The 56,667-nt window shown below is 70.1% G+C and carries 52 protein-coding genes (2 of these 52 cut by a window edge); 19 read left to right on the top strand and 33 right to left on the bottom strand.

Annotation, left to right across the window (positions count from 1 at the left end):
* The 4 genes in view from FBY40_RS16440 to FBY40_RS16455 are tightly spaced (each overlapping or abutting the next) and all read left to right on the top strand, a layout consistent with a single transcriptional unit that may run on beyond the window.
* On the top strand, window positions 1–1,147 hold the 3' portion of the coding sequence (locus FBY40_RS16440; protein ID WP_141939814.1) for an ABC transporter substrate-binding protein. 92 nt of this gene lie to the left of the window's left edge; only the last 1,147 of its 1,239 coding nucleotides appear in the window; its start codon lies beyond the left edge, outside the window; it ends in the stop codon at window positions 1,145–1,147.
* Window positions 1,144–2,022, top strand: a complete 879-nt coding sequence (locus FBY40_RS16445) for an ABC transporter permease subunit (RefSeq protein WP_235014973.1) — start codon at window positions 1,144–1,146, stop codon at window positions 2,020–2,022. Before FBY40_RS16440 ends, FBY40_RS16445 begins: the two co-directional genes overlap by 4 nt.
* A complete protein-coding gene (locus FBY40_RS16450; protein WP_141939815.1) occupies window positions 2,019–2,903 on the top strand; it encodes an ABC transporter permease in 885 nt (294 codons plus the stop codon). Before FBY40_RS16445 ends, FBY40_RS16450 begins: the two co-directional genes overlap by 4 nt.
* Entirely contained in the window at window positions 2,900–4,051 is a 1,152-nt protein-coding gene (locus FBY40_RS16455; protein WP_141939816.1) for an ABC transporter ATP-binding protein, read from the top strand. The genes FBY40_RS16450 and FBY40_RS16455 overlap by 4 nt, the downstream gene beginning before the upstream one ends.
* Before the next feature lie 284 nt (window positions 4,052–4,335).
* Here the strand turns inward: FBY40_RS16455 and FBY40_RS16460 are convergent, their stop codons facing one another.
* The 4 genes from FBY40_RS16460 to FBY40_RS16475 form a co-directional block, all read right to left on the bottom strand.
* A complete protein-coding gene (locus FBY40_RS16460; RefSeq protein ID WP_141939817.1) occupies window positions 4,336–5,817 on the bottom strand; it encodes a radical SAM domain-containing protein in 1,482 nt (493 codons plus the stop codon).
* Between the two features lie 119 nt (window positions 5,818–5,936).
* Window positions 5,937–6,782, bottom strand: coding sequence for a transglutaminase family protein (locus FBY40_RS16465; protein WP_141939818.1), 846 nt, complete (start codon window positions 6,780–6,782; stop codon window positions 5,937–5,939).
* Entirely contained in the window at window positions 6,779–7,711 is a 933-nt protein-coding gene (locus FBY40_RS16470) for an alpha-E domain-containing protein (protein ID WP_124292387.1), read from the bottom strand. Before FBY40_RS16470 ends, FBY40_RS16465 begins: the two co-directional genes overlap by 4 nt.
* Window positions 7,705–9,378 (bottom strand): circularly permuted type 2 ATP-grasp protein, encoded by a 1,674-nt coding sequence (locus FBY40_RS16475; RefSeq protein ID WP_141939819.1) that lies wholly within the window; start codon window positions 9,376–9,378, stop codon window positions 7,705–7,707. Before FBY40_RS16475 ends, FBY40_RS16470 begins: the two co-directional genes overlap by 7 nt.
* A 95-nt stretch (window positions 9,379–9,473) precedes the next feature.
* On the opposite strand from FBY40_RS16475, the gene FBY40_RS16480 reads away from it, so the two are divergent.
* The gene (locus tag FBY40_RS16480; RefSeq protein WP_141939820.1) at window positions 9,474–10,685 is read left to right on the top strand and encodes a carbamoyl-phosphate synthase large subunit; all 1,212 of its coding nucleotides are present in this window, start codon (window positions 9,474–9,476) and stop codon (window positions 10,683–10,685) included.
* Window positions 10,686–10,694: 9 nt separating this feature from the next.
* Here the strand turns inward: FBY40_RS16480 and FBY40_RS16485 are convergent, their stop codons facing one another.
* Window positions 10,695–11,870: an alpha/beta hydrolase gene (locus FBY40_RS16485; RefSeq protein ID WP_141939821.1), complete on the bottom strand. Its 1,176-nt coding sequence runs from the start codon at window positions 11,868–11,870 to the stop codon at window positions 10,695–10,697.
* Between the two features lie 88 nt (window positions 11,871–11,958).
* On the bottom strand, window positions 11,959–16,002 hold the full coding sequence (locus tag FBY40_RS16490) for a carbohydrate binding domain-containing protein (protein WP_268815540.1): 4,044 nt from the start codon (window positions 16,000–16,002) through the stop codon (window positions 11,959–11,961).
* A gap of 190 nt (window positions 16,003–16,192) precedes the next feature.
* Here FBY40_RS16490 and FBY40_RS16495 point away from each other — a divergent pair, with 190 nt between their 5' ends.
* From FBY40_RS16495 to FBY40_RS16505, 3 genes are all read left to right on the top strand, one after another.
* Entirely contained in the window at window positions 16,193–17,773 is a 1,581-nt protein-coding gene (locus FBY40_RS16495; RefSeq protein ID WP_235014976.1) for a molybdopterin-dependent oxidoreductase, read from the top strand.
* Window positions 17,774–17,929: 156 nt separating this feature from the next.
* Complete coding sequence (locus tag FBY40_RS16500; protein WP_141939824.1) at window positions 17,930–19,693, top strand: dihydroxy-acid dehydratase; 1,764 nt, start codon at window positions 17,930–17,932, stop codon at window positions 19,691–19,693.
* A complete protein-coding gene (locus FBY40_RS16505; RefSeq protein WP_141939825.1) occupies window positions 19,690–21,060 on the top strand; it encodes an FAD-dependent oxidoreductase in 1,371 nt (456 codons plus the stop codon). The genes FBY40_RS16500 and FBY40_RS16505 overlap by 4 nt, the downstream gene beginning before the upstream one ends.
* Here the strand turns inward: FBY40_RS16505 and FBY40_RS16510 are convergent.
* The 9 genes from FBY40_RS16510 to FBY40_RS16550 form a co-directional block, all read right to left on the bottom strand.
* Window positions 21,006–21,848 carry an IclR family transcriptional regulator gene (locus FBY40_RS16510; protein ID WP_141939826.1) on the bottom strand — a complete coding sequence of 281 codons (843 nt, stop codon included), beginning with the start codon at window positions 21,846–21,848 and terminating at the stop codon, window positions 21,006–21,008. The genes FBY40_RS16505 and FBY40_RS16510 overlap by 55 nt on opposite strands.
* 78 nt (window positions 21,849–21,926) lie before the next feature.
* Window positions 21,927–22,820, bottom strand: a complete 894-nt coding sequence (locus FBY40_RS16515; protein WP_200830009.1) for an ABC transporter permease — start codon at window positions 22,818–22,820, stop codon at window positions 21,927–21,929.
* 1 nt (window position 22,821) lies between these two features.
* A complete protein-coding gene (locus FBY40_RS16520) occupies window positions 22,822–23,652 on the bottom strand; it encodes an ABC transporter ATP-binding protein (protein ID WP_141939827.1) in 831 nt (276 codons plus the stop codon).
* 79 nt (window positions 23,653–23,731) lie between these two features.
* Complete coding sequence (locus tag FBY40_RS16525; protein ID WP_141939828.1) at window positions 23,732–24,829, bottom strand: ABC transporter substrate-binding protein; 1,098 nt, start codon at window positions 24,827–24,829, stop codon at window positions 23,732–23,734.
* Between the two features lie 115 nt (window positions 24,830–24,944).
* Window positions 24,945–25,367, bottom strand: a complete 423-nt coding sequence (locus FBY40_RS16530) for an aconitase X swivel domain-containing protein (RefSeq protein ID WP_141939829.1) — start codon at window positions 25,365–25,367, stop codon at window positions 24,945–24,947.
* A complete protein-coding gene (locus FBY40_RS16535) occupies window positions 25,364–26,644 on the bottom strand; it encodes an aconitase X (protein ID WP_141939830.1) in 1,281 nt (426 codons plus the stop codon). The genes FBY40_RS16530 and FBY40_RS16535 overlap by 4 nt, the downstream gene beginning before the upstream one ends.
* An 8-nt stretch (window positions 26,645–26,652) precedes the next feature.
* Complete coding sequence (locus FBY40_RS16540) at window positions 26,653–26,910, bottom strand: hypothetical protein (protein WP_141939831.1); 258 nt, start codon at window positions 26,908–26,910, stop codon at window positions 26,653–26,655.
* The gene (locus FBY40_RS16545; protein ID WP_141939832.1) at window positions 26,907–28,022 is read right to left on the bottom strand and encodes a hypothetical protein; all 1,116 of its coding nucleotides are present in this window, start codon (window positions 28,020–28,022) and stop codon (window positions 26,907–26,909) included. Before FBY40_RS16545 ends, FBY40_RS16540 begins: the two co-directional genes overlap by 4 nt.
* Window positions 28,019–28,564 carry a UGSC family (seleno)protein gene (locus FBY40_RS16550; RefSeq protein ID WP_141939833.1) on the bottom strand — a complete coding sequence of 182 codons (546 nt, stop codon included), beginning with the start codon at window positions 28,562–28,564 and terminating at the stop codon, window positions 28,019–28,021. The genes FBY40_RS16545 and FBY40_RS16550 overlap by 4 nt, the downstream gene beginning before the upstream one ends.
* 161 nt (window positions 28,565–28,725) lie before the next feature.
* Here FBY40_RS16550 and FBY40_RS16555 point away from each other — a divergent pair, with 161 nt between their 5' ends.
* From FBY40_RS16555 to FBY40_RS16580, 6 genes are read left to right on the top strand one after another with little or no spacing between them, the layout of a single operon-like run.
* Entirely contained in the window at window positions 28,726–29,874 is a 1,149-nt protein-coding gene (locus FBY40_RS16555) for a zinc-binding dehydrogenase (RefSeq protein ID WP_235014978.1), read from the top strand.
* On the top strand, window positions 29,871–30,323 hold the full coding sequence (locus tag FBY40_RS16560; RefSeq protein WP_141939834.1) for a MaoC family dehydratase: 453 nt from the start codon (window positions 29,871–29,873) through the stop codon (window positions 30,321–30,323). The genes FBY40_RS16555 and FBY40_RS16560 overlap by 4 nt, the downstream gene beginning before the upstream one ends.
* The gene (locus tag FBY40_RS16565; RefSeq protein ID WP_141939835.1) at window positions 30,320–31,237 is read left to right on the top strand and encodes an SDR family oxidoreductase; all 918 of its coding nucleotides are present in this window, start codon (window positions 30,320–30,322) and stop codon (window positions 31,235–31,237) included. The genes FBY40_RS16560 and FBY40_RS16565 overlap by 4 nt, the downstream gene beginning before the upstream one ends.
* Window positions 31,234–32,856, top strand: a complete 1,623-nt coding sequence (locus tag FBY40_RS16570; RefSeq protein WP_160141432.1) for an AMP-binding protein — start codon at window positions 31,234–31,236, stop codon at window positions 32,854–32,856. Before FBY40_RS16565 ends, FBY40_RS16570 begins: the two co-directional genes overlap by 4 nt.
* Window positions 32,853–33,737 carry an amidohydrolase family protein gene (locus FBY40_RS16575; protein WP_327437061.1) on the top strand — a complete coding sequence of 295 codons (885 nt, stop codon included), beginning with the start codon at window positions 32,853–32,855 and terminating at the stop codon, window positions 33,735–33,737. Before FBY40_RS16570 ends, FBY40_RS16575 begins: the two co-directional genes overlap by 4 nt.
* Window positions 33,737–34,909, top strand: a complete 1,173-nt coding sequence (locus FBY40_RS16580) for an acyl-CoA dehydrogenase family protein (protein WP_141939837.1) — start codon at window positions 33,737–33,739, stop codon at window positions 34,907–34,909. Before FBY40_RS16575 ends, FBY40_RS16580 begins: the two co-directional genes overlap by 1 nt.
* A gap of 6 nt (window positions 34,910–34,915) precedes the next feature.
* On the opposite strand, the gene FBY40_RS16585 is transcribed toward FBY40_RS16580, so the two are convergent.
* The 9 genes from FBY40_RS16585 to FBY40_RS16625 form a co-directional block, all read right to left on the bottom strand.
* On the bottom strand, window positions 34,916–35,710 hold the full coding sequence (locus FBY40_RS16585; protein WP_141939838.1) for an IclR family transcriptional regulator: 795 nt from the start codon (window positions 35,708–35,710) through the stop codon (window positions 34,916–34,918).
* 5 nt (window positions 35,711–35,715) lie between these two features.
* Window positions 35,716–36,942, bottom strand: coding sequence for an ornithine--oxo-acid transaminase (gene rocD / locus FBY40_RS16590; protein ID WP_141939839.1), 1,227 nt, complete (start codon window positions 36,940–36,942; stop codon window positions 35,716–35,718).
* On the bottom strand, window positions 36,939–37,844 hold the full coding sequence (gene ddaH, locus FBY40_RS16595; protein ID WP_141939840.1) for a dimethylargininase: 906 nt from the start codon (window positions 37,842–37,844) through the stop codon (window positions 36,939–36,941). The genes rocD and ddaH overlap by 4 nt, the downstream gene beginning before the upstream one ends.
* A 125-nt stretch (window positions 37,845–37,969) precedes the next feature.
* Window positions 37,970–38,962 carry an NAD(P)-dependent alcohol dehydrogenase gene (locus tag FBY40_RS16600; protein WP_141939841.1) on the bottom strand — a complete coding sequence of 331 codons (993 nt, stop codon included), beginning with the start codon at window positions 38,960–38,962 and terminating at the stop codon, window positions 37,970–37,972.
* A gap of 1 nt (window position 38,963) precedes the next feature.
* Window positions 38,964–39,188: a helix-turn-helix transcriptional regulator gene (locus tag FBY40_RS16605; protein ID WP_141940250.1), complete on the bottom strand. Its 225-nt coding sequence runs from the start codon at window positions 39,186–39,188 to the stop codon at window positions 38,964–38,966.
* Entirely contained in the window at window positions 39,188–39,613 is a 426-nt protein-coding gene (locus FBY40_RS16610) for a hypothetical protein (protein WP_235014980.1), read from the bottom strand. The genes FBY40_RS16605 and FBY40_RS16610 overlap by 1 nt, the downstream gene beginning before the upstream one ends.
* 302 nt (window positions 39,614–39,915) lie before the next feature.
* Window positions 39,916–40,389, bottom strand: coding sequence for a GNAT family N-acetyltransferase (locus FBY40_RS16615; RefSeq protein ID WP_235014982.1), 474 nt, complete (start codon window positions 40,387–40,389; stop codon window positions 39,916–39,918).
* On the bottom strand, window positions 40,389–44,102 hold the full coding sequence (locus FBY40_RS16620; protein WP_141939842.1) for a proline dehydrogenase family protein: 3,714 nt from the start codon (window positions 44,100–44,102) through the stop codon (window positions 40,389–40,391). Before FBY40_RS16620 ends, FBY40_RS16615 begins: the two co-directional genes overlap by 1 nt.
* A gap of 21 nt (window positions 44,103–44,123) precedes the next feature.
* Window positions 44,124–44,678, bottom strand: a complete 555-nt coding sequence (locus FBY40_RS16625) for a hypothetical protein (protein WP_141939843.1) — start codon at window positions 44,676–44,678, stop codon at window positions 44,124–44,126.
* Between the two features lie 145 nt (window positions 44,679–44,823).
* Here FBY40_RS16625 and FBY40_RS16630 point away from each other — a divergent pair, with 145 nt between their 5' ends.
* A complete protein-coding gene (locus tag FBY40_RS16630; protein WP_235014991.1) occupies window positions 44,824–46,770 on the top strand; it encodes a bifunctional diguanylate cyclase/phosphodiesterase in 1,947 nt (648 codons plus the stop codon).
* Between the two features lie 27 nt (window positions 46,771–46,797).
* Here the strand turns inward: FBY40_RS16630 and FBY40_RS16635 are convergent, their stop codons facing one another.
* The gene (locus tag FBY40_RS16635; protein WP_141939845.1) at window positions 46,798–47,091 is read right to left on the bottom strand and encodes a DUF7882 family protein; all 294 of its coding nucleotides are present in this window, start codon (window positions 47,089–47,091) and stop codon (window positions 46,798–46,800) included.
* A gap of 48 nt (window positions 47,092–47,139) precedes the next feature.
* Between FBY40_RS16635 and FBY40_RS16640 the strand changes: the two genes are divergently transcribed.
* Window positions 47,140–47,409, top strand: coding sequence for a hypothetical protein (locus tag FBY40_RS16640; RefSeq protein WP_235014993.1), 270 nt, complete (start codon window positions 47,140–47,142; stop codon window positions 47,407–47,409).
* 7 nt (window positions 47,410–47,416) lie between these two features.
* On the opposite strand, the gene FBY40_RS16645 is transcribed toward FBY40_RS16640, so the two are convergent.
* Complete coding sequence (locus FBY40_RS16645; protein ID WP_160141433.1) at window positions 47,417–48,187, bottom strand: EAL domain-containing protein; 771 nt, start codon at window positions 48,185–48,187, stop codon at window positions 47,417–47,419.
* A gap of 134 nt (window positions 48,188–48,321) precedes the next feature.
* Here FBY40_RS16645 and FBY40_RS16650 point away from each other — a divergent pair, with 134 nt between their 5' ends.
* Window positions 48,322–48,621 (top strand): DUF7882 family protein, encoded by a 300-nt coding sequence (locus FBY40_RS16650; RefSeq protein ID WP_141939847.1) that lies wholly within the window; start codon window positions 48,322–48,324, stop codon window positions 48,619–48,621.
* A 6-nt stretch (window positions 48,622–48,627) separates the two neighbouring features.
* On the opposite strand, the gene FBY40_RS16655 is transcribed toward FBY40_RS16650, so the two are convergent.
* Window positions 48,628–49,188, bottom strand: coding sequence for an acyl-CoA thioesterase (locus FBY40_RS16655; protein ID WP_141939848.1), 561 nt, complete (start codon window positions 49,186–49,188; stop codon window positions 48,628–48,630).
* Window positions 49,189–49,306: 118 nt separating this feature from the next.
* Between FBY40_RS16655 and FBY40_RS16660 the strand changes: the two genes are divergently transcribed.
* Together FBY40_RS16660 and cofE are read left to right on the top strand one after the other, a co-directional pair.
* Entirely contained in the window at window positions 49,307–49,813 is a 507-nt protein-coding gene (locus FBY40_RS16660) for a GNAT family N-acetyltransferase (RefSeq protein WP_124292371.1), read from the top strand.
* A gap of 7 nt (window positions 49,814–49,820) precedes the next feature.
* Window positions 49,821–50,654 carry a coenzyme F420-0:L-glutamate ligase gene (gene cofE / locus FBY40_RS16665; RefSeq protein WP_141939849.1) on the top strand — a complete coding sequence of 278 codons (834 nt, stop codon included), beginning with the start codon at window positions 49,821–49,823 and terminating at the stop codon, window positions 50,652–50,654.
* Here cofE and FBY40_RS16670 read toward each other — a convergent pair.
* From FBY40_RS16670 to FBY40_RS16695, 6 genes are all read right to left on the bottom strand, one after another.
* On the bottom strand, window positions 50,630–51,517 hold the full coding sequence (locus FBY40_RS16670) for a DUF4097 family beta strand repeat-containing protein (RefSeq protein WP_141939850.1): 888 nt from the start codon (window positions 51,515–51,517) through the stop codon (window positions 50,630–50,632). The two genes, cofE and FBY40_RS16670, sit on opposite strands and share 25 nt — an antisense overlap.
* Entirely contained in the window at window positions 51,514–52,221 is a 708-nt protein-coding gene (locus FBY40_RS16675) for a response regulator (protein ID WP_141939851.1), read from the bottom strand. The genes FBY40_RS16670 and FBY40_RS16675 overlap by 4 nt, the downstream gene beginning before the upstream one ends.
* Window positions 52,209–53,540: a sensor histidine kinase gene (locus tag FBY40_RS16680; RefSeq protein ID WP_141939852.1), complete on the bottom strand. Its 1,332-nt coding sequence runs from the start codon at window positions 53,538–53,540 to the stop codon at window positions 52,209–52,211. Before FBY40_RS16680 ends, FBY40_RS16675 begins: the two co-directional genes overlap by 13 nt.
* 93 nt (window positions 53,541–53,633) lie before the next feature.
* Window positions 53,634–54,653, bottom strand: a complete 1,020-nt coding sequence (locus FBY40_RS17615; protein ID WP_235014995.1) for a cytochrome b/b6 domain-containing protein — start codon at window positions 54,651–54,653, stop codon at window positions 53,634–53,636.
* Between the two features lie 825 nt (window positions 54,654–55,478).
* Window positions 55,479–56,456, bottom strand: coding sequence for an electron transfer flavoprotein subunit alpha/FixB family protein (locus tag FBY40_RS16690; protein WP_141939854.1), 978 nt, complete (start codon window positions 56,454–56,456; stop codon window positions 55,479–55,481).
* A 7-nt stretch (window positions 56,457–56,463) separates the two neighbouring features.
* A protein-coding gene (locus FBY40_RS16695; protein ID WP_141939855.1) for an electron transfer flavoprotein subunit beta/FixA family protein crosses the window boundary here: on the bottom strand, window positions 56,464–56,667 show its final stretch. 573 nt of this gene lie beyond the right edge of the window; only the last 204 of its 777 coding nucleotides appear in the window; its start codon lies off the right edge, out of view; it ends in the stop codon at window positions 56,464–56,466.

Consider the following 56,667-nt stretch of genomic DNA (forward strand, 5'->3'; position numbering starts at 1 on the left):
CGGCGGTGAGGTGCCCGACAGCTGGGATCAGGTCCTGGCCGATGCCGAGGGACAGACCGTGCAGCTGTGGATGTACGGCGGAGACGATCAGGGCAACGCCTACGTCGACGACATCCTCGCCCCGGCGGTCGCCGAGTACGGCGTCACCCTCGAGCGGGTGCCCGTCACCGACACCCGCGACGCCCTGAATCGCGTGTTCACCGAGATCCAGGCCGGACGCGACGACGGCACCGTCGACCTCATCTGGGTCAACGGCGACAACTTCCGCACCGGCAAAGAAGCCGACGCCTGGCTGTGCGGGTGGACCGATCTGCTGCCGAACATGGCGAACACCGATCCGCAGGACCCGCTGCTGCTGTCCGACTTCGGCACCGAGGTCGACGGGTGCGAGGCCCCCTGGCACAAGGCGCAGTTCACTCTCGTCTACAACTCCGACACCGTCACCGACGTCCCCACGTCGATGGCCGAGGTGCTCGAGTGGGCGGAGGCCAACCCCGGACGATTCACCTACCCCGCACCGCCGGACTTCACCGGTTCGGTGTTCGTGCGCGAGGTGCTCGCGAGCGTGTCGGGAGGAGCCGACGAGGTGCCCACCGCCTTCTCGCAGGAGGCGTTCGATGAGCTCACGCCGGCCCTGTACGACCGCCTCGCCGATCTCGCGCCGAGCCTCTGGCGCGGCGGCGACACCTACCCCGCGAACGAGGCCGAGCTCGGACAGCTGTTCGCCGACGGTCAGGTCGACATGATGATGACCTACGGCCCCGCCACCCTCACCGGACTCGTCGCGGACGGCACCTACCCCGCCGGGACGAAGGTGCTCGAACTCGCCGACGGCACCGTCGGCAATGCCAGCTTCCTCGGGCTCCCCGCCAACTCCAACGCCGTCGCCGGCGCGATGGTCGTCGCGAACGAGTCCCTGTCGGTTCAGCAGCAGGTCGCCAAGGCCGAGCCGGAGGTCTGGGGACAGTTCACCGTCCTCGACATCGAGAATCTGGAACCGGGCGATCGGGCGCTGTTCGACACGCTGCCCGCGTCGCCGGTGGTGCCCCCGTACGAGGTGCTGTCGCAGAACGCCCACGCCGAGCTCGCCGCCGAGTGGGTACCCGCCATCGACGAGGGTTGGCGCACCGAGGTTCTCGGCCGGTGACGCTCACCCCGCTGGTCGCCCGTCCTGCGCAGTCCGCCCGGCACCGCCGGGCGGGCACGCTGATGGTGCTTCCGGCGGTGGCGGCGACCGCGCTCGTGGTCGGCGGTGGCCTGGGTGCGACCGTGCTGCAGAGCCTCGGGCTCCTGCCCATCGTCGGTGAGGCCGAGCTGTCGTTCGCGGCCTACACCCGCGACCCCGCGGCGCTCTGGGCGGCGGTCGGCGTCTCGCTCTGGGTGGCCGGAGCCTCGACGCTCATCGCGGCCGTCGTCGGCATGGCCGCCGCGGTCGTGATCGTCTCGGGTCGCTGGGGCGGGCGCGTCGTGGCTGCGCTCGGCGCTGCGACGGTCACCGTCCCCCACCTGATCGGCGCCGCCGCGATCGGGCTGCTGCTCGCCGACGGAGGAATGCTCTCGCGGATGCTGGGGGTTCCTCCCGAAGCCTGGCCGGCGTTCGTCGGCGGACCCCTCTGGGCCGCCGCCATCGCCGAATTCGCGTGGAAGGAGTCCGCCTTCATCGCGCTCGTGGTCACGGGCACCCTCGCCACGCGCATCGCGCGGTACGACGAGAGCGCAGCCCTCCTCGGAGCAGGACGCTGGCAGCGCTTCCGCCGGGTCTTCCTCCCCCTCACCACGCCGACGCTGCTGATCTGCTCGGCGATCAGCTTCGTCTACGCGCTGGCCTCCTACGAGGTGTCGTGGCTCCTCGGCCGCACCTACCCCGAGCCGCTTCCCGTCCTCGCGGTCCGCCTGTTCCAGGGTGTCTCGCTGGACTCGCGGCCCGACGCCGCCGCCGTCGCCGTCGTCACCTCGGCGATCGCGCTGGGCGTCGTGGCCGGCACCTTCGCGCTCCTGCGGCGGACGGCGGTGTGGCGATGAGCGCGGGGCCGGCCTCGAGCGGATCGACCCTGGTCGTCTCGCACGGCGCCGGGCGGGCGGTGCGGCTGGCCACCGGCATCCTGCTCATCGTGTGGTTCGCCCTTCCGTTCCTGCCGCTCGTGCTCTGGGCCGGCGCCGACCGCTGGTCGTTCCCGTCGCCGCTCCCGACCGCGTGGGGCACCCGGGGTCTCGTCGCGGCGGAGGGGTTCGGTGCGGTTTCCGCATTCGTCACCTCCACCGTCCTGGCGGTGACGGTCGCCGCGATCGCCACCCCGCTCGGCGCTCTGGCCGCCCGCGCTCTCACCTTCGGCAGCGTGCCCTGGCCGCGCGCCGTCGCAGCGCTGCTTCTGTCGCCGATCGCGCTGCCGCCGTTCGCCGCGGTGCTCGGGGTCAACGTGGTGCTGCTGCGCACCTACGTGCCCCCGGTCGCCGGCACCGTGCTGGTGCTGGTCGTCCTCGCCCTTCCGTACACCGCGTTCGTGATGCGGACCGCATACGGCGCCTACGACATGTCCTACGAGGAGAACGCACGACTGCTCGGGGCGTCGCGGCGCGACGTGCTGCTGCGCGTGCAGGTGCCGCTGCTGGCCCCCGCCTTCGCCCGCGCGGCTTTCCTGGCGTTCCTCGTGGCCTGGAGCGACTACCTCGTCACCGTCATCGTCGGCGCCGGTGAGCTGGTGACACTCCCCCTCGTCGTCGCAGGCGCGGCGGCCGCCGTCGGGAACGACGCCGCGGTGGCTGTGATGTCGCTCGCGGCGATCATCCCGCCCATCGTCCTTCTGCTGGCAACGGTGTCGCTCGGGCGCCGGCGGTCGACGCCGACCGCCGCCACGCCCGCCGCAACCGCCATCCCGCCCACCCCGGAGAGGATTCCGGCATGACCGCCTCACTCACCCTCGACGCCGTCTCCAAGCGCTTCCGCGGCGCGCCGACGACGGCGGTCTCGGACGTCACGCTCCACGTGGCGGCCGGGTCGTGCACCGCCGTCCTCGGCCCGAGCGGATCGGGCAAGAGCACGCTGCTGCGGCTCGTGGCCGGGCTGGAAGCCCCCGACGGCGGGCGCGTGCTGATCGACGGCCACGACGTGGCGGGTGTTGCCGCTGAGCGCCGCGGCGTCGGGATGGTCTTCCAGAAGTCCCTCCTCTTCCCCCATCTGTCGGTGCTCGACAACGTCGCGTTCTCGGCGCGGGTGCAGGGTGAGTCGCGCCGCGCAGCCCGAACCCGTGCGGCCGAGTTCCTCGAGATGGTGCAGCTGCGCGGTTTCGGAGCACGCCGGGTCGACGAGCTCTCCGGCGGGCAGGAGCAGCGCGTGGCGATCGCCCGGGCGCTCGCCGCGGAGCCGGCGGTGCTCCTGCTCGATGAGCCCTTCAGCGCCCTCGACCCCGCGCTCCGCGCCGACATGCATGCGCTCCTGGACGAACTGCGCCTGACCGTCGGCCCCACAATCCTGCTCGTCACACACGATCGAGACGAGGCCTCGAGGGTCGCCGACCGCATCGCCGTCCTCGACGGCGGCGTGCTGCAGCACGAGAGCGATATCGCCGGGGCGTACCGCGCGCCGTCGTCGGTGCGGGTCGCGGAGCTGATGGGGGCGCGGAACCTCGTCCCCGGCGTCATCACCGGCGGGGTGCACACCAGCGCCCTCGGCGAGATCCCGGTCCCGGATGCATCGGTGTGCGGCCCCGCGGTGCTCGTCGTCCGGCAGGAGGATGTGCAGGTGCGGCGTTCCGCGGAGACGCCGACGTCGCGGCATCCGCTCACCGGGCCCAGTCTGCCGGGCTTCCGTGCGGATGACGACGGGCGGGCGCCCCTCGCGGTCGAGACCGTCGCACCCGCACGGGCGGCGGGCCAGCGATGGACGGGGACGGTGGAGTCAGCCCGCGCCTCCGGCGCCCGCATGGACCTCACCATCCGCGTGACCCCGACCGTGCTGCTCCACGCCGAGGTCACGGCCGCCGGAGCACCGCGGCTCGGCGAGCGCGTCGAGCTCGCCCTCCCGGTCGGCGCGGCGCACGTCGTCGCCGCCTGACGCCTCTCGCGGCGCGCCTCACCTGTCACAGAGAGCGCCACCTCGCGCAGATTGCGACAACCGAGCACCCGTCCCCCGCGCCATCCACGCTTCACCTGTCACAGAGGGCGCCACCCCGCGCAGATTGCGACAACCGAGCACCCGTCCCCCGCGCCATCCACGCCTCACCTGTCACAAAGAGCGCCGCTCCGGGCCTTATGCGGCAGGCGAGCGGTTGACGGACGGCGACGACGGCGCAGTGCGGGATCGGCGGGGGCGCGGAACATCAGGCGCCGGCGCAGGCGTCAGGCGCCGGCGCGGCCGGTGCTGCGCACCGGCGTCAGACCCGACGGGCGGGAGACGACCGACGGCGAGACCGCACCGGCAGCACCGGCGCCGACGAGCGGCAGCACGCGACGCAGCTCGACGTTCTCCAGCGGGTCGAGCACGCTGTGCTGGACGCATGCGGGCACCAGTCGGCCGTCCTCGGGGTGCGCCATGGCGTACATGCACGACCCGAGCCGCTCCTGCGTCTCCTTGAGCACCGGGTCGTCGGAGACGACGCCCTTCTCCATGAGATCCCACGCCGGCGCCACCTGCTCGGCGTCCATGAAGTTGTGAACGACGAACGTCTTGAACGACAGCTTCCCGCGTCGGGCGGCACGGAGGATCCGGCGAAGACCGCCCGCGCGCCGCACGACCCGGCGGGCGAGCCCGATGAGGGGCGGGATGTCACCGGGGTGCGCGAGCGCGGCGCGAGCGACCTTGATGGCGAGCACCGGCTTCGGCACGTCGCCGAACACCATCCCGCCGTGGTGGGCGAGGAATCGGTCGCGGGCGGCGATGTCCTTCGGGTCCTCGGGGTCGAGCAGCGGCGCGAAGACGCCGCCCACCCGCACCCCGACCGTGGACCGGTTGCAGCGGGGGTCGCCGAACTGCGTCGCCTGCCAGGGCAGCTTCTGCCCGGCGCCCTTCTCGATGCGCTCCCAGACCTTGTCGATCGTGACCTCGCCGAAGTCCTCCCGCCAGCGCCGGTCGTCGCCGATGAAGGCGGCGGGCTGGAACGACATCATGTCGTACGGCATCTCCAGCACGGCGCGCGTGACCTCTTCGACCTCGTCGACGTTGGAGGGCGTCACCGTCATGTTGTGCGCGAGGTAGCGGTTCACCCCGTGGTCGCGCTTGAGATCGACGAACATCCGCGCGAACTCCTCACGGAACGGGTGGAGTTCCGCCTCGCTGCGGGGTCGCACCGCCCCGCGACGGCCGCGCATGAGCGAGTCGAAGTGGGCCGCGAACGACACCTTGTCGAATCGCGGACGACCCTCGTCATCGAGAACGACGTCGAGGAGGTAGTCGTAGTCGAAGTCGCCGTGGGTCATCGACATGGGCTCGCGCCCCTGCGCGCGCATCGCGAGCAGCGCTGCGGCGTGGTCGGCTGCCGGAAGGAGGCTGACCTCGCCGCCGATCAGCTGCGCGTGGGCGCGCGGGCCCCGGATGCGACGGAGGTACCGCATCTGCTCGTCGACGTTGTCGACGGTGTGCGCGCCGTCGATGCGCACCTTGTTCGCATCGGCGGAGTGGTAACACGGCGAGCAGGTGAGGTTGCACTTCGGGAAGACGCCGTGGGTCCCCTCGCATCCGACGGCGCAGCGACCGAGCAGCTGATTGTCGGTCTGCGCATGCGGCGGAAGCTCTCGCCAGCGCTTCTCCAGCGCGGCCTTGGACTCGGGATGGATCGGGCGCGTGGCCAGCTCGAACTCGCGCAGACTCTGCCGGAAACTCATTGGTCCACCCTGCCGTGTCGTCGTCGTCACGTTCGGCGCCACGGCGCGAGAACGCGGAGGCGATCTCCGCCTCGAAGGTGTTTCGTCGCGATCCGCGGATCGGATCGACGCCCTGATGGTCACATCTCCCGCGTGATGGTGACCTTCACGTTGAGCTGGCTCTTGAACGGCCCCGCGTACACCCCGCGCAGGGGCGGCACGTCGTTGTAGTCGCGGCCCCGGCCGACGAGCACGTGGCGATCGCCGATCTCGATGTTGTTCGTGGGGTCGAATCCGTGCCAGTCGCCGGCGAACCACTCCACCCAGGCGTGCGACTCGCCGGTGACCGCGACACCGACCTCCGCGTCGGGCCGGGGGTGCAGGTAGCCCGAGACGTAGCGCGCCGGGATCCCCACTTCGCGGAGGGCACCGAGTGTGATGTGGGTGATGTCCTGGCACACGCCCTTGCGCGCCGTCCACGCATCGCTCGCCGTGGAGTGCACCCCGGTGACGCCGTGCATGTACTCGACGGCGTCGCCGACGGCGATGGAGATGGCGTGGGCCGCCTCGCCGGGATGGGTGTGCGCGGCGGCGATCGAGCGGGCGAGCTCGGCCACCTCCGGGTGCGGGCGGGTGCGTGCGGTCTGGCCGAGCTGCTCGATGGTCGCCACCGAGGCAGCTGCCTCATCGCCGAGCCCGTGCCAGGTGAGGGGCGTGTGCGCGATCGGACGCGACCGCACCTCCACGAGCGAGCGCGCGGTGATCTGCAGTGCCGCGTGCGGCGAGAGGACATCGAACGACGCCACACGCGTGCCGAAGTAGTCGACGTAGTGATTGACGGATGTGGACGGCTCGATGTCCAGCGAGGAGTTCAGGACGAACTGGCTGTCGGTCGATCCCGGCAGCATTCGCGCCTCGTTGTAGGACGCCGAGACGTTCCCCTGGTAGGAGAAGCCGGTCGAGTGCTCGATGCGGAGGCGCTTCACGAGATCTCCCCGATCCAGCTCGGCTCGGCCTGCGTGGGGAAGAACCGCGACTTGATCGCCTCGGATGCCTCACGCGTCACTTTCTGCACGCGCTGCATGTGATGCGGAAGCTCGTTGAGGATCTCGCTGACCGGCCGGTACTCGAGGTCGTTGCGGATGCGCCCGAGCGCGCGGAGCACCGTGTTGGAGTGCCCCACACGGTCGGCGCGGGGATCGATGGCACTCATGCATTCCTCTGCGAGCTGGATGGAGTAGATGATCGAGCGGGGGAACAGCCGGTCCAGCAGCAGGAACTCGGCGGCGTTGCGCGCACTCGGCATGCCCCGGTAGGTGCGCAGGTACGCCTCGTAGGCACCGCACGAACGCAGGATGGTCGTCCAGGACGGACCGGATGCCTCGGTCAGCGACCTCGTCGCGAGCAGGCGCGCGGTCATGTCGGTGCGCTCGATGCTGCGCCCGAGCGTGAAGAACTGCCAGGCCTCGTCGCGGCTGGTCGAGGAGTCGACGACGCCCACGGCGAGGGCGGCGCGCTCGCGCACCCACTGGAAGAACTCGTGCACCTTGTCGCGCTGGAGGCGCCGCGGCATCCGGGCACTGGTGGTGTTGAGGGTCTCCCACAGTTCGGTGGAGACGATCTCGCGCGCACGGCGGGCGTTCTCGCGGGCCGCCGAGATCGAATAGGCGATGCTCGCGGGGTTCATCCGGTCGACGGCAAGACGCTGCAGCACATCATCGCGACCGACCCGGTCTGCGCCCTCGAGCGGGTAGGACCCCATCACGCTCAGCAGAGAGCGGCAGGCGGTGTCCTCATCGATCCAGGGGTCTTCGAGAAGGAGCTGGAGGTGCACGTCGAGGATGCGCGCGGTGCCGTCGGACCTCTCGATGTACCGCCCGATCCAGAACAGTGACTCGGCGATGCGGCTCAGCATGCGTCATCCCTCCCCTGCTGCTGCTGCTCCTGCTGCTCGGTGCGCGTGCGCGGGCGGTCCTGGGGCGAGTGGGTCACCTCGTCCTGCTCGTCGTAGATGATCGGGATGGCGGCCGTGACCGTGGCCGCCTGATCGGCGACGAGCCCGGCCAGGCCGGCCCCCTGCCCGTACTCGACGTGCGAGGGCGCGGAACCACCGACGATCCAGGTGTCCTTCGAGCCGCCGCCTTGGCTGGAGTTGACCACGAGCTGCCCCTCCGGAAGCGCCACACGGGTGAGCCCGCCGGGGAGCACCCAGACATCCTCGCCGTCGTTGACAGCGAAGGGCCGGAGGTCGGCGTGACGGGGACGCATCCCGTCCTCGACGAGGGTGGGGATGGTCGACAGCATCACCACCGGCTGGGCGATCCACCCGCGCGGGTCGGCGAGCAGTCGGTGGCGGAGCGCCTCGAGCTCGGCCGGGGAGGCGTCGGGGCCGACGACCAGGCCCTTCCCGCCCGAGCCGTCGACAGGCTTGACCACGAGCTCGTCGAGCCGGTCGAGCACCTCCTCGAGCGCACCCGGATCTTCCAGCCGCCAGGTGTCGACGTTCTTCAGGATCGGCTCCTCGGCGAGGTAGTACCGGATCAGGTCGGGCACATAGGTGTAGATCAGCTTGTCGTCGGCAACCCCGTTGCCCACCGCGTTGGCGATCGTGACGTTGCCGAGCCGCGCGGCGAGCATGAGCCCGGGAGCCCCGAGCATCGAGTCGGCGCGGAACTGCAGCGGGTCGAGAAAGTCGTCGTCCACCCGGCGGTAGATGACGTCGACGCGCTTGGGTCCGCGGGTGGTGCGCATGAACACCTTGCCGCCGATGCAGAGCAGGTCGCGCCCCTCGACGAGTTCGACGCCCATGAGTCGGGCGAGGAGGGTGTGCTCGAAGTACGCCGAGTTGTACACACCGGGGGTCAGCACGACGACGTTCGGCTCTTCGACCCCGGGCGGGGCCGAGGCCCGCAGCGCCGCGAGGAGCTTGTTGGGGTACTCCCCGACCGGCCGCACCCGCATCGAGACGAAGAGCTCGGGAAGGGTCTGGGCCATCACGCGGCGGTTGGAGATGACGTACGACACACCCGACGGGACGCGCACGTTGTCTTCCAGCACGCGCATCTCGCCGTTCTCGTCGCGGATGAGGTCGATCCCCGAGACCTGGATGCGCACGCCGTTGGCGCTGTGGATGCCGGCGGCCTGCCGGTAGAAGTACTGGGATGACGCGATGAGACGCGCCGGGAGGACTCCGTCGCGCACGCAGTGCTGATGACCGTACGCGTCGTCGAGGAACGCCTCGAGCGCGCGCACGCGCTGCTTCACCCCCGCTTCGATGCGCGACCATTCGTCGAAGGCGATGATGCGCGGCACGGCGTCGAGAGGGAAAGGCCGTTCTTCACCGGCGAAGTCGAAGGTCACGCCCTGGGCGAGATACGAGCTCGCGAGCGATTCGGTGCGTCCGCGCAGCTCTTCCTGGGTCATCTGCGCCAAGGCCTGATGGAGCTCGCGATAGGCCTCCCGCGACTCCGCCCCCGCCGACCCGTTCCGCGACATCGCGAACATCTCGTCGAACGGGGCGACACCCGCGGGCGACCGGCGGGGCGTCAGCGTGGCACCGTAGCCGTCGAACAGGTCACCCATGCCCCGAGCCTAGTCGGGGGCGTGTTGCCGCAGTGTTTCGACCCGGCCGGAGCCGACGTCGCTAGGCTGAGCGGCACCTCGACCGGAAGGACGCCATGCGCATCCTCGTCACCAGCTCCCGCAACACCTTCGCGCTGGATCTCATCCGCAAGCTCGGGAGCATCGGACACACCGTCTACGCCAGCGACACCTACGGCGGCGCGGTCGGCAGCCACTCACGGTTCGCCGCCGGCCACCTGGTGACTTCGTCGCCGCGCTTCGCCACCGACGCCTTCATCACCGAGGTGTCGGACTTCGTCGCCGCGCACGAGATCGAGGTGATCATCCCCACCTTCGAGGAGGTCTTCTACCTCGCCGCGCGCCAGGACGATCTGCCCGAGGGTGTCCGCGTGCTCACCGGCACATTCGGCGATCTCGCGCGCCTCCACGACAAGGCGAGCTTCCAGCGGCTCGCCGAGGAGGCGGGTGTCCCCATCCCCGAGACGGTGGTGGTCACCAGCGACGAGGAGCTCGTCGAGACCATCGCCCGCTTCCCCCGTTACTTCGCCCGGGCGGCGTTCTCACGCGGCGGCGTGGGCCTGCTGACCAACACCGGTCCGCTCGCCGGCAAGACGCCGGTGGACGAGTGTCATCCCACCCCCGAGCAACCCTGGCTCGTGCAGCCCTTCGTCGACGGGCCGATGGTGTGCTCGTACAGCATCATCGTCGACGGCCGCGTGACAGCCCACACGACGTATGTGGCCGCGGAGCAGTGGGCGCACAGCACGGCGATCGCCTTCCTGGCCGTGGACAGCACCGACACCCTCGGCTACGCCCAGCGCATCGTCGACTCCCTCGATCCCGGGTTCACCGGCCAGCTGTCGTTCGACTTCGTCGACCACGGCGACGGACTGCGCATCATCGAATGCAACCCGCGACCCACCAACGGCGTCATCCTGCTCGATGCCGCCGATGTCGGTCGCGCCCTCACCGGCGACGTCGACGAGCCCGTCGTCGCCGAGCCCGGCGCAGAGCGGGAGATCACCCTCGCGGTGGTCGCCGACTGCTTCGCCGAACCGCTGTCGCACCTGCCGACGTCGCTGCACGACCTGCTGCACGTGAAGGATGTCGGAAGCGGCTGGCACGACAGCCTGGCGATGATGTGGAGCCCCGCGACCATCGTCCACGGGGCGAAGATCCAGCACGGTGACCGCAAGGAGATCCTCGCCGCTCTCGGCGACGACATCGTGTGGAACGGCGAGCCGATCGACGGGATGAGCTCCGCCGACGCCGCCGCCCTCGACGCGGTCCACGCCGGTCGGGTCTGACTCGGGCGTTCAACGACCGAGGAGTCCCTCCGCGCGCGACATCGCCTCGAGCAGGGCCGGAAGGCGCGCACCCGCGCCGCGGCGCGGAAGCCGCTCGAGCACGCCGCTCTCGTCGGGGAGGCGGTGCTGCATGCCACGCACGAGCCGGCGGACGGCGTTCAGGAGCGCGACCGGGTGGGTGTCCAGCGCGCTGTGTCCGTTCTCGAGCGTGACGAGCACGGCGTCCCGAGCTCTCCGCGCGGTCCGCTCGGCGATCGCGGGCGGGGTGCGGAGGTCTCGGGTGCCGCTGAGGACGACCAGGGGCCAGGGGAAGGCGGGGGTGAGCGCGGGAAGGTCGTAGGGCTCCCCCGCGAACGCGGGGAACCGCGGCGCGAGCGGGGCGTAGGTCGAAGCCGGGTCGAGCGGCAGGCCGTCGAGCGGCGCTCCGTAAGCGAGCTCGCGGAAGGCGATCACCCCGGCCAGGTCGAATTCGTACACCCCGGGGATACGGGCGATGTCCTCGTCGCGCGTCGCGTAGGCCGAGAGCGCTCGCCAGGTCAGCGGCGGTCCGCGCCGCACCCGCCGGCGCGCAAGTGCGGCGGCCAGCTCGAGCCCCGCCAGCTCGTACGCCGCGCGGACCACGTCGAGCACCGACCGCTCATCCTCACCGCGGTCCACGAGCGTGCGCACATCTGCCGAGAGCGCGTCACCCGCGTCCCAGAACAGTCCCCGCACGCGCTCCCGCTCGATCGCGAGGTCGGCCGTGGACTGCAGGGGCGAATCCAGCAGCATCCGCTCGACACGGTCGGGATGGCGCACGCCGAACGCGGACGCCAGATAACTGCCGTACGACGAGCCGACCAGGACAGCGCGTTCGATGCGTTCGTGGTCGAGGACCGCAGCGACGTCGTCGAGCACCGCCAGGATGCGCATCGCCGACGGCGGAAGGGCCGCTCCGGCGAGGTCGGTCCGCGAGAGGCCGACGCCACGGTGCTCGACCATGACGACGTCCAGCCCGCCGCCCGCGGCGATCCGGCGGACGCTGCGGTAGGGACGGACCGAGGCGAGGCCCGGGCCGCCCGGAAGGATGACGACCGGCGTCGCGCCCCGGGGCCCCGAGCGCACGTAGGTGAGGTCGAAGGCCGGCGCATCCGAGGTGTCGGGGCGCCGCACCGTCTCGATGCGTTCGCCGTGCCGTGCCGCCATGGGGCTACTCTTTCGCATCCGGATGCCGCGGCGAAACGCCGAGGGCGCCACGCCGTCGGGAAGACCGGCGCGACGCCCTCGGATCGCCTCAGACCTCGGAGCCTCCGAGATCACGTCGACGCGCGAATCGACGCAGGGCCAGGACCAGACCCGCCAGCAGCAGGGTCAGACCGGCAGCGACCGCCGCCCACGGCCCCTCGACGCCGGTCGCGCCCAGGACGCCTCTCGGACCCTCGCCGGCCGCGGGCTGGCCGGGAGCGCCGGCGCCGGGCACGCCGGGCTGGCCGGCGCCGGGGTCGGTTCCCGGGTCGGGGCCGGGGTCGGGGCCCGGATCCACACCCGGGACGGGGTCCGTGATCTCCGTCAGCACCTGCAGGCGGTCCACAGCCACCGCCTCCGCTCCATCGGTCGACAGGCGGTAGCCCGAGACCGACGTCAGCTGCAGTCCGTCGTCAGGCGCACCCGCAGGCTGCTCGTCGCTGCGCTCGAAGGCGTCGAAGGGCACCTCGACGTATCGCCAGCCGGCGACGTCGTCGGTGAACGAGGCACGGAACCGTTCCGCGTCATCCGGGGCCTGATAAACCCGCAGGTAGTCGACCTTGAGCTCCTGCGGGAACGTCAGATCAGCACCCAGCGGCCCACCGAAGTTGCCTCCGACGGCCATGTTCATCAGGAACGTGAATGCGTGCTCGTACACCCACTCCGAGGGCGCCACGTCCTCGGGCGTGGCGGTGTGGAAGAGGATCTCCTCGCCGTCCTCGAGCTGGACGTACCAGCGGATCTCCTCGGGCTCCCACTCCACCGCGAAGGTCAGCCAGCGATTGCTGAGGTCCTCGCCGAAGTCGTAGGTCTGGCCGTAGGCGTTCCCACCCGAGTACCCCGGACCGTGGATCGTTCCGAAGATCTCGTCGGGAAGCTTTCCAACGTACTCCATCACGTCGATCTCACCCGTCTGCGGCCATCCGACGTCGCGGAAGTCGTTTCCGAGCGACCAGATCGCCGGCCAGATCCCCGGCTCCCCATCGGGCATCTGCGCCCGCGCCTCGATGCGACCGTGGAGCGCTTCGACCTTGCCCTCGGTGATGAGGCGAGCAGAGGTGAACTCGCACGGTCCGTACCAGCACTCCAGGCCCAAGGCCGCAGGGTCTTCCACGGCACGCGTGGTGATGACCATGTTGCCCTCACCGTCGTGCGCAGCGTTCTCGGTCGAGTCGGTGTAGTACTGCAGCTCGTCGTTGCCCCAGCCCCAGCCTCCCGTCTCGTAGGTCCACCAGCGCTCGTCTGCGGGCGTCCCTGCCGGAGCGTCGAACTCGTCCGACCACGCCAGCTCCCAGCCCTCGGGCCCGACGCGCTCGGCCGTGCCGTCGTCGAGGCCCACCGTCACCGTTCGCCCGTCACCGGCGCCCTGGTACCAGAACCCGAGACCCTCGCGGGCCGACCAGTCCTGCGACTGCTCGAGTTCGCGAGCGAACCCGCCCGTGCCCTCGATGTCGAGCACGTTCTCGAACGACGACTGGCCCTCATAGGCACCGTCGTCGCCCGCGGCGATCTCGCGCGTTGAGATCTCCGCTTCGCCGGTGGGACGCAGCAGACCCGCGCCCGACTCGAAGTCCTCGAGCATGCCGTCGGGGGCGACGTCGGTGTCGGTGATGCTCACCCGTCCGATCGTCGACATCCCGAGCTCGGCTCCCACGGGCTCGGACAGGCGGATGACGAACGTCTCGTCGACCTCGGCCTTGTCGTCGTCGATCGTCGCGACCTCGATCACGGCCGACTGCTCACCTGCCGGGATTGTGACCGTGCCGCGGGTCGGGACGAAATCGCGGTCCGCCGTCGCCGGCAGGTCCTCGGTCGAGGTGCGGTACTCGGCGACCTCGGTCGCGTACGCGACCGTCACGTCCTCCTCCGACACCCGCGACAGCCGCAGCTCCGCCGCGGCGGTGTCACCCTCTGCCACGATGAAGGTCGAGCGGGCGAAGTTCAGCTGCAGCGGACGGTTGGCGTCGGACTGACCGACCAGGGTCAGATCGTCGAGTCGGATGACGGGGGTCACGGGTGTGGAGGTCTGCTCAACACCGATGCCGAACCCGTGCACCTCGGTCAGGGTGAGGCCGTCATCGGGCGCACCGTTGCCGATGTTCTTGCGGGCGAAGTCCTCGAACGGCAGCTCGATGAACCGCCACCCGGTGAAATCGTCGACGAACTGCACCGAGAACCGCTCGGCGTCATCCACCGTCGAACCGGGGTTGCGGTTGTCGAGCAGATCGACGAACATCGGCGCACCCGAGTTCGTGCCCTGCATCCAGAACCCCACCCCTCGGTAGGCCGACCAGTCCTGCGGCACCCACGAGGTCCCATCGGTGAAGTTGTCGATCACCACAGCCCACGACGACGTGTCGAAGCCCAACTGCAGCACGTCATTGCCCTCGGCAGCACCCGGACGCGTCGCATCCGCCACCCGCTCGATCGAGGGCACATTCCCCGCACCCTGCGCCGCGAACCACCCCAACGGCGGCACCGCCGCCGGATCCCCCAACACCAACTCCGCCTCGAAATCCTCCACCGTCTGCTGGTACTCCACCAGTGCGATGTCGTCGAGTCGGATGACGGGGGTGACGGGTGTGGAGGTCTGCTCAACGCCGATGCCGAACCCGTGCACCTCGGTCAGGGTGAGGCCGTCATCGGGCGCACCGTTGCCGATGTTCTTGCGGGCGAAGTCCTCGAACGGCAGCTCGATGAACCGCCACCCGGTGAAATCGTCGACGAACTGCACCGAGAACCGCTCGGCGTCATCCACCGTCGAACCGGGGTTGCGGTTGTCGAGCAGATCGACGAACATCGGCGCACCCGAGTTTGTGCCCTGCATCCAGAACCCCACCCCTCGGTAGGCCGACCAGTCCTGCGGCACCCACGAGGTCCCATCGGTGAAGTTGTCGATCACCACAGCCCACGACGACGTGTCGAAGCCCAACTGCAGCACGTCATTGCCCTCGGCAGCACCCGGACGCGTCGCATCCGCCACCCGCTCGATCGAGGGCACATTCCCCGCACCCTGCGCCGCGAACCACCCCAACGGCGGCACCGCCGCCGGATCCCCCAACACCAACTCCGCCTCGAAATCCTCCACCGTCTCGGTCAGGAGCGAGAGGGGCGCCGCGGGGGCGGCGTCGTCGTCGCGGATGGTGATCGTCGCGGTCGAGACACCGAGATCGGCACCCGACGGGGTCGCGAGCGACACGGTCAGTGTGCGGTTGCCGTTGACGAGCTCGTCGGCGGTGGTGGCCACCTCGACGTCGATGCTCGTGGTCCCCGCGGGGATCGTGAGCGTCTCGGCGACCGCGGTGTAGTCGGCGCCCGCGATCGCGGTGCCGTCGGCGGTGACGACCTCGACGGTCACAGGACCCTCGGCCGCGCGGCTGAGCGAGACCGGGAGGACGGCTGTCTCACCCTCGGTGACGCTCGTCGCGGTGCGGTCGAACCCGACGGTTGCGGCGACCGGTCCGTCGGAGGAGAACAGCGAGATGGCGTCCATCTTCACGGTCGCCGCTCCCGCATTCGCCGGGAACAGCAGACCGCGCACGAAGTCGAGATCGAGCGTGCCGTCGTTGGGAGCCCCAGAGTCCTGGTAGTCCGACGCGTAGGCGAACGCCGACCATGGGAGCTTCACGAGGTTCCAGCCGGCGCCCACCGGCACGACGGTGTCCCATCGGTCGGAGACGCCGGGGTCGGCTGCGGCGGCATCCATGATCTCGACCTGGATGCTCGAGGCGGTCCCGTCGCCGTGCATCCAGAACTGCACGCCGTCGTAGGCCGACCAGTCGAGCGCCGGCATGTCTGCGGCGCGCTCGAATCCGACACCGCCGAACGCGCCGGCGGCGGTCACGTCGAAGCCGTAGCTGAGTACGTGGGTGTTCGGCCCGGAATCGGGGTACGACCCCGTGCCGGCGTCGGCGATGGTCTGCACCCCCGCTCCGGCCGATCCCCACTGGATGTGGTCGGAGGTTCCGGATTCGAAGTCGCGGAAGGTCTCGGTGGACTCCGCCGCATGGGCGGCGGGGGAGACACCGGTGAGGAGAAGGGCCACGGCGGCGGCCGTGGCACTCGCACGAAGAAGGGGGGCATGGCGAGGCAACGTGACGTCCTTGTCGATCGGAAACGGCGGCGTTCAGCCGGGCGAGCACGCGGATTGTGGGGGGGAGGCGCTTTCTCGGCACGAGCACCGTAGGCAGAACGGTTGCGCCTCGTCAACCCGAGATCGTCGTCAGCCTTCCGTCGCCCCCGGCGCGGAGCCCTGGAGTGTGGAGCACCTTAGGCTCGAGAACGTGGCGAAGACCGATCGCGCGAGAACCCGGGACGGATGGCTCGCCGCGGCGGCCGGCGCCGTTGCGGCGCTTCTCGGTGCGGGCCTGGGTGAACTCTCCGCAGCGCTGATCGCGCCGTCATCCAGTCCCTTCGCCGCCATCGGCGGTGCGCTCATCGACGCCGCTCCCCCCTGGGCGAAAGACACCGCGATCGCGTGGTTCGGCACGGCCGACAAGATCGCCCTGCTCACCGGGATCGCCATCGTGCTGCTCGTCGTCGCCGCAGTCGCCGGTCTTCTCGAGCGACGCCGCCGGCCGGTCGGGGTGGCGATCGCCGTCGCCCTCGGCGTCGTCGGCGCCGCTGTGGCGCTCACCCGCGCCGACGCCGGCCCGCTGTCATGGCTTCCCTCGCTCATCGCCGGCGCCACGATGGCCGTGACGCTGCGGACGCTGGTGCGGATGCTGCCCGCGCGGCCGATCGCCCGATCAGACGCGCCGCCCCCGGATGCTCCGCTCGACAACCCTGCGCAGATGGACCGCCGGCGTTTTCTCGCCTGGACGGGAGGCGCCGCCGCGATCGGACTCGTCGCCGTGCTCGGCGCGACGCTGGTGAGCGGCGGCAGCCGTGCGGTCGCGGCGATCCGCGCGGCGCTTCGGCTGCCGCAACCGGCTGTCGCGGCATCCCCTGTTCCCGCCGGCGCCGAACTGAACATCTCGGGGCTCGCGGACGTGATCACCCCGAACGAGTCGTTCTACCGCATCGACACCGCACTGGTCGTCCCCCAGGTCGATCCGGCCGACTGGTCGCTTCGCATCCACGGACTCGTTCAGAACGAGGTCACCCTCACCTGGGACGAGCTCGTCGCGCTTCCCCTCGAAGAGGGGTACGCCACGATGTCGTGCGTGTCGAACGAGGTCGGCGGAACCCTCATCGGCAACGCGCTGTGGCTCGGGTATCCGATCCGCGAACTGCTCTCCCGGGCCCGCCCGACGGCGGACGCCGACATGGTGCTCTCACGGTCGATCGACGGGTTCACGGCGTCGACGCCGCTGGAGGCGCTCACCGATCCCGGACGATGGTCGATCCTCGCCGTCGGCATGAACGGCGAGCCCCTGCCCCTCGAGCACGGGTTCCCGGTGCGGATGGTCGTACCGGGCCTGTACGGCTACGTCTCGGCGACGAAGTGGGTCGTCGACCTCGAGGTCACCCGGTTCGACCGGGCGACCGCATACTGGACCGACCGCGGGTGGTCCGAGCGCGGTCCGGTCAAGCTGCAATCGCGCATCGACGTGCCGCGTCCCGGTCAGGGGTTGAGCGCGGGCGACACCGTCATCGCGGGTGTCGCCTGGCAGCCGCACGTCGGCGTCTCGCGTGTGGAGGTGCAGGTCGACGACGGGCCCTGGGAGGAGGCGACCCTCGCCACGGCCATCTCGGATGACACGTGGGTGCAGTGGAGTCTGCCGTGGCGGGCCACCGCGGGGCGTCATGTGCTGCGCTGCCGCGCCACGAACGTGCTCGGTGAGACGCAGACGTCGGAGGTCGCCGGTGTCGTACCCGATGGCGCGACGGGATGGCACGAATTCCCCGTCGACGTCTTCTGAGCCGGGTGCGTGCAGCGCGAACGCGCACGTTAGGGAGAAAGCGCGGCACGCGGCGCGCTATGACTGTACGCATTGCGGTCTTCTAGACGCATTGCGTACACTTGCGTGGGCGGGCAGGGTCTGATCGAAAGTCGCCCGCGGGAGATGAGGTCGTCGATGCCCGAGCTGAGAAGCAATCTGCCGCCCACGTCCGCGCTCGGAATAGCCCGCCGCGCTCAATGGCGGTCGCTCGGGATCGCGGCGGCGGACCTCGCCAAGCCAAAAGTGGCGATCGTAAACACGTCGTCCGACCTGGCGGCGTGTTACGCGCATCTCGACGACATCGTCCCGGTCCTCAAAACCGAACTGCGCGAACACGGGCTTCTTCCGTTCGAGATACGCACAGTCGCCCCCTCGGACTTCGTCACGAGCGCAGGACGCGCCGGCCGCTACATCCTCCCGAGCCGCGACCTGATCGTCGACGACATCGAAGCGGCTGTGGAGGGCGCGAAGCTCGACGCAATGATCTGTCTGAGCTCGTGCGACAAGACGACCCCTGCGCATCTGATGGCTGCGGGCCGCTTGAACATACCGACCGTCATCATCCCCTGCGGGTACCAGCATTCCGGTCTCGCCGAAGGCCGCGAGGCCGACGTGGAAGAGGTGTTCCTTCTCGCTGCCCAGGCGGCCGTCACCGGCGCACCGACCGACCATCTCGCCGACCTCGCCGACGACGCGATCCTCGGACCGGGCGTATGCGCGGGTCTGGCGACGGCGAACTCGATGCACATGGTCGCCGAGGCGCTCGGCATGGCGATGCCGGGGTCCGCGCCTGTTCGCGCGAACAGTGAGCGGATGTGGGTGGGCGTCCGCGCGTCTGCAGCCGCGCTCTCCGACCTGATCGCTCGCGACGTGCGGCCCCGCGACATCATCACCCCCGGAGCGATCACAAATGCGGTGAGGACCATGCTCGCTGTCGGCGGCTCGATGAACACCATCAAGCACCTGCAGGCGATCGCCATCGAGTCCGGGCTGGACGTCGACGTGTGGGAGCTGTTCCGGACGCTCGGGCGGCAGACGCCCCTGCTGGCGGCGGTGCGACCGAACGGCCCGTGGCTCGTGGAGCAGTTCGAGGATGCCGGAGGCGGGGCGACCGTCCTGCGTGAGTTGCGTCCGCTTCTCGCGGGCGACGAGATGACGATCGCGGGGACGACCGTCGCCGAGAACGCGAACCGCGCTCCGGCGGCGGACGGCACGGTCATCCGGTCCATCGCTGATCCGTTCGGCACGGACCCGGCGATCTCCGTCCTGCGGGGATCCCTCGCGCCTGGCGGCGCCGTGGCCAAACGACCGGTGCCCGATCCCGGACCGCACCGGTTCCGAGGTCCGGCACGCGTGTTCGGCAATCGCGATGAGGCGATCGCCGCGATCGCCGACGGCCGACTCCGTCGGGGCGACGTCGCGGTCATCCGCGGCATCGGCGTCGCCGGCGCGCCCGGAATGGGGCTGACGTCCGCGTTCATCTTCGCCCTCCACGCGCGCGGTCTGGCCGAGCACGTCGCGCTCGTGACCGACGGGCAGTTCAGCGGCCTCGTCAACCAGGGCATCTCCATCGGTGAGGTTTCGCCCGAGGCGGCCGCCGACGGACCGCTGGGCCGCGTGCAAGACGGCGACATCATCGACATCGACCTCGCAGACGGGCGTGTCGACTTGCTCGTGCCCGCCGAGGAGCTCGCAGCGAGGGAACCGTACCGGGCTCCGGTCGAGCGCGACACCGGCGGCGGAATGCTCGATCACTACGAGCAGCTCGTGCAGCCACTCAACTGCGGCGCGGTGCTCTGCGCACGGCCGAACGCCGACCTGTGCGCACGACGGGATACCGCCCGCGGCGCAACCGGGCCCGAAGCCGCTCTGCATCGCACGACGAAGGAGATCGCATGAACACCACCAGCATCCGAATCCCGGCCGTCGATGTGCCGGTCATCGGCGAGTACGACGTCGTGGTCGTCGGGGGCGGACCCGCCGGACTGTTCGCCGCGGCCTCGGCCGGTCGCGCAGGCCGGTCGACGCTTCTCATTGAACGGTACGGCTTCCTCGGGGGCGCAGGAACGATGGGCGGCCTCAGCACCTTCTGCGGACTGCACGCCCGGGTATACGGCGATGACATGCGGGTGATTCGCGGACTGACCGACGAGTTGCTCGATCGTCTCGAGGTGCTCGACGGGCTCAATCCTCCTCACCTGAGCGTCGACAACCGCATCATGGCGCAGGCCTTCGACATCTCGGCGTACAAGATCGCCGCCGATGAGCTGATGGGCGCCTCCGGCGTTGACCTGCTCTTCCATGCCACGGCTGTGGGGACGGTGATGGACGGCAACCGGATCGATGCGATCATCATCGAGTCGAAGTCCGGCCGCCAAGCGGTCCGCGGGCGCATGTTCATCGACGGATCGGGTGACGCCGATCTCGCGGTGTGGGCCGGCGCTCCCGTGGAGCGGTCCGAGCATCTGCTCTACCCCTCGCTGATGTTCCGGATCAACGGCGTCGACCCGGTCGCAGCGGGGCCCGCGTGGAAGACGATCCGACGAGTCATGGAAGAGGCTGAGGAGGCGGGCACGCACCGGTTCCCACGTAAGAAGCCGATCGTCAGACCGCAGCGTCACCCGATCGAGTGGCGTTCCAACCTCACGCAGCTCAGCAATGACGACGGAAGCGCGGTCGACGGCACCGACGTGAGGCAGCTGACCCACGGGGAACTGCAGGGACGGCAACAGGTCAAGCACACGTTCGCATTCATCCGTGAGCGCACACCAGGGTTCGAAGAGTCTTACGTCGTCGACATCGCCCCGCAGATCGGGATCCGCGAAACGAGGCGGATCGTCGGTTCCTACAGTCTGACGGAGGAAGACATCCTCGGCTGCGCGGATTTCGACGACACGATCGGCGTGAACGGGTGGCCGGTCGAGGCGCACGTCGCAGGCGACGTCGAGTTCCGGTTCGCCGACAGTGCGAGCCGGGGCTTCAACCAGATGCCGTACCGCATGCTGGTGCCGCAGGGCGTACCGAACCTCCTGGTCGCCGGCAGATGCGCATCGATGTCTCAGCGTGGCCAATCCTCCGGACGGGTCACGGGTCCGTGCTTCGTCATGGGGCAGGCAGCAGGCACTGCCGCCGATCTGGCGCTCGCCTCGGACACTGACGTCGCCAGCGTGGATGTCGGCCTTCTGCAGCAGCGGCTCGTCGCCGCCGGTGCCTACCTGGGCACGGAGTTGCCGTCTGCGTCGATGGTCGTTCCGACGCCAGCTTGACCGGAACGGAAGAGGTGGGGGTTCGCGGCGCGGTGGCGTGCGGCGATCTCTGCCGCGGCCTCGCGCAACACCGGCACGATCTCGGCAGTGAGGGAGTCGGCATCCGATCTCACCGTCGTCGAAGACACAGTGAGCGCCGCCACAACGCTGCCGTCTACGACCACCGGCACTGCCGCGGCGATCATGCCGGGATGGAGCTCCTCGAGTGACAGGTCGTACCCGCGGCGGCGAACATCCTCGAGATGCGTCCGCAGGGGTGCGGCTTCGACGATCGTCCGGGGCGTGAAGCGCTCGCGACGCTGGTCATCGAGGTAACGCTCCCTCGACACCGGGTCCAGGCTCGCGAGCAGGACTCGGCCCACAGCCGTGGCGTGAGCAGGGAGCCGCATACCGACGCGCACCGCGTCCGGCAGCGGGCGCCTCTCTTCCACACGCGCGACGTGGATGACGTCGTAGCCGTCGAGCACCCCCAGGCTGCACGTCTCACCCGTCCGGGCCACGACGTCAGACATGACGGGGTGGGCGATCTCCGGCAGCGACGATGATGCGAAGTACCCGGCGCCCAGTTCCAGAATGCGTGCGGTCAGACTCCACCTGCCGTTCTGCACCCGGACGTAACCGAGGTGCTCGAAGGTGAGCAGGATGCGTCGGACCACCGGGCGAGGCAGTCCGACCCGATCGGCCACGCCGCTCACACTGAGCGCAGCGTCATCGCCGCCGAAGGCCCTCAACACCGCAACCGCACGCTCGACGCTCTGGATACGGTCGCGTGATCGTTCTTCGGCCAACGTTCTCCCACTCGCGTCGTCTCGCGCTCGCGCGCCCCGCTCTCATCCTAAAGACCGGGGCGCGCGGAGCTCGAGGAGTCACGTCTCAGAGCGCAGTCCGTACACCGACTCGTGCCAGGGGATGAAGAACCTCTTGGCCTCATTGACGATGAGGTAGAGCACGAGTCCGATCAGCGCCAACAGCAGGATCAAGGCGAACGTCCTCGCGGCATCCAGCGAATTCATCGCTCTCACCACCATCGCACCGAGTCCCTCGCTGCCTCCCAGGTACTCGCCCACGATGGCTCCGGTCGTGGCCAGCACGATGCCGACCTCCATCCCGGCGAAGAGGTAGGGCTGCAGGCTCCGCAGCTCGAGCTGGGTGAACGTCTGGGCGCGCGAAGCGTTCAGGCTGCTCATCACCTCGCGCTGACCCTGCTCGACGGACCGAACGCCCAGGAGCACATTCAGCATGACGGGGAAGAAGGCCAGAAGCGCAGCGAGCACGATCTTCGAGGTCATCCCGAACCCGAACCAGATGACGAAGAGCGGGATGAACGCCACTTTCGGCGCGACCTGGGAGATGACGATCAGAGGACGGATGCTCAGTTCGAGCCAGGGAAGCTTTCCGAGCACCACTCCGACGACGACGCCGAGGATGACCGCCACGGCGAATCCAATGAGGATCTCGCTCACGGTGATGCCGAGCTCGGCCCAGGTCGCAGGATCGGTGACGAGAACCACGAAGGCCTGCCCGACCGCGGCCGGCGGAGGGAAGACGAACGGGTTCACGTCGCCGAGCGTGACGTAAAGCTGCCAGGCCACGATGATCAGGATCACCAGCGACGGGGTGACGATCCACGGGAGGATCTTCAGCATCCGCCCCTGCGGCTGCCGGCGCTGCACCGCGACGGGAGTCGTCGGCGCATCATCGACCGTCGTGCGGGCGCCGGGGGCGCTGGTCGGCTCATGTGTCCGGGTCGTCTGGGACATCTCAGTGCTCCTCGTCGAGGTCCTGGCGCAGCGCGCGGACGATGTCGTTGAATTCGGGGGTGGTCTGGAGATCGATCGTGCGGGGCTTGGGCGTGTCGACGGGGAGGATCTGGCGGATCCGACCCGGCCGCGGCGTCATGTGGACCACCCGGTCCGCGAGGAAGACCGCCTCGGGGATGTCGTGCGTGACGAAGACCACCGTCGAGTTCGTCTCCAGCACGATGCGCTGCAACTCGAGATTCATCCGCTCCCGGGTCAGCGCATCGAGAGCGCCGAACGGCTCGTCCATGAGCAGGAGGTCGGGGCGGGTGCTCAGTGCGCGGGCGATGGCGGCTCGTTGACGCATCCCGCCGGAGAGCTCGCGGGGATAGGACTTCTCGAACCCCGAGAGCCCGACGAGCGCGGCCAGCTCCTGCGCCCGTTCGCGTCGCTCCCGTTTACCCACTCCGCGGAGCTTCAGGGGAAGGGCGATGTTGTCCAGGACCGAGAACCAGGGGAAGAGGTTGCTCTCCTGGAAGACGAAGCCGAGCTTCGTGATCGCCGTCGGATCGACGCGGCTGCCCTTCCACAGCGGCTTGCCGTCGACCTCGATCGTTCCGGCGCTGGGGGCGAGAAGGCCGCCGATCATGCGCAGGAGGGTCGTCTTGCCGCAACCGGAACGACCGATGAGGGCGACGAATTCGCCCCGCTGGATATCGAGGTCGATTCCCGATACCGCGTGCGTGACGCCCGACTTGGTGTGGAAGTCGCGGCCGATGCCCTGGATCTTGAGCCTGGGCCTGTCGACCTCGGTGGTGGGGGGAAGAACGGATGCGACGGTCTCGCTGGCCATCGTCGGCCTCCTGTGTCGTCGTGATGATCGGGGGATGCGCGGTGACCCCGCCCGGGAAGCGGGCGGGGTCACCGTCGTTTCAGTCGCCGGGCACGTAGTCGTTGGTGATCCACTCCTGCGGGTCCTTGCCGCCCTGCAGGAGTCCGGCATCGACGTAGGTGTCGTACGTCGTCTGCCAGGCATCCACGTCGTTCTCCAGCAGGCGGACGTCGGCGGCCTCGTTGACCCACGTCTCGGTGGTGTAGATCTTCAGGGCCTCGACGGCGACCTGGTCGTCCTCCAGCGCCGGGAACGACCAATCGCCGCTCTCACGCAGCGTCTGCAGCACGTTCTCGAAGTCGTTGGGTGCGTCGTCGATGACGTCCTGGACGGCTTCGTCGATCGCGGCGAGGAACGCCTCGAGGTCTTCGACGAGCTCGGGATCCTCGAGATTGTCGGCGGTGGTGATCCAGGTCTGGATGTCGGGAGCGTCGGTCAGGCCCGCGGGATCGACGACCGCATCGTCATTCTGCTGCGCGATCGCGAGCGAGGTGTCCAGGCTCACGATGTACCCGTCGAGCTGCCCCTGACGGACCACCTCCATGGTGGCGCCCGTCACCGGCACGGCCTGTCGGGTCACCGAGTCCAGCGGGACGCCGTCCGCGCCGAGCGCCAGATCGAGCATCTTCTCGCTCGTCCCGCCGAGCGAGCCCATCCCGATCGTGGCACCCTCCATGTCCGACGTGGAGGTGATGGAGTTGTCTTCGGTGGAGGCCACCCGCAGGTTCGACTTGTAGGCCATCGTCCCGATCGAGCGGAGCTCCTGCCCCTGCTCCATGGCGGGGAAGACATCCACCGTGCTGGCGCGGGTGATCGGGGTCGCCCCACCCAGGAGCGCCTGGATGGCAGCGGCCGTGCCCTGTACCGGCTGCAGCTGGACGTCGAGGCCGTGCTTTTCGAAGTACCCGCCCGAGTACGCGAACATCTCCGGCGTGAAGCTGAAGGACTCCAGCGGGAGGAAGGTCACGACGAGCATCTTCGTGAGTTCCGTCTCCTGCTCGTCGCCGTCGGACGCCGCGGGGGCTCCCCCCGTGGAACAGGCCGTCAGCGCCAGCGCGCCTGCAGCCAGGAGCGCGGTGGCGACGCGGGCGTTGATCCGCCTGCGGGACGTGGCCGGGGGACGCACTGCTTTGCTCATTTCTGACTCCTGTGTCGGGATGATCCGCCCACGCCATTGCGGGCGGCAGTGACGAGTCTGCAGAGCGCTTTCGCGTCGTCCAATGACCTTTTCATTGTATGGAATGCCGTGTGGATCACGTCGAGGACGAAGCGGATTGGAGGATCGTGACGACACCGCTCTCGCCGTCGACGCGCACGAGGTCACCGGTGCGGATGGTCTCCAGGGGGCGGGGAAGCGCCTGCACCACCGTGGGCACGCGCGTGACGATCGCACCCAGCACCGCCTTGGTGGTGAGCACGTCGAAGACCATCGCGGCCGGCGCCGTTCCCATCAGCCGGGTGCTCTGGAAGAAGCCCGACCAGCCCGATGAGCCTTTGGCGCCCGGGAACACCAGCACTTGGCCGGTGAAGCACACTCCGAAGAGCTCGTGCCGCGGCTCGATGACCGTTCCCGTGGCGACGTCGATACCACCGAAGCCAGAGATCGGTTCGCGGGTGACCAGCGCGGGCGCCTCGACGACGCCGGGCACGATCCCGCGCCCGCGGAGCTCGATCACCGCAGCCCGCCTCCCCAGCGCCCGGTGAGCGCGGCGTCCACGCACTCTTCCAGCGTTCCGAACCAGGCCTCGATCCCGAGGATCGCCGGCAGGTAGTGCGCCTGCTTCGCGGAGTCGGTCGCGAAGACGCGCGTCCCGGGCGGAGCCGCCCGCGACATCGCCGGGCAGGAGTCGGTCAGAACGCGGCCCCCGGCGGCCGTGATCGTGCGGGTGTATCCGTTGTGGAAGGCGACGGATGACAGCGCACGCGGCATCATGACCCACAGCTCGGTGTCGGCGTGCAGGCGGCGACCCTCCAGCAGAGCGGCGAGCTGAGCGACCTGATCCAAGGAGGCGTGCGGGCACCCCAGGAGCACGAAGTCGACGTCGCGGCTCGTTCCGCGGCTGTTGAGCGCGTCGTAGACCGCGGCCCGTTCGCGGGCGCCGTAGGAGACCGGTTCGGCGATGCGGGCTCCGCCGAAGGCGGCCTCGAGAGTCGGCGCCTCCGGAGTGATGCCCGGCAGGTGGTAGAGCTCCACGCCTCCGGAGGTGGCGGTCGCGGCGCCGAAGTGCTTCAGGTCGGCGAGGTCCGGCTGGCCCAGCTTCCCCACGACCGCAGGCCGCGCCTCCTGCACCAGTTCTCCCACGAAGTAGCCGAGCATCCCCCATTCCTGGAAGCCGTCCACGGTGACGTCGGCACGGACGAGATGGGTGGCGTGCCGGTTCTCCGGGAGGTGATTGCCCCAGTAGGGGATCTTGCCGGTGAGGGCAGCCGCACCGGTCGACGACGCGCCCTCGCAGTTCGTGCGCGCCCCGAGGACCGAGTTGCAGTACACCACCGCCGAGGACTCCATCCACGCGCAGTGCTCTCCGCGAACGGGCAGGTTGCCGACCTGGTAGGGGGTGCAGGTGGCGAGGATGTTGACGCCGCGGTCACTGAAGTACGACTCGGCGTCGTCCTGCAGGCGGATGGCGGAGTCGGCATAGTGCGTGAGCCCCGAGGCATCCCCGGCGAATCCGTGCTGGAGCTGACAGGTCGGCACCTTCATGCGCGGAATCTCGATGTCTCGATCGCAGTCGAGGTTGATCACCGCGTAGGCCTTCGCCCACCCGCCCTCCTCGACGAGCTTCGCCTTCGCCGGGGACGGCTGGGTCATCGTGCCCGCGACGTTGCGGGTCTCCACGAGCCGCTCGGCGCCGAGCGCGTCGCCGTAGCGAACGAGCAGGTCCATCGCTGCGGCGACGGCCTCGCCTTCGGCGCCGTCGCGCATCCGCTTCTCATCGTCGGTGAGACGCATGGGCTCGCCTAGTGCGCGGCCTCTGCGGGCAGGATGACGTGGTCGAGCGCGTAGGGGGTGGGCTCCAGCGCCTTGGCCATGATCGCCTCCATGACGTTGACCGGCACGAGGCAGTCGGCGCAGGCGCCTTCGGTCGCATCGATCCGCACCACGATCCGCTGCGGGTCCGACGGCTCCCAGCTGAGGACGTAGCCGTCGGCGGCCATCATGTCGGTGAACTGCTGCAGCGCCTCATCGACCGTCTGGGGCTTCGTGGCTTCGGTCATGCTGTCGCTCCGATCTTCTGATGCGAGTACGGGTGCACCCGAGGCGGGTTGAGCGTGAAGATCTCGACGACGGCCGACACCCCCGCGTTGTCGGCCCCGGCGACCATGATCTGGATCGAGGTGGGATTGCTCAGCGCTCGGACCACATCGGGCTCCTCCGTCTGGCTGGCGGAGTCGGGCATGGAGTCGGGATGCGTCGCCGCGAGACGCCAGCGCGTCTTGTGCGACAGGGCGTCCTTGCCGACCGCGACGAGGTCTTCGCGCTTGCGGACCGCGTTCTCGTACACGAACGACCGCAGATCGTCCTTGCTCCAGCCGGCCGATGCGAACACGTCCGCGTGCTCGGGCGTGAGCACCAGCAGCGCACTGGTGTACTCGTGGATCAACGCTCCGGTGCGCACGATCGTGTCCGTGAGATCTCGCGCGAGCTGTTCGGGCGACTGCGTGTGCCGCGCCTCGATGTGGATGACCGAGCGGATCACGAACGCCGTCACGACGTCGTCGGAGGCCTCGAATCCATGCTCGGTGTGGAGGGCCGGCCACGGGCTCTGCTCCTCGTTCTCGGCGATGCACGCCGAGTACTTCGCCGGTGTGCCCTGTGTCGCCTGGTCGAGTTTGTGCGGGTGCAGTCCGAAGACGTTGATGCAGCCCAGGCGGATCGCACGTCCGATGGTGGCGTTCGCACGGAAGCCGGAGCCGAAGATGTTGCCGGTGCTGTTGAGCGCGATCCGCTCACGCACGGGACCGTTGACCACGAGAAGCGGCGCGGTGCCGGTCGTGGACTGCCAGATCCCCCGTGCCGGGTGCGGCTCTTTCGCGATGGCCTCCCACGCGGCCACCACGACGGGGAAGTATTCGCTGCGGCAGCCCGCCATCGCCGCGTTGATCGCCGCGAGTCGCACCGTCAGATGACGGTTCAGATGGGTGATGGAGAAGAGCACCTCGTCGGGGTCGCGCGCAACGGTGGCGAGGAACTCCGCCAGCAGCGTCCCGGTCACGGGAACGACGGGGAGGCCGTCGGTCCACTCCTTGTCGAAGTAGTGCTCGACGATCTCTCGCAGCGCGTCGGCCTCCGCGATCGTGGTGTCATCCATGGTCGTCGGCGAACTCATCGTCCCTCCTCCACTCCGAGGATCCTCAGCACCTCGGGCATCGCGGTCATCGCGCGCTCGCGGACCTCTTCGGCTGTCAGACTCGCCATCGGGTGCTTCACCGCGTAGAAGTCGAACCCCGGGAAACCCTGGACCGACGCCATCGCCTGACCCGACATCAGGAACGAGTCGGAGGTGATGCTGACGGTCGGCACCCCCGCGCGCTCGAACATGATCCCGTCTGCGACCGTGGCCGCGCTGCACGATCCGCAGTCTCCGACGGCGGTGATGACGACGTCGCACTCGCGGACGATCTCCTCGAGCAGCGTCTGCTTCACGGGCGTTCCGAAGTAGTCCTTGGTGTACAGCCTTGCTTCGCCGGCGCCGTACTGGTCCTGCAGCTGCGCGGCGATCGTCTCGAGCAGCAGGGTGGAGTTGGGCTTGGTGTTGTCGAGGAGCCCGATCGTGAGCCCCTTGAGGCTGACCGGGCGCGGCGAGAGCGTGGTGTCGGCTGCGCCCGCCTCCATCCCGGTCGGGTCCAACAGCGCTTCCAGCTGTGCCATCGCGATCTCCCTCGGTGCGTCTCGGTCGGAACGTCGACAGGATGGCACGGCGGCCGCATCGGACTGCACCCTCGTTTTCGCTGTGCGGAAGAGTGCGTGCCCCGTGCGGGGCGGCCTGGCCAGGATGGGGCGACGACCTGAAGCCGACCCGAGGAGGACCCGTGCCCACTCCCCCTCCCGCGACGATGCGGGCGGCGATCCTGGCGGAGGACCGACTGGAGGTGCGCGAGATCGCCACCCCTGTTCCCGGACCGGACGAGGCCCTCCTCCGCGTGAGCGCCTGCGGCGTCTGTCACACCGACCTGCACGTCATGAAAGGCGAGGTGCACTTTCCGCGGCCGGCGGTGCTCGGTCACGAGGTGAGCGGATCGATCGTGGCCATCGGTGCCGGCACCGCCGATACGCGCACGCTGCGGGTGGGCGACCGCGTCGCGGCCGGGTTCATCATGCCGTGCGGCACGTGCGCGCAGTGCGCGCGCGACCGCGACGACCTCTGCACCGAGTTCTTCCGGCGCAACAGGCTCGAGGGAACGCTGTACGACGGCAGGAGCCGGCTGGCGATGCCCGACGGCTCGTTCCTGGCGATGTACTCGATGGGAGGCCTCGCCGAGTACGCCGTCGTCCCCCTGACCGCCCTCACGAGCCTCGACGACGACCTCGACCTCGACACCGCCTGCATCCTGGGCTGCTCCGGGCTCACCTCCTACGGGGCTGTCTTCCGGGCCGGCGCAGTCGCACCGGGGATGTCCGTGGCCATCGTCGGTGTCGGCGGCATCGGGACGAGCCTGATCCCGATGGCCCGCGCGGCCGGCGCCGAGAGGATCGTGGCGATCGACATCGCGCAGGAGAAGCTCGCGCGAGCGAAAGACCTCGGCGCGACCGCTGTGGTGGATGCCGCTCGGGAAGATCCCGTCGCGCGCGTCCGCGAACTCACGGGCGGGGTGGACGTCGCGTTCGAGGCACTCGGACGGCCCGCGACATTCGCCCAGGCGGTGGGGATGCTCGCCGACGGCGGGCGGATGGTGGCGATCGGCATCGCGGCGGGGGCCGCAGCCGCCGAGATCGAGATCACCCCGCTCGTGCGCCGGGGACAGCAGATCATCGGGTCGTTCGGCGCGCGGACACGCACCGATCTGCCGCAGGTCGCCGCGCTCGCCGCATCCGGTTCTTTCGATCCCGCAGATCTCGTCTCTCGCCGATACACGCTCGACGAGGCGGACGAGGCCTACCGGGCGCTCTCCCGTGGCGAGATCACGGGACGCGCCATCATCACCATGAGCGCCGCGCGCGCAGCAGAGGAGCAGCAATGACGACGGCCTTGACCCTGGAGGATCTCCCCGACGCGATCGGAAGACGGCTCGGCCCGTCGTCGTGGCACCCCATCACGCAGGACGACATCGACGTCTACGCCGATCTCACCGGCGATGACAATCCCATCCATGTGGATGCCGAAGCCGCGGCCGCGTCACCCTACGGCGGGCGCATCGCCCACGGCATGCTCACGTTGAGTATGGTCGTGCGACCGCTCCGGGAGATCTACCGTGTGAGCGGGGCGGGGATGGGGATCGTGTACGGCTACAACCGCATCCGGTTCCCCCAGGCTGTCCGCGCCGGCGCCCGTATCAGGGTGGCCGGCGAGGTCGCCGACGTGACGGAGGTCGCCGGCGGGTATCAGGCCACGCTCTCGCTCACGTTCGAGGTGGAGGATGCGACCAAACCGGCGGTCGTGGCGGAGCTCGTCCTGAGGCACTACCGATGAGCGGGGTGCAGCTGACCGACAGGGTCGCGATCGTCACGGGTGCCGGCCGCAGCCTCGGGCGCGCCTATGCGCGGGCGCTGGCCGAGGCCGGTGCGGCGGTCGTCGTCAACGACGTCGACGAAGCGGCCGCGGCCGAGGTCGTCGAGGAGATCGTCACGGCGGGAGGCCGTGCGGTCGCATCCGTCGGTGCGGTCGGTCCGACGCGGACCGCGGACGCGCTCGTGACATCCGCTCGCGAGAACTTCGGGCGTCTGGACGTCCTCGTCGCGAACGCGGGGGTCCTGCGCGATCGGGTGCTGTGGAAGATGGATGACGCGGACTTCGACCTCGTCGTCGACACGCACCTTCGCGGATCCTTCACGTGCGGACGGGCCGCGGCGTCGTTCATGAGGGAACAGGGCGAGGGGGGCAGGATCATCCTCATCGGTTCACCCGCGGGCCAGTTCGGCAGCTTCGGCCAGACGAACTACGCCGCGGTGAAAGCCGGGCTCGTCGCGATGGCGCGCACCTGGTCGCTGGAGCTCGCCCGCGCCGAGATCACCGCGAACGCCGTCATCCCGACAGCACTGTCGCCGATGACCGCCACGATCCCCGCCTACGCACAGGTCTACCAGGACTACCTGGCCGGCATTCCGATACCCGAACGGTTCCGCCGCGACAACGCGCTCGGGACTCCCGACGACGTCGCACCGCTAATCGTGTGGCTCGCATCAGAGGCGTCGCAGGGCGTGACCGGGCAGGCGATCGGCATCGGCGGCGACAAGCTCACCCTGTACGCGCACCCGGCCGCGCTCGACGCGGCGTACGCTGCCGGCGGGTGGGATGCCGCGGGGATCGACGAGGTGTGGCGCGCCCGGTTCGCTCCCCTCGCGCAACGCAGCGGCCCCCCGGTCAGAGAGCAGCCGGCATCGTGATCGCGGTGCACTACAGCGATCTCTGGCAGGGAATCGCGCGTGCCGATCCGGAGCGACCGGCGATCATCACCTCGGACGGGGAGATGTCGTACGCGCGCTTCGCCGCCGAGGCCGGTGCTCTCGCTCGCCACCTGCAGGAGCGCGGACTGGTGGTCGGCGACGCGGCGGCGATGCTGCTGTACAACCGTGCCGAGTACCTGACGTTCCTGTGGGCGTGCCTGTCCATCGGCGTCGCGCCGGTGGCCATCAACTACCGCTACCGCGCCGGCGAAGTGCGCACCCTGCTGCAGGACTGCGACGCACGCGTGCTGCTCGCGCCGACCTCACTGGCGCACGTGGTGCGAGAGGCGAACGCGGGCCTGGATCACCCCGTGGCGGTGATCTCGGTCGACGACGGCGGTCCGGCGATCGACGGCGCGGCCTCGTGGACCGAGATCGTCCACGAGGGCGGGGCGATGCCCGAGCGTGCGCCGAGCGGCGCCGACATGCGCCTGTACACCGGCGGGACCACGGGGGCACCGAAGGCGGTGGTGTGGGACGTCGACACCCTGCTCCACGCCCGCCGGCAGTCGACGTGGGGCATCGTGGGACTCGAGCCGCCCGCGGATCTGGCGCAGGCGGTGCGCATCGCGGTCGACCCGGCGACCCCGCGCGTGGTGACTCTGCCGCTGCCGCCGCTGCTGCACGGCACGGCCCAGTCGACGACCATGGGCACGCTCGCCCTCGGCGGTACGGTCGTGCTGCAGAGCGGGGCGAGCCTCGACGTGGCCGAGGCACTGCGGCTGGCCCGGGCGCACCGGGTGACGCGGATCATCGTGGCGGGGGATGCCGTTGCGCTGCCCTTCGTGGAGGCGATCGAGCGCAGCGGCCGGCGTCTGGCCGACCTCAGGTCGGTCCTCAGCTCGGGCATGCGATTCAGCGACGACGTGAAACGCCGACTGCATGCGCAGGGCGACGTCATGATCGTCGACCTCCTCGCCTCCAGCGAGGGGGGCCCTTTCGCATTCGGCGTCACCCATCGCGCCGAAGACCTGCCGGCCCGGTTCGTGACCACGCCCGAGACGGTGCTGCTGGATCCGGACCTCAACGAAGTGGCGCCCGTCGCCGGCGCCCTCGGCATCCTGGCCTTCCGCGGCGTGCTCCCGTCGGGGTACTACGGCGACCCCGAGAAGACGGCGCGCTCGTTCCCCGTCATCAACGGCCGGCGATACGTGATGCCCGGCGACTGGGCGCGTTCCCGAGGCGACGGATCGATCGAGCTGCTCGGCAGACTGAGCGCGGTCGTGAACACCGGCGGCGAGAAGGTGTTCCCGGCCGAGGTCGAGGACGTGCTGCTGGCGCATCCGAGCGTCGATGACGCGATCGTCTTCGGGCTTCCCGACGCGCGCTTCGGCGAGTCGGTGTGCGCGATGATCGCGCCGGTGCCCGGTGAGACGATCGACACCGCTGCGCTCGTGGTGCACCTCGACGCGCACCTGGCCGGTTTCAAGAAGCCACGCCACTTCTTCGTCCGCGACAGCCTCGGCCGGTCGGCGACCGGCAAGATCGAGCTCGCCCGGGTGAAGGAGGATGCCGCCCGCGAGCTGGCGGGGCGGGCAGCGAAGGAGGTCGTCCGTTGAGCACCGGACCGGGAATCGACATCGCCGCCGTCACGGCGATCGATGTCCACGTGCACGTGCAGATCGACGACAGCGGTCGCACCGCTTCGCCGCGGGCACTGACCGAGGCGATGGCGGCGTACTTCGGCAGCAGCGAGAAGCCCCGTACGGTCGATCAGACGGCGACGTACTACCGCGAACGGGGAATGGCCGCGGTCGTGTTCACCGTCGACGCGACGACGAACCTCGGTCACGCACCCAACAGCATCGACGACCTCGCTGCCGGAGCGCGGCGCAACGCGGATGTGCTGATCGCCTTCGGCAGCGTCGATCCGCTGCAGGGCCCGGCTGCCGTCGACGAGGCGCGACGCCAGGTGCACGAACTGGGGGTCCGCGGGTTCAAGTTCCACCCGTCGGTGCAGGCCTTCGATCCCTCGGCGGAGGAGTTCACCCCCCTGTGGGCGGCGATCGAGGAGATGCAGGTGCCGATCATCGTCCACACCGGCCAGACCGGGGCGGGAGCGGGAACGCCGGGCGGGTGGGGGTTTCGGCTGTCCCTGTCGAACCCGATGCTGCTGGACGACGTCGCCGCCCGGCATCCGCATCTGCAGATCATTATGGCTCACCCCAGCGTCCCCTGGCAGGACGAGGCGCTCTCGATCGCCACGCACAAGGCGAACACGTGGATCGACCTGTCGGGGTGGTCACCGAAGTACTTCTCCCCCGCCCTGGTCCGAGCGGCACGGACCTACTTGAAGCACAAGATGCTGTTCGGCTCGGACCTGCCCGCGCTGACCCCCGACCGGTGGCTGAAGGACTTCGCGCTGCTGGAGTACCCGGAGGACGTGCAGCGGATGATCCTCAAGGACAACGCCGTCCGCTTGCTCGGGCTGGAGCAGTGATGGCAGCCCCGACCGACCTCTTCGGCTACACCGGTCTCCTCACCGAGGCCGAATCGGGGAAGCTTCGGGACTTGCGCTCCTTGCTCGAGGAGCGTGCCCGGCCTCACCTGGCGCAATGGTGGGAGGACGGTGTCTGCCCGGCGCATCTGCGTGAGGAGCTCGCTGCGCTACGACTCGAGGACGATCCGGCCCTGCTCGACGACGGGGACCTGCCGCGCGCCCTGTATCTCGGATTCCGGCATTTCGAACTGGCCCGCTTCGATATGTCCATCGGAACGCTGTACGGAGGTCAGGTCGCGATGTTCCGTACCCTGATCCGGAAGGGCGGGTCGGACGAGCAGGTCGCCCGCTGGGATGCACGTATCCCCTCGTTCGCGTTCACGGGCTGCTTCGCGCTCACCGAGCCCGACCATGGCTCGGACGTCGCAGGGAGCCTGACCACGACAGCCGTCCGCGACCGCGACGAGTGGCGGATCACCGGCCGCAAGCGCTGGATCGGCAACGCTGCGCTCTCGGACGTCTTGGTCGTCGTCGCGCGCGACATCGCCGACGGCAGCGCGAAGGCGTTCGTCGTCCCGCGCGATGCCGCGGGAGTCTCGCTCGAAGATATCCGAGGCAAGATCGCGCTGCGCATGGTGCGCAACGCCGACATCAGGCTGGACGACGTCCGCGTCGCCGAGTCGGATCGGCTCGGCCGCATCGACTCGTTCCGCGATATCGCCGCGATCCTGGCCGATCTGCGCTATGTCGCGGGGTGGAACGCCGCTGGTCTCCAAGCCGGCGCCTACGAGGCCGCTCTGCGGTACACGACCTCGCGCGAGCAGTTCGGACGCCCGATCGCGGGCTTCCAGCTGGTGCAGGAGAAGCTCGCCCGCATGTTGGGGAACGCCACCGCGACGCTCGCGATGGCGGTGCGGCTCACCACCCTGCGCGACGCGGGCACCGCAGCCGAACTGCACTCCGCGCTCACCAAAACCTGGGCGGCTGACCGCGCACGTGAGACCGTCGCGCTGGCCCGCGAGATATGCGGGGCGGAGGGGATCCGGGTGGACTCGGATGTGGCGCGCTACTTCGCGGACGCGGAGGCGCTGTACACGTTCGAGGGCACCCACGAAATCAACTCGCTGATCGTCGGCAGGGCTATCACGGGACTGAGCGCCTTCACTCGCTGACGCGGCTCAGCCTTCAGCTCGTCCGAATCCGGCACTGTCGAGTGCACGCGAGATGGATGCCGCGGTGAGCCGCACCAGATGGATCATGTTCTTGCCGTCGACGTCCTGCTCGGTCAGCGCGAGCGAGACGGCGGCGACCACGGTCTTGTCTGCGCCCCGGACCGGAGCGGCCACACCGACGTGGACGTCGTCGACCTGACGGTCGCTGACCGCGTAGCCGGTGTGACGGATGTCATCCAGTAAGCGGTCCAGGACAAGGGGGTCGGTGAAGGTGCGCGGCGTGAAAGCCTCGAGTTCGCCGGCGAGCACTTGCGTGCGCACCTCGTCGGGAGCGTTCGCGAGCAGGACCAACCCGATCGCGGTGGCATGCAGCGGGTATCGCTTCCCGACCTGTGGGCGCCGCACCTGCCGTCGCGGGCTCTGGAATCGCTCGATGGAAACCAGCTCCAACCCTTCGCGGATGGCGAGGTGCGAGGCGTAGCCTGTCGTCTCGTACAGATCCTGCATGTACGGACGGGCCAGCCGCTGCAACCCGACCGACCTCGGGGCGAGCGAGGCGACCTCCCACAGCCGCAACCCGATGTTGTAATTCCCGTCGGTGTCGCGCTCGAGCGCTCCCCATTCGGTGAGGCGCCCCACGATGCGGTGACAGGTCGCGATCGGCAGCTCGCTGCGGCGACTGATGTCCGAGAGCGACTGCCGGACGCGGCCGCCCTGGAAGGTGCCGAGAATCGCGAATGCGCGGTCGATCAGCGAACGCGATCCGTCTCCAATCGGCTCCTTCGGCGATTCCTGCGTCATGCGGCTCAGCCCGCGAGGACGAGCTTCAGCTGCTCGACGGCCCAGTCCAGCTCGGTCGCGCGGATGACCAGAGGCGGCGCGATCCGGAGGGTCTGCCCCTGGGTGTCCTTGGCCAGGACGCCGCGCGCGAGGAGGCGCTCGGCGACCTCGCGGCCGGTGCCCACGGCGGGGTCGATGTCGATCCCGGCCCAGAGCCCCGCGATGCGCACCTGCGTGACGCCGTGCCCGACGAGTTCGGCGAGCCCCGCCTCGAGGTGCTCGCCCAGGGCGGCGGCGCGTTTCTGGAACTCGCCGGTCTGCAGCATCTCGACCACCCGCGTTCCGACCGCGGCGGCCAGCGGATTGCCGCCGAAGGTCGACCCGTGCTCGCCCGGACGGATGACGCCCAGGACGTCTCGGTCGGCGACGACGGCCGACACCGGCACGATGCCGCCCCCGAGCGCCTTGCCGAGCAGGTAGACGTCGGGCACCACTTCTTCGCGGTCGCAGGCGAAGGTCGTTCCCACGCGTCCGAGCCCCGACTGGATCTCATCGGCGATGAACAGCACGCCGCGCCGGGTGCAGATCTCCCGCACCGCGCGGAGGTACCCCTCGGGCGGGATGATGACCCCCGCCTCGCCCTGGATCGGCTCGATGAGCACCGCCGCGGTGTTCTCGTCGATCGCGGCCTCGATCGCTGCGGCGTCGCCGTAGGGCACGTGCACGAACCCGCCGCCGTACGGGCCGAAGTCGTCGTGCGAGACCGGGTCGTCGCTGAAGCCGACGATCGTCGTGGTGCGGCCGTGGAAGTTCCCGTGGGCGACCACGATCGTCGCCGCATCCGCAGCGACGCCCTTCACACGGTAACCCCATGCTCGCGCGACCTTGATGCCCGTCTCCACCGCTTCGGCGCCGGTGTTCATCGGCAGCACGAGGTCTTTGCCGCAGAGTTCGGCGAGCGCAGCGGCGAACTCGCCCAACCGGTCGCTGTGGTACGCGCGACTGGTGAGGGTCACGCGGGCGAGCTGCTCCTGGGCGGCAGCGACGATGGCGGGGTGACCGTGTCCGAAGTTCAGCGCGGAGTACGCCGACAGCAGGTCGAGGTAGCGCTTGCCCTCGACATCGGTGACCCACGCGCCTTCCGCGCGCGAGACCACCACGGGCAACGGGTGGTAGTTGTGGGCGAGATGCTGCTCCTCGGCGTCGATCACCCGCAGGGTCGCGGTGTCGGTCGGGAGTTCGGAGATGCTCACGACCCCTCCGTCCCGCGGCGGAGCTCGAGGGTGCAGCACTTGATACCGCCACCGCCGAGGAGGAGCTCGGACAGATCGATCATGATCGGGTTGTACCCGCGCTCGCGCAGCTGTGCCTCGAAGCCGGTCGCCCGCGGCGAGATGATGACGTTGTAGCCGTCACTGGCCGAGTTCAGCCCGAACACCGCCCCGTCGTCATCCGACACCCGGATGGCGTCGGGGTAGCGCTCGGCGAGGATCGCCTGGCCGCGCTCGTCGAACGCGTGCTCGAGGTAGGCGATGTTCGCCCGCTCGACCCCGCCCGGGCCCTCCACCGGGTCGAGGACCGCGATCGCGGTGTCGAGGTGGTAGAACCGCGGGTCGATGAGGTTCAGCGAGACGACCTCCTTGCCGAAGACCTCCCCCACCTCGCGGTGACTGTCACCGGTCGAGCGGAAGCCGGTGCCGGCGAGGATGGTCTCGCCCACGAGCAGGAAGTCGCCCTCGCCCTCGTTGACCTCGCGGGGCACGACGACGTCGTACCCGTTGTCACGGAACCACTCCATGAACGCCGGCCCCTCGGGCACCCGCTCGTCGAAGCGGAACTTCGCGCCGTAGGCGATCCCGTCGATGAGGAACCCACCGTTGGCGGTGTAGACCATGTCCGGCAGACCGTCGATGGGGTCGATCAGCTCCACCTCGTGGCCGAGCTCGAGGTAGGCGTCGTAGAGGGCCTGCCACTGCCGGACGGCCTTGGCGGTGTCGGTGGGGTTCGCCGGCTCCATCCAGGGATTGATGGTGTAGCTGACGGTGAAGAACTCGGGCCGGCACATGAGGTACCGGCGGTGCTGGGCGATGCGCCCCGTGGAGCTCGCGGTTGCGGCGGTGGCCTCGACGGTCGGCGCGGTGTTCTGAGTGGACATCGGTCTCCTTGCGAAGGTGCGGCGGACGCTGTCCAGAGGCCCGGCGGGGCTTCGAAGCCGTCGACCCGGGCACGCCGGGACCATTGTGCCACGGCCCCCTTCCATGCACCTGTGACGCCGCGCTCTCAGTCGGCGACGACCACGACCTTGCCCACCGTGTGCCCGGCGTCGACATGGGCGATCGCTGCTCCGGCGTCGCTCAAGGGGAAGGTCTTCTCGATGACGGGACGGATGACGCCGGCCGCCGTCATCCGCACGAGCTCAGCCGTCACCGGGGTCTTCGTCACGGCCGTGACCGAACGGAACCGCCGCGCACGGCGGCTGAGGAAGAGCGAGCGGATGATCCGAGGGAACGGTCCCCAGACGGGATGGCCGTCGCCCCCGACGAGGGCGACGGTACCGCCGTCGCGGAGACGGTCGCGGAGCGCCTCGAGCGGGAGTTCGCCGGCGATGTCGACGACGGCGTCGAAGGCTGCGGCGGGAAGGGAGGCGATGTCGTGGGTGCGGTAATCGAGGGCGCGCAGGGCCCCGAGATCTCGGAGGGTCTGCTCGGCCCGCGCACCGCAGGTCGCCCACACCTCCGCGCCGCGCGCGACGGCGAGCGCGGCGGTGAGGGTGCCGACTCCGCCCCCGGCTCCGACGAGCAGCACGGTCGACCCCGCCCCGACCCGACAGGTGTCGAGGATCGTCGACGCGGTGTTGCCCGCGATCGGCAGCGTCGCGGCGACGACCGGGTCGAGGCCCGCCGGCAGCGCGGTGAGTCGCTCTGCCTTCACCGTGACGAACTCCGCCAGCGTCTCGTCGCCGGCCCCCACGACGAGATCGCCGACGGCGAGCCCGTCGACGTCGGCGCCGAGTGCGACGACCGTGCCCGCGACATCCATCCCACGGCCCCGCGTGCGCGGGCGTCGCAGCCCGAAGAAGAGCCGGACCACGCGCGGCTCGCCGCGCATCAGGTGGATGTCACCGGAGTTGAGCGATGCGGCAGCGACCCGAAGCAGCACCTCCCTGCGACCGGGGGTGGGGACAGGGATCGTTTCGGCGTGCACGACGGCTGCGGGCCCGTAGGAGTGCTGGCGCCAGGCCGTCATGGTCTGCGGGATCGTGTGGGTGGTCATGTCATTCCTCCGGCGTGTCGGGGTAGTGGAAGAGGTCGTCGAGGCGCGCGTCGAAGACGCGGGCGAGCTGGAACGCGAGCTCGAGCGTCGGGGAGTACCGGCCCTGCTCGATGGCGATGAGGGTCTGGCGCGTGACGCCCACGCGGCGGGCGACCTCGGCCTGTGTCATCCCCGCGGCCTCGCGGACGGCGCGGATGGTGTTGGTGACCTTGGTAGGACGGACCATCACGGCAGGCCCGTCCGGTAGGCGCTGAGTCTCGCCATGCCCCCGAGAGCCGCGGAGAGGAAGAACCCGAGGAACAGGGCGTTGCCGATCCAGAACCAGGGCGCTTCGATCATCGCGAGGATCAGGGCGACGATGCCGCCGATCGCGAGGAAGCTCTGGCCGATCCGTTCGCCGAACCGCTCGATCTCGCGATCGCGCTGGTCGGCGGTGTGCTCGAGCTCGGGGTCGCGCATCCGTGCGAGCATGCCCCACACGATGCTGAGGACGATCGACAGCACGATGGCACCGGCGATCGTCCAGACCATCGGCCATACCCAGGCGATGTCGCCGACCGGCGTCGTGAACAGCTGCGGGACGATGAGTGCGAGATAGACCACCAGGCCGATGACGCTCGCGATGAGCTGAGCCCAGATCGTTCTCTCCATGTACGCCATCGCGTCCTCCGATGTCAAAGATTCTTGACACTCACCGTACGGCGGCAGGGCGCGCGGTGTCAAGAATCTTTTACATCCCGCGACCTGGGGGGCGCCGACCTGCACAACTCCTCATGGACGGCGTCGGACCCCCGCATAGACGGGGTTTCCGACCCGTCCGGCGCGGAATCTGAGGAGTTGTGCCGATGCCGCTGTCCTCAACTCCTGCAGAATCGACGTGGAGGCCGTCGGTCGGCGCTTGCAGGCCCCGCCGACGCCCGATCTGCAGGAGTTCAGGACAGCGCGGCCCTCGCTCAGATATGAGCCGCGGCCGCCAGGTCTTTCACCAGCAGCACGTCGGTCTCGGTGGCGGTGCGCCGCGCGCCGCGCTCGTCGACGTACTCATACGTCGTCGTGGTCTCCTGCCCGGTCTGGCTGTAGCCGAGCCGCTCGTAGAGGGCACGCGCCCGAGGGTTGTCGACACCGACGCCGACGGTCAGTCGCCCGGTAGGGGCGGCGAGCCGTTCCGCCGCCGCCATCAGCGCGGTTCCGACCCCCTGGCCGCGCGCCTGCTCGTCGACGTGGAGGTTCTTCACCTCCCACGGATCGCTCCGCAGATCCAGCTGCGCCGAGCCGACCGGCACCCCGTCGCTCCACGCCACCAGCAGAACGGACTCGCCGCGCTGCTGCAGCTCCCACATCGCGCGGGCGAAGCCCTGCCCCGGAGGTTCTCGCGCCTCGATGCTCTCGATGTCCGGCGCCTCGAGGCGACGAACCTCGAGGGCCATCAGATGACCTCGGCCGACCAGGGATCGGGGTTGCCGAAGCGATGCGCGGTGATGGTGACCGACTGCTCGCGCAGGAACGGCAACAGCTCGATCCGGCCCGCCGTCGTGACCTCGCCGGCGTAGACCGCGACGTCGGGGTCGCCCGAGAGGGCGTCGGCGAGCGCCGCGTGCACCGCCCTGACCGAGGACGGCGGCCCGACGAGCCGCACGCGCGCCTGGCGTGCCTCGACCATGCGGGCCTCGAACTCCTCGTCGCTCTCGACGAACACCGACACCTGCTCCTCGCCGAGCACGCGGCGGACCCCCGCCGGCATCCCGACCGGCGCGCTGACGGTGACCTCCGACCCGGCGCGAAGCGCCGCGACGATCACGCGCAGGAGCGCCTGCCACGGGGCGTCCCCGGTCGCCCGGACGGCGACACCGACGGGCCGGTAGCGGAAGAGGTTCCGCTCCACGCCCAGCTGCGACACGTCCTTCACCCGACCGAACTCGCGGTCCCACGAGATCGCGTCCGACAGCGCCCCGCGGCGGAGCCACTCGAAGGCCTGGTAGTCGAGCGTCGGCTGCGCCGCCTCGATGAGCGTCGTGATGCGCGAGTCGAGCCCGCGCAGGTGCAGCGTCGCCGAGGGCGGTGAACCGGTCGAAGGCCGCCACGTTCCGAGCCCGATGAGGTAGTTCGGGCCTCCGGCCTTGGCGCCGGCCCCCACCGATGAGCGCTTCCACCCGCCGAACGGCTGCCGTTGCACGATGGCGCCGGTGATGCCGCGGTTGACGTAGAGGTTGCCGGCCTCGACTCGGTCGAGCCAGACCGCCAGGTCGTCGGGGTTCTGGGTGTACAGGCCCGCAGTCAGGCCGTAGTCGACGGCGTTCTGCAGCTCGATCGCCTCGGCGAGCGAGCGGGCCTGCATGACGCCGAGTACGGGCCCGAAGAACTCCTCGCGATGGAACCGCGAACCGGGCTTGACGCCGGTGCGGATGCCCGGCCGCCACAGGCGCCCCTCGTACTCCGCCGACCCGTCGAGCGCGCGCGGCTCGACGAGCCACTTCTCCCCCTCATCGAGGGTGGTCAGAGCCCAGTCGAGCTTGCCCCGCGGCGCCTCGATGACGGGGCCGACCTCGGCGAGCGGGTCGGTGGGCGGTGCGACGCGCAGCGACGTCGTGGCGTCGACCAGCTGCCGCACGAACCGCTCCGAGCGGGCCACCGGCCCGACGAGGATCACCAGCGACGCTGCCGAGCACTTCTGGCCCGCATGGCCGAAAGCGCTCTTGACCACATCGGATGCTGCGAGGTCGAGGTCTGCCGACGGCATGACGATCATCGCGTTCTTGCCGCTGGTCTCGGCCAGGAGCGGCAGGTCGGGCCGCCAGGAGCGGAAGAGGGCGGCGGTGTCCCACGAGCCGGTGAGGATGACGCGATCCACGCCCTCGTGCGCGATGAGGCGCTGGCCGAGTTCCCCCTCTTCGATGTCGACGAGGGAGAGGACATCGCGGGGCACCCCCGCCTCCCACAGCGCCTCGGCGACCACGGCAGCGCAGCGTCGCGCCTGCGGCGCGGGCTTGAAGACCACGCCCGATCCTGCGGCGAGCGCGGCGAGCACCCCGCCGGCGGGGATGGCGACGGGGAAGTTCCACGGCGGGGTGACCAGGGTGAGTCGCGCCGGCACGAACACCGCACCGCTGACCCGATCGAGCTCGCGAGCGGTGGCGGCGTAGTAGTGGGCGAAATCGATCGCTTCGCTGACCTCGACGTCGGCCTCGGCGAAGACCTTCCCGGTCTCCGACGCGGCAACCTCGATGAGTTCCGCGCGGCGCGCTTCCAGTGCCCGGCCGGCCGCGGCGAGCACCTCGGCGCGATCAGCGGCGGGCCGCGCGCCCCAGGCCTCTGCCGCGGACCGCACCCGGTCGATCACGGCATCGACCTCGGCGGCGTCCTCGAGCCGGGCCGCGGCGATCGTACCGACCCCCGCCTGCGACCCCGAGACGCGGCCGAGGATCTCGCGCGCCCACCCACGGTTGGCGGGGAGCGCGGGATCGGAGTCCGGCGCGTTGGCGAACCCGGGTGCGCCGAGCGCGGCGGGGCCCGACTCGCGTGCCGCGTACACCGCGGTCTCGACGATCTCCTGGCCGCCGAAGAGGATCCCGCCGACCTCGGGCGCGATCGGGACGGTCTCTCCGGGATCGACCGAGACCGAGCGGGCGATCCCGAGCACTTCGCGGGTCAGCCCGTCATCATCGGCCTCCGGCATCGGCCGCAGCAGAGCGCCTCGAGCGGCATCCATCGCCCTGTCGGCGACCTGTCCGGCACCGGTGCGATCCTGCATCCGGTTCGGACCCGACGGCAGCTCGGGGTCGGCCGCCCGCGCGACCGAGGCGAGGAAACGATCGCGCTCGCGCTCGAACAGGGCGGTGTCATCGGCGAGATCGAACGCCGCGGAGAGGAAGTTCTCGCTGGAGGCGTTCTCCTCGAGCCGTCGGACGAGGTAGCTGATGGCGACGTCGAATTCGTCGGGGGCGACGACCGGCACGTACAGCAGCACAGGTCCGACCTCGCGCGAGACCGCCTGCACCTGACCCTGCGCCATGCCGAGGAGCATCTCGAACTCGACCCGGTCGCGCACCCCGCGGTCGCCGGCGAGCAGCCACGCGTAGGCGATGTCGAAGAGGTTGTGCCCGGCGACGCCCACCCGCACGGCGACGGCGTTCTCCGCGCGCAGCGCCTCGTCGAGGCAGCGCAGGTAGTTGGCGTCGCTGTCGAGCTTCGAGCCGTAGGTCGCCAGCTCCCAGCCGTGCATGACCGCGTCGACCCTCTCCATGGCGAGGTTCGCGCCCTTCACCAGGCGCACCTTGATGCCCGCGCCTCCCCCGCGCACCCGCGCCCGAGCCCACGCCGTGAGTTCCTGCAGCGCCGGAAGCGCATCGGGGAGGTAGGCCTGCAGCACGATCCCCGCGTCGAGGCCGGCGAGACGAGGGTCTTCGAGGATGCGGGTGAAGACGGCGATGGTGAGGTCGAGGTCGCGGTACTCCTCCATGTCGAGGTTGATGAAGGTGCCATCCGACGCCGCCGACAGGTACAGAGGCATGAGCCGGTCGACGACCTTGTCGACGACCTCGTCGAAGGCCCACATGGAGATGTGGCTCGCGATCGCCGACACCTTCACCGAGACGTAGTCGACGTCGGGCCGGCGGATGAGGTCGTGGATCCCGTCGAGTCGGCGCAGTGCCTCGTCCTCGCCGAGAACGGCCTCACCCAGCAGGTTCAGATTGAGCCGCGCGCCGGCCGCGCGCAACTCGGCGATGGCGGGCCCGAGCTTCTTCGGCCGCGCGTCGACGATGAGGTGGCGCACCATCTCGCGAAGCGCCCGACGTGCGAGAGGCACGACCGGCGTCGGCAGCACCGGAGCGACCGCTCCGCCGACCTGCACGGCGCCGCGCAGGTACCAGGGAAGGAAATCCGGCACGAGCGGGGCGACCCGGTGGAGCTGGGATGCCGCTGCGCCGAGGCTCTCCGGACGCATCACGCCGTCGACGAACCCGATCGTGAACGGCAGACCGTTCGGGTCTTTCAGAACACCGGCGAGGCGGGCGGCGGAGGGGTCGACATCGACCTGGGCGCTCTCGGTGATCCACCGCTGCGCCAGTTGCACGGCGCTCTCGGCGAGATCGTCGCCGGATGCCGCCAGGTCGATATCGCCCCCAAAAGGGTTGGTCACCATGGCATCCAGACTAGAACGCGATCACGCCCCTGTTGCGCCGGGATCGCGACGGTCGGTGCGCGTGTCGGTCCGATCCGTCCGGTCACCGTCTCCCGTGTCGATGAGCGGGCCATCGTGCCCGTCGTACCGGCGGTCGGCCGCCGGCGCCGGCTGGTCTCCCGCGCGGTCGGCGGGCGCCGCCCGTTCCCGGTCGCTCACCAGGGGATCGATCTCATCGGCCTTGGCCAGGCTCTCCTCGTATTCGGCTCGTCTCTCGGCAGCATCCGCCTCGTGCTCGGCGATGTCACCCTGTCGCCGGCGCGCTTCGACCTCCGCTCGGGCGGCATCGGCTTTCGCGCGCTCGGCGTCGGCAGCCGCAGCGGCGACATCGGCGCGTGCCCGCGCTGCCTCGGCCTCGCGTTCCTGAGCCGCGATCTCGGACTCGCGAGCCTTCTCGCGGATCTCCTCGGCTTTGCGATGCTGCGCCTCGCGATGTGCGGTGGAGCGCCGGCGAGCGACCAGCCCGATGACGATCCCCGCGATGACGAGAACGGCGACGACGGCGACGACGACCCAGATGAGAGTAGTGGTGTCCACACTCCCACCGAACCGCGTGCAAGGGCTGCGGGGAAGGCGCTTGTGCACCGGGCGGCCCTGCGGTAGGAGGAATTATGCCTACCATGGACGCTGCGCGGATTGTGGCGTCGCTTCGGGCGGACTCTTCTCGCAAGGGAAGGCACAGGTGAACACCACCCCATTCACCCCGACGGACAGCGCGTGGGGTCCGGACGAGCATCAGCGGCTCCTCGAATGTTCGACTGAGCCGCTCGCCACCCCCGGTCGCATCCAGTCGTTCGGCACCCTGCTCGCGGTCGACGCGCAGACCGACACGGTCATGGTCGCCAGCGAGGATGCTGCCGACGTCCTCGGGCTCACGATCAATGAGATCGGCGACGACCGGCTCCGCGACGCCTACGCGCACGGCGTCGCGCTCGACCCGATCCGGGTGCGCTTCAACGACGCCGAGCACGACGCGATCGTGCACCGAGGCAGCGACCCCGTCATCATCGAGCTCGAGCCGACCGTCCCCGACCTGGAGTACGTGCGCACCGGGGTCGTCACCGCGATCCAGCGCCTCGCAGGGATCGTCGACGCCACCGAGCTGCGCCGGCGGGCCGCCGCCGAGATCAAGGCCATCACGGGCTTCGACCGGGTGATGTGCTACGACTTCTTCGACGACGGCCACGGCGAGATCGTCGCGGACGAGCGCGAACCCGATATGGAGTCGTACCTGGGTCTCCACTTCCCCGCATCCGACATCCCCCCGCAGGCGCGCGCCCTCTACCTGCAGAAGCGATCGCGGGCGATCGTCGACACCCACGACGACGGCAAGGCGCTGGTCACCCTCCTCCCGGAGCTGGGCCCCCTCGACCTGACGACCACCGAGCTGCGGGCCGTATCACCGCACCACCTGCAGTTCATGCGCAACATGGGCCAGGCAGCCACGGTCTCGTTCGCGCTCGTCGCCGATGACCGACTCGTCGGCATGTTCACGTGCGCGCATCGCACTGTGCGGCGGGTGCCGGTGCTTCTCCGTCGTTCGCTCGAGGTGCTGGCGAGCCAGGTCACGATGCAGCTCACCGCGGCCCGCCAGATCGACGAGCTTCGTCGACAGCTCTCGGCCCGAGAGCGCCGGTCTGCGGTCGTCGCACCGCTCTACGGCGCACTCGACGTGCACGCGGCGCTTCTGGACGGGCCGAAGACCGTGCTCGACGCGGTGCCGGCCGACGGCGCCTACCTGCGCCTGGGCGGCGTGGCCCGCACGATCGGCGACGTGCCCGAACCCGAGCTGCTCGGCGCGGTCGTCGATGACCTCGGTACCGCACCCTTCAGCTCGGAGGCGCTGCCGATCGAGCGTCCCGAGCTCGCGGTCGAGATCCCCGGTGTCGCCGGGATCCTCAGCGTCTCGCTCGGGGAGCCCAACGACTGCCTCGTATTCGTGCGCGGCGAGGTGACGCGCGAGGTGAACTGGCTGGGAGATCAGACCGCCGGAAATCGCGACCACCCGCTGTCGCCGCGGCGGTCGTTCTCGGCGTGGAAGGAGAGCGTCACGGGGCGGAGCCTCCCGTGGGGCGACCTGGTGAAGGACGCCGAGGACCTGGCCCTCGACATCCGCGCGGCCATGGAACGACGAAACGAAGCGGAACTCGCCGAGCTGGCATTCCACGACCCCCTCACGGGACTTCACAACCGACGATTCCTCGACGACCGGCTCGAGGAGCTCCTGCGCGAGACGGAGCACGGCGTCGCCATGATCTTCGTCGATCTCGACGACTTCAAAGCCGTCAACGACACCCATGGGCACGAGGTCGGCGACGCGGTGCTCGTGGCCGTGAGCAAGCGCCTGACCCACAGCGCCCGATCCGAGGACGTCATCGTTCGTTTCGGTGGCGACGAGTTCATCCTCATCTGCCGTGAGGTGGACGAGGCCGACGCGCACACGATCGCCGAGCGCGCGCTCCTCGCCCTCGCTGAGCCGGTCGTGGTCGAGGATCTGTCGATCCGGATGACGGCGTCGGCGGGGGTTGTCGCGGCAGCCCAGCGGCCGACCTCGTCAGAGCTGCTGGAAGCCGCCGACGCGGCGATGTACCGCGCCAAGCGCGCCGGACGCGGTCGCGTCTCGCGCTGATCCGGCTTTACTGCGCCGGCGACGAGCTCAGGCGCCGGGTTCGGGCAGGAGCCGCAGGCCACCGGGTGAATTCGCCGAGTCGACGAGGTCCTGCAGCCAGGCCTTGTTGATCTCGGGCATGGGCCCGTCGTACTCGAAGCGCAGCGTGCTCGCGGGCGAGATCCACAGCGCCTGACGGCGGTTGGTGTTGTCGTCGATCACGGCCAGCGACGTGCTCTCACGTCGACGGAGCTTGGCCACGATCACGAGTTCGAGGTGCGCGAGCGTGCGGTCATCGATCGGAACGGCGACCGAAGGCGCGCCATAGTGCAAGGTACCCATCGTTGTCGATCCTACGTTCGTCGCGACGCGTTCCCGTACTCTGGTGGGATGGCCATCGTGAACCGACTCACTGTCGACGGGCGTGACTATTTCCTTCCCGACCCGGTCACCGAACTCAAGGGCAAGATCCTCGACGCGATCAAGGCCGGGGGCGGCTATGTCAACATCCCGCCCCTGCGCGGCGGCCCGGGCATCGACATCCTCTTCTCCCCCGGCATGCCCGTCACCTGGACGCAGATCGACGTCCCGTCCGAGCAGGCCCACGGCAACGCTCACGACGACACCGACATGGTGATCGACGACTACAGCGGGATCTGAGTCCAGGTCAGGCCGACAGCAGGGCGGTCAGCTCCGAGGCGGGCATGGGCCTACCGAGGAGGAATCCCTGGCCCCGGTCGCACCCGCGGCGACGCGCGCGTTCGAGGTCGTCCTGAGTCTCGATCCCCTCGGCGACGACGGACCATCCGTTCCGCCGCGCCTGCTCGACCGCGGCCGCGACCGCTTGGTCCGCCTCGGCGTCGGTCCGCTGCGTCAGGGACCGGTCGATCTTCACCTCGGTCAGCGGCAGCGCGTCGAGCATGGGGGTCGTGGTGTCGCCGGCGCCGAGATCGTCGATCGACAGGCCGAGGCCGGCTGCCCGGGCGCGCTCGAGCACCGCGAGCACGCGCGGCAGCAACTGCGGTGCGGGTGACTCGGTGATCTCGATCGTGAGACTGCCCGGCGACAGGCCGAGCTCGGCTGCGCGCTGGGCGACGGTGTCGACCCAGGCGGCCGAGAACTCCGATGGCGACGCGTTCACCGACAGGCCCAGATCGTGACCGGCACGCTGCCACGCGGCAACCTGCCTGCCGGCGCGGGTGAGGACGGCGGCGCCGAGGTCGGCGATGATGCCGTGGGTCTCGGCGAGAGGGATGAAATGCACGGGCGAGATCGTGCCGAATCGAGGATGATGCCAGCGGCAGAGGGCTTCCACCGCGACGGGACGATCCGGCTCACTGGACCCGTCGAGGTCGAAGATCGGCTGGAACTCTATCGAGAGTCCGCCGGCAGGCACGGCCGCGCGCAACTCGGTGGCGAGGGTTGCACAGGGGTCCATGTCTCTCAGGGTCACAAGTATGCCCATTTCGAGCAACACCAGACAAACGGGCGTGAGGTACCTATAATGCGACACCCCGTCCGGATCCGGCCGTCCTGATCGCTGCGGCCCCGCGGCAGATTACGCTGGTCACGATGGGAACTCTGACCTACGACTCCAAACTGACCGTCGCGCTGGACGACCGCGTCCTGGCGCACCTGCAGGCCGTGGTGTGGTCGAAGCTCCGCCGTGGCGAGCAGTTCTCCTTCACCTGGACCGACCCCACCCGAAACGGCATGGGCCGCACCTCGGTGTGGCTCAGCCCGAACATCCCCGTGGCGTTCGAGTACTTCGGCAGTCGCACGCCCAAGCTCAACCCCGCGTGGCTGGACGCGCTGTCCAAGTCGGCGAACTCGCCGGGCGGGCTGATGATCGTTCCCGAGCCGGAAGAGTAGACCGGCTCAGCTCCAGTCGCTGGGGGCCGGCAGACGGGTCGACGGCAGAGCGGATGCCGCGGCCCAGTCGTGAACCCAGGGCTCGACGTCCGGCATCCCTTCGGGGCGGCCGACCGCGGCGAACAGCTCCTCGTGAGGAAGGGTGCCGCCCGAGCGCTTCAGCATCCGGATGCGGATGATGGCCCTTGCGTAGATCTCACCGCGTACCAGCGCCCGGTGCTCGAGGTACAGGGCGCGGTCGTCGTGTCCGAGCATCCGGGTCTGGAGCTCGAAGCGCTGCCAGAGCTCCAGCGACTTGCGGAAGGTGATGGTCTCGCTCGAGACCACCCCGTACCACCCGTGCCTGCGCATCGCATCGACCATCCCGGTGCGCACCAGGAGGTCCCAGCGTCCGAGGTCGAACAGAGACAGGTAGCGCCCGTTGTTCATGTGCCGCAGCACGTCGATGTCGGTCGGCAGGGTGGTCAGCCGGATGCGCCCGACGTCCTGGAAGGTCAACCACCCCTCGCGGCGGAGGCGCAGGCGCGCGAGGAGGTGGACGAGCAGGGTGCGCCAGAGGACGTTCACGGTCTCGGATCGTAGCCAGGAACGATGATTCCGCCGATTCGGTTGTGCGGGATCGACAGTTTTCCCGTGGCTTCCCGCTCGATTTCGCGACGTCGGAACCCGCGCGTAGAGTCTGGCCATGGACGCTGAACTGCGAACGGATGTCGTGGTGCGGCCGGTGCGAGACGTCGATGCCGTCGCTCTCGGCCAGGTGCACGCCACGTGCTGGCATGAGACGTACGACCAGGTGATCAGCAAGGCGGCGCTGGAGAAGATCTCCCCCCGCCGGCTGGCCGAACTGTGGACCCATTGGGCGGTCCAGGGCCCCGAGTTCAAGATGAGCGCCGCCCTGGTCGACGGCGAGATCGTCGGGTTCGTCGGCTCGGGACCGGCCCGCGACAAGGATGCGCCCCGCAACCGCGAGCTGTACTTCATCTACCTTCTCGATGCGTATCACGGGAAGGGGATCGGACAGAAGCTCTTCGACGCCGCGGTCGAGAACGGCGAGCCCCTCTACCTCTGGGTGGCCGAAGACAATCCCCGCGCGCACCGCTTCTACGAGCGCAACGGCTTCAGCCTCGACGGCGCCTCGCACACCGAGCCCTTCCTCGGCGAGACGCTCACCGAGGTCCGGTTCGTCCGCTGAACCCGCCGTGCTGAGCGTCTGGGCGCTGGAGGGCATCCCCGAGATCACCACCGGTGACGATCTCGTCTCGATCATCGGCACCGCGGCCGCCGACACCCTGCAGGATGGCGACATCGTCGTCGTCACCTCGAAGGTCGTGTCCAAGGCCGAAGGGCGCTTCGTCCAGGCGGACGATCGCGAGGACGCCATCACCGCGGAGTCGGTGCGTGTCGTCGCGCGGCGCGAAGGTCCGAGCGGACACGTCACCCGCATCGTCGAGAATCGCCTCGGCATCATCGCCGCCGCTGCCGGAGTGGACGCGTCCAACACCCCCGAGGGGACGGTGCTGCTGCTGCCCGAAGACCCCGACCGGTCCGCCCGCACGCTCGCGGAGGGCTTGCGTTCACGTCTTGGCGTGCGCGTGGGCGTGCTCATCTCCGACACGCTCGGACGCGCATGGCGCGAAGGTCAGACCGATCACGCCATCGGCGCCGGCGGAGTGACCGTCTTCGAAGACCTCAGAGGGACGACGGATGCCGAGGGGCGGCCGCTCGCGGTGACGATGCCGTGCGTCGCCGATGAAATGTGCGCCGCGGCTGATCTGGTGAAGGGGAAGGTCGGACGCCGGCCCGTCGCCGTCGTCCGCGGCCGCGGCGACCTGGTGGGAGATCTCGATCTCCCGGGTGCCCGGTCGATCGTGCGCCCATGGGAGCGCGACATGTTCCGCCTCGGCGCCGACGAAGCCTACGCCGAGGGGTTCGCCGCCGGCCGTGCCGGTGGTGAACCCCTCGGCGTACCCGGTGACCCCGGGGTCGACGGTGCCGAGGCGGATGACCCTCAGCCGGCGCGCAGCTCCACCTGACCCGCGGTGACGCTGACCTCGACGGTGCTGCGGGCGCCCGGGGTCGAGCCGAGGCCGTTGTCGAAGTCGCCTGCGGAGACCTCAGAGGTGACGTCGTACTCGCCTTCGGGCACGGTCGCCGTGACCCGTCCCGCGCTGACGTCGAACGTCATCTCGCCCGGCTGCGTCCCGGTGAGGACGAGGTCCATGTCGCCCGCGCTGACCGTGACGTCGGCTTCGGCGACATCCGACAGCTCGAGGTCGGCCTGACCAGCCGACACCGTCGCGTCGACGGAACGGGCGGAGCCGGTGATGTCGATGCTGCCTGCGCCGAGGTCGAGGACGAGCTCTCCGAAGTCCCCGTCGACGACCCGGAGGTCGCCCGCGTTCGTGGTCAGGTCGGCGTCGACCCCCTCGAGGGTGTCGGGAAGGGTGAGCACCGCCTCTGACCGGTCACCGAACATCCATCCGCCCCACCATCGGTCGGGCGAGGACACCCGAATCGTGTCCTCGACGCGCTCGAGGCGCCACTGATCGGCGCCCCACCCACGGGTCACCTCGAGGGTGGCCTCATCGACGTCGGCGAACTCGATCCTGAGGCTCCCGGCTCCCACCTCGGTCTCCACCTCGGTCGCTCCGGCGGCGTCGACGGTGCTGTCGGTGGCGCTGCTCCCGCCGCCATCGCCGGTGACGGCGGCCGAGGCTGTGGCCACTGCGGCGGAGCCGAGGGTGCCGAGGATGACCAGGGCGCCGAAGGCGCCGATGAGGGTGGCGACCACGCGAGGCGCGGCGGAACGGGGTGCGTCCGGTTGCGTCGGACGCTCGGGTGCGGTCGGCGGAGTGGGCTGTGCCGGCTCGGAGGCCGGAGGAGGGACGGTGCTCATCGGTTCGATCCTGTCTGGGAGGGTCCGCTCTGCGGACGGGGTGCGGGGGCGGCGGGGCCGCCGTGTTCGAGGTGGGCGAGGGCGGCGAGCACCCGGCGGTTGCCGGAGTCGTCGGGTTCGAGGTCGAGCTTCTGGAAGACCGCGGTGATGTGCTTCTCGACGCTCCCCTCACTGACGTGGAGCGTGCGGGCGATGGCCTGGTTCGATCGCCCTTCGGCGATGAGGGCCAGCACGGTGGATTCCCGGTCGGTGAGCCGCTGCATCCGCTCGTCCCGGCGGCGCCGGGCCAGCAGCTGCGCGACCACCTCGGGGTCGAGGACGGTGGCGCCCTCGCCGATCCGGCCGACCGCGTCGAGGAACTCCCCGACGTCGGCCACGCGGTCCTTCAGCAGATATCCGAGGGCCCCGCCGCTCGCGGCGATGAGGTCGGCGGCGTAGCGCTCCTCGACGTACTGCGAGAGCACGAGGACCGGCAGCTGCGGCAGTCGCGCCCGCAGCGAGAGGGCCGCGCGGATGCCCTCGTCCGACCAGGTCGGCGGGAGCCGGACGTCGAGGATGCAGAGGTCGGGGACGACCCGGTCGACCGTGTCGTCGAGGTGCTCGGCGTCGGGAAGGGCGGCGACCACCTCGTGGCCGGCGTCGGCGAGAAGCCGGCTGAGGCCCTCGCGCAGCAGCGCGGAATCTTCGCAGATCAGGATGCGCACGGGATGTTCACCTCCACCGAGGTGGGCCCGCCGATCGGGCTGTCGAGCCGAGCGGTGCCACCCGCGGCCAGCACCCGGTTGATGATGCCGTCGATGCCGCCGCCGGCGATCACCTGGGCACCGCCGACGCCGTTGTCCTCGACCCGCGCCCACAGGGTGCGGGATCCGGCCTGCGGCTCGTCTCGGAGCCGGACGACCACGCGGCACTCCGATGCGCGGGCGTGCTTGGCGGCGTTGGTGAGAGCCTCGGCGATGGCGAAGTAGGCCGCCGCCTCGGTGTCTCGCGAGCAGCGCCCGTCCATCCGCACATCCATCTGCACCGGCACCACCGATCGCGCCGCGAGGGCCGAGAGGGCGGCGTCCAGACCCCGGTCGTCGAGGACCGACGTGTGGATGCCGCGGGCGAGCTGCCGGAGCTCGGTGATGGCGGCCTTCGTGGAGGTGTGCGCCTCGGCGATGAGCTCTTTGGCGGCTGCCGGATCGGTGTCGAGCTTCTGCTGAGCCAGGCCCAGCGTCATCCCGACCGAGACCAGCCGCGGCTGGACGCCGTCGTGGAGATCGCGCTCGATGCGGGTGCGCTCGACGTCGGCGGCGCGGACCGCCCCGACCCGCTGCGCGTTGGACGTCCGCGCCTCCTCGGCCAGCTGTGCTTCGCGGGAGGGCACCATGATCGCCCGGGCGAGCACGCCGTGCAGGATCGCGAGGCCGACGATGCCGGCCGCGGCCAGGACGACGACGAGGATGCCGGCGACGACCGCCCAGCCGCTCGCGACGACGAGGCCCGTTCCGAAGAGCCGGAGGACGCCGTCGTCGGCGAAGAGGGGGCTGAAGGTGAAGACGATGCCGCTCGAGATCGCCTGGAAGAGGAAGAGGGTGATCCCGCCGAGGAGGGTGGCCACGGCGAGGTTCGCGATGGCCCGCCACATGCCGGGGTCGATCGCCTGCTGGCCCAGGGAGCGGATCCAGCCGCCGAAGCCGGGCCTGCCGCTGCGGCGCAGCCGTCTCGGGGTGAGACCGAAGTGGTAGAGCCCGTCGATGCGGGCGGTTTCGAGCCAGCCGAGCGCGAACAGCACGTAGACGAGGCCCACGAGGAAGATCAGCCCGATGCCGATGACGAGGAGGAAGCCCAGACCGAGGCCGAGGAGCGAGAAGAGGAATCCGAAGAGCGCGGAGCCGATGACGCCGAGCGCCGCGAGGTGGGCGATGGCGAAGGCGATGCGCGAGGGCGAGGCGATCTGCGATTTCACCTTCGCGGGGCGCGCCGGCGCGGGGCTGGGTGCCTCACGCGGCGCGGCGGGGGTGAGAGGTGCTGTGGTCATGACACCCACGGTAGAACTGCGGCCCGTTCGGCGCGCCCGAGGCATCCGGACTCTTCGCCGGGGGTTATCCCCCGGTGCGGTGATCCCGCCCGCTCACCGGCTCTTCACGGTGCCGAACAGGCGGGCGATCGGCGCGACGACGAGGGGTCTGGCGGCGACCCACCCCGCGACGATGATGCCGAGCGACAGGGTGAAGATGAGGAGCCCCGCCCAGTTGTCGGCGTAGGCGTTCGGGTCGACCGACCCCTGGGCGGCGTACATGTGGTTGAGGTTGCGGAGAGCCCCGGTGGCGAAGACGAGCGTCACGTGGAAGACGATGAAGGCCACGAAGTAGAGCATCACGGGGAAGTGCACCTTGCGCGCCCATTCCACCGGGTAGAGCCGGTTCAGGCGCTCGGCGTTCTTCGGCCAGAAGCCGCTCATGCGCACTCCGGTGATGATCGCCAGCGGCGCTGCGATGAACACCGTGGCGAAGTACGCCAGCTGCTGCAGCGAGTTGTAGTTGACCCAGCCGTTCTCGGTCGGCCAATCGAGGGAGAGGTACTGCAGGCCCGCGCTGACGGCGTTGGGGATGACCTCCCAGCTCGTCGGCACGATGCGCACCCATTGACCGGTGGTGGAGAGCAGGACGACGTAGATGATGCCGTTGGCCAACCACAGCACGTCGAGCGCCTGATGCAGCCACAGGTTGAGGCTGATCTTGCGGCGCTTGTTGCCCTTCGGGCTCCAGAACACCGTCGGCCGCTTCTCGGTGCGCACCTGGAGGCCGGTGCGGATGATCAGCACCATCAGGAAGACGTTGAAGAAGTGCTGCCACCCGAGCCAGGCGGGGATCCCGACCGGTGCCCACTCGGGAAGGTGGTACTCACCCGGGAACTGCTCGACGAATCCCTGCAGGGGCGGGACGCTCAGGAGGAACCGCACCATCACGACGACGAGCCCCGCTGCGACCAGGAGCGTGAAGCCGCCGACGGCGGCGACCCCCGCCCACTGGACCGGGGTGTACGGACCGATGCGGCGGGGCTCGGCAGGCGGGGCAGGGCGAACGGATGCCGCGGCACCGGGGAAGACGGTCGGCGTGAACGGCAGCGGGGCGCGGGGGCCCGCGGGCACCGTCGCAATGACACCTCGTTCGTCTCCTGCGGATTGTCCTTCGCCTTCTGCGGGCCTCCCGCCTCCTGCGGGCCCCCCGCCTCCCTCCCGCGGAAATTCGCGAGCCGTCGATTTCTGCTGCACGGGTAGCGCCGGAGTCGCAGATTCTTCCGGGTCGGCGACGACGGCGGCCGGACGCGTCGGCGCATCGGCCGGCGGCGCTGCGGCAGCACGAGGGCGTGGCGTGAATTCAGCCGGCGGCCACGGGTCGCCGCCCGCGACCCGAGGGAGCCCGCGTCGGACCCTCACTTCCCCGCGAGCCGTCGATTCCTGCGGGTCGGATGCCGCGGGGGCGACGTTTTCTGACGGGTCGGCGGGTGTTTCGCGGGTCACCGCTCGCTCCGCGGCCGGGGCCGCAGCCGCAGCCGCGGGCGCGGGCTCGGGCGTGGCCGTGGCCGTGGCGGGGGCCGGGGGCGCGGCGGGCGCCTCGTCGGTCTGCGCCCGTGGGCCCTCTTCCGGCGTGGCCGCAGCCGGTGGCCACGGCTCACCGCCGGCGACCCGAGGCAGACCCTGACGCATCCTTCTCGGCTCGCGACCCGTCGATTTCTGCGGGTCGGATGCCGCGGGAGCGACCTTTTCTGACGGGTCGGCGGGCGTTTCGACCCGCTGCGGTCGCGGCTCAGTCGGCGGCGCCTCGGCGGTCGGCCGCGCCTCGACGACCGGCGGCGCCTCGACAACCGGCCGCGCCTCGACAACCGGCGGCGCCTCACCGGCCGGAGGCCAGGGGTCGCCGCCGGCGACCCGGGGCAGGCCACGGCGCATGGTCCGCGCGAACGTCGCCATCCGTTACGCCTTCTTCTTCGCCTCGAGCGCCTCGATCAGCTGCGGCACGACGGTGAAGAGGTCACCGACGACACCGAAGTCGGCGATCCCGAAGATCGGCGCGTCGCCGTCCCTGTTGATCGCGACGATCGTCTTGGCCGTCTGCATGCCCGCCTTGTGCTGGATCGCTCCTGAGATGCCGAGAGCGACATATAGCTGCGGCGACACCGAGACACCGGTCTGCCCGACCTGATACGACTGCGGAACATAGCCGGCGTCGACGGCGGCCCGAGACGCCCCCACGGCGGCGCCGAGCACGTCGGCCAGCTGCTCGACGAGCGCGAACTTCTCGGCCGACCCGAGTCCCCGGCCGCCCGAGACGACCTTCGTCGCTCCCCGCAGCTCCGGCCGGCTCGACGTGGCGACGGCCTCCTCGACGGAGAGGACGGATGCCGCGCGCCGGCCCGACCCGGACACGGTCAGCGTTTCCACGACCGGCGCCGTCACCGCCTCGGCGCGCGCTTCGACGGCGCCCTGCCGAACGGTGATGACCGGCGCACCCCAGGTGACCGCCGCATCGACGTTGTAGGCCGCGCCGAAGACCGAGTGATGCGCGACGACGCCCTCGGCGTCGCGGGAGACGCCGACCGCGTCGGCGCAGAGACCCGAGCGGGAGCGCGCGGCGAACCGTCCGGCCACCTCGCGGCCTTCGACCGAGTGCGAGATCAGCACGGCATCGGGCCGCACCTCGGCCACGGCGGCGTCGAGCGCATCGACGACCGGAACCGAGAGCCCCTCTCCGGGCGCCGCGACGAGGACCGTGCCGGCGCCGAGCGCTGCCGCCGCCGCGGCGACCGCAGCGCCGTCGTCCGTCACCACGAGTGCCACCGGTGTCCCCACCGACGCAGCCGCCCCGACGAGCCCCGCTGCGCTCTTGGCGAGCTCACCCGAGGGCATCACGTCCAGAAGGACCAGGATCGCGTCATCCGCGTATTCAGCCATCACGCCCTCACACCAGCCGGTTCTCAGCGAGGAAGTCCGCGAGCTTCTGCCCGGCATCGCCCTCGTCGACGATCTTCACGCCCGCCTCGCGCGGTGGCCGCTCGGCCAGCGAGATGACGATCGAGCGGGCCGCCTCGGGGTCGGCGGCATCGAGGCCGAGGTCGGCGAGACTGAGCGTCTCGAACGGCTTCTTCTTCGCGGCCATGATGCC

Source organism: Microbacterium sp. SLBN-154, assembly GCF_006715565.1.
Lineage (GTDB): Bacteria > Actinomycetota > Actinomycetes > Actinomycetales > Microbacteriaceae > Microbacterium.

What these genes read in the sequence shown, in the direction of transcription:
- FBY40_RS16485 (WP_141939821.1), bottom strand. Translation starts at nt 11,870, where the DNA reads ATGGCGGCACGGCACGGCGAACGCATCGAGACGGTGCGGCGCCCCGAC.
- FBY40_RS16540 (WP_141939831.1), bottom strand. Translation starts at nt 26,910, where the DNA reads ATGACCGAAGCCACGAAGCCCCAGACGGTCGATGAGGCGCTGCAGCAG.
- FBY40_RS16615 (WP_235014982.1), bottom strand. Translation starts at nt 40,389, where the DNA reads ATGGCCCTCGAGGTTCGTCGCCTCGAGGCGCCGGACATCGAGAGCATC.
- FBY40_RS16550 (WP_141939833.1), bottom strand. Translation starts at nt 28,564, where the DNA reads ATGGCACAGCTGGAAGCGCTGTTGGACCCGACCGGGATGGAGGCGGGC.
- FBY40_RS16515 (WP_200830009.1), bottom strand. Translation starts at nt 22,820, where the DNA reads ATGTCCCAGACGACCCGGACACATGAGCCGACCAGCGCCCCCGGCGCC.
- FBY40_RS16505 (WP_141939825.1), top strand. Translation starts at nt 19,690, where the DNA reads ATGAACACCACCAGCATCCGAATCCCGGCCGTCGATGTGCCGGTCATC.
- FBY40_RS16545 (WP_141939832.1), bottom strand. Translation starts at nt 28,022, where the DNA reads ATGAGTTCGCCGACGACCATGGATGACACCACGATCGCGGAGGCCGAC.
- FBY40_RS16455 (WP_141939816.1), top strand. Translation starts at nt 2,900, where the DNA reads ATGACCGCCTCACTCACCCTCGACGCCGTCTCCAAGCGCTTCCGCGGC.
- FBY40_RS16645 (WP_160141433.1), bottom strand. Translation starts at nt 48,187, where the DNA reads ATGGACCCCTGTGCAACCCTCGCCACCGAGTTGCGCGCGGCCGTGCCT.
- FBY40_RS16600 (WP_141939841.1), bottom strand. Translation starts at nt 38,962, where the DNA reads ATGACCACCCACACGATCCCGCAGACCATGACGGCCTGGCGCCAGCAC.
- FBY40_RS16470 (WP_124292387.1), bottom strand. Translation starts at nt 7,711, where the DNA reads ATGCTGAGCCGCATCGCCGAGTCACTGTTCTGGATCGGGCGGTACATC.
- FBY40_RS16660 (WP_124292371.1), top strand. Translation starts at nt 49,307, where the DNA reads ATGGACGCTGAACTGCGAACGGATGTCGTGGTGCGGCCGGTGCGAGAC.
- FBY40_RS16580 (WP_141939837.1), top strand. Translation starts at nt 33,737, where the DNA reads ATGGCAGCCCCGACCGACCTCTTCGGCTACACCGGTCTCCTCACCGAG.
- FBY40_RS16520 (WP_141939827.1), bottom strand. Translation starts at nt 23,652, where the DNA reads ATGGCCAGCGAGACCGTCGCATCCGTTCTTCCCCCCACCACCGAGGTC.
- FBY40_RS16565 (WP_141939835.1), top strand. Translation starts at nt 30,320, where the DNA reads ATGAGCGGGGTGCAGCTGACCGACAGGGTCGCGATCGTCACGGGTGCC.
- FBY40_RS16560 (WP_141939834.1), top strand. Translation starts at nt 29,871, where the DNA reads ATGACGACGGCCTTGACCCTGGAGGATCTCCCCGACGCGATCGGAAGA.
- FBY40_RS16585 (WP_141939838.1), bottom strand. Translation starts at nt 35,710, where the DNA reads ATGACGCAGGAATCGCCGAAGGAGCCGATTGGAGACGGATCGCGTTCG.
- FBY40_RS16650 (WP_141939847.1), top strand. Translation starts at nt 48,322, where the DNA reads ATGGGAACTCTGACCTACGACTCCAAACTGACCGTCGCGCTGGACGAC.
- FBY40_RS16480 (WP_141939820.1), top strand. Translation starts at nt 9,474, where the DNA reads ATGCGCATCCTCGTCACCAGCTCCCGCAACACCTTCGCGCTGGATCTC.
- FBY40_RS16635 (WP_141939845.1), bottom strand. Translation starts at nt 47,091, where the DNA reads ATGGGTACCTTGCACTATGGCGCGCCTTCGGTCGCCGTTCCGATCGAT.
- FBY40_RS16610 (WP_235014980.1), bottom strand. Translation starts at nt 39,613, where the DNA reads ATGGAGAGAACGATCTGGGCTCAGCTCATCGCGAGCGTCATCGGCCTG.
- FBY40_RS16475 (WP_141939819.1), bottom strand. Translation starts at nt 9,378, where the DNA reads ATGGGTGACCTGTTCGACGGCTACGGTGCCACGCTGACGCCCCGCCGG.
- FBY40_RS16620 (WP_141939842.1), bottom strand. Translation starts at nt 44,102, where the DNA reads ATGGTGACCAACCCTTTTGGGGGCGATATCGACCTGGCGGCATCCGGC.
- FBY40_RS16680 (WP_141939852.1), bottom strand. Translation starts at nt 53,540, where the DNA reads ATGACCACAGCACCTCTCACCCCCGCCGCGCCGCGTGAGGCACCCAGC.
- FBY40_RS16460 (WP_141939817.1), bottom strand. Translation starts at nt 5,817, where the DNA reads ATGAGTTTCCGGCAGAGTCTGCGCGAGTTCGAGCTGGCCACGCGCCCG.
- FBY40_RS16535 (WP_141939830.1), bottom strand. Translation starts at nt 26,644, where the DNA reads ATGCGTCTCACCGACGATGAGAAGCGGATGCGCGACGGCGCCGAAGGC.
- FBY40_RS16525 (WP_141939828.1), bottom strand. Translation starts at nt 24,829, where the DNA reads ATGAGCAAAGCAGTGCGTCCCCCGGCCACGTCCCGCAGGCGGATCAAC.
- ddaH (WP_141939840.1), bottom strand. Translation starts at nt 37,844, where the DNA reads ATGTCCACTCAGAACACCGCGCCGACCGTCGAGGCCACCGCCGCAACC.
- FBY40_RS16670 (WP_141939850.1), bottom strand. Translation starts at nt 51,517, where the DNA reads ATGAGCACCGTCCCTCCTCCGGCCTCCGAGCCGGCACAGCCCACTCCG.
- FBY40_RS16605 (WP_141940250.1), bottom strand. Translation starts at nt 39,188, where the DNA reads ATGGTCCGTCCTACCAAGGTCACCAACACCATCCGCGCCGTCCGCGAG.
- FBY40_RS16640 (WP_235014993.1), top strand. Translation starts at nt 47,140, where the DNA reads ATGGCCATCGTGAACCGACTCACTGTCGACGGGCGTGACTATTTCCTT.
- FBY40_RS16450 (WP_141939815.1), top strand. Translation starts at nt 2,019, where the DNA reads ATGAGCGCGGGGCCGGCCTCGAGCGGATCGACCCTGGTCGTCTCGCAC.
- FBY40_RS16690 (WP_141939854.1), bottom strand. Translation starts at nt 56,456, where the DNA reads ATGGCTGAATACGCGGATGACGCGATCCTGGTCCTTCTGGACGTGATG.
- FBY40_RS16500 (WP_141939824.1), top strand. Translation starts at nt 17,930, where the DNA reads ATGCCCGAGCTGAGAAGCAATCTGCCGCCCACGTCCGCGCTCGGAATA.